We start from the raw sequence: 55972 nt of genomic DNA, 5'->3' as shown, positions 1-55972 counted from the left end.
CGCGGCGTCGGCGGCGATGGTGGCGCCGGCGGCCTCGAACACCGCGTCGGGCAGGCTGGAGCCGAGACCGGCCCCGCTTTCAACCACCACGTCGAGGCCAAGCCCCTTGAGCTTCTTCACCGTCTCCGGCGAGGCGGCCACGCGAAGTTCGCCCGCACGTCGCTCCTTTGGAATGGCGACTTTCATTGAATACAACTCCCCTGCCTCTAATACGCCGATCCCGGCACCCCCGTGAACGATCGGCCTGGACGCAATCGGCTTGGACGACGCGCATACATGCCGGATCCATGTGACTTTGTGAAGCCAGACACACCGATGGTAATACCAGCCTATCCACCGCATCGCAACAAAGGGAATAGCGGCCTTGCCCAATCGTATGATTGTTTCGAATGTTAAGACAAAACAGCCATCAGCTGTTCACATCCTGCCCAGACCAAGGCTTGTACCATCGAATGACCGCGGCGTTGCGCCGCAGGGATAGGTGCCGCAATCCTGTTGCGCCGCATCGCCCGCTTGCCATTCCCCCCGCCCCCCGATATCGTCCCGCCCCGTTCCCGAACACCCCTTTCGTTTGAGGTTTTGTCATGTCCGACGTCGGCGGCATCGCGGCGGATCGCCTGAAATCCTTCGTCGAGCGCATCGAGCGTCTCGAAGAGGAAAAGCGCGGCCTGCAAGAAGACATCAAGGAAGTCTATGCCGAGGCCAAGGGCACCGGCTTCGATGTCAAAATCATCCGCCAGATCATCCGCCTGCGGAAGATGGACAAGGCCGACCGCCAGGAACAGGAAGCCATCCTGGAACTCTACAAGGAAGCCCTGGGCATGGTGGAGTGACGGGACCCACCGCCACCACCACCAGCTCCACGGTTTCGATCGGACGCGGCGGCCTCAGGCCGCCGCTTCGCATTCCGGCACCAACTCCCTGATCCGGCGGCCAGCCAGCCGGGCCATGACGTTGCCGATCAGCGCCAGCCCGTGGCCGCCGTCCAGCGTCAGGATCGACTCCGGATGGAACTGCACCGCGGCCAGCGGCAGCCGGCGGTGCTCGATCGCCATCACGGTGCCATCGGCCGTCTCCGCCGTCACCCGCAGCTCCGCCGGCAGCGTCTCCCGCTTGGCCACCAGCGAGTGGTAGCGGCCGACCCGCATCCCCTGCGGCAACCCGTCGAACAGCGCCCCGCCCTGGTGGCGCAGGGTGGACGCCTTGCCGTGCATCGGCTCCGGCAGGCGGTCCAGCGTGGCGCCGGCCTGCTCCGCCATGCCTTGCAGCCCCAGGCAGACGCCGAACACCGGCACGCCCAGCGCCAGCGCGGCGCCGATGGTGCCGGCGATGTCGAAATCCGCCGGCCGCCCCGGCCCCGGCGACAGCACCAACAGGTCGGGCGGGTCGTTGCGCAGGGCGGCCCGCGCGTGGTTGTGGCGCAGCGTGGTCACCGCCGCCCCGGTCTGGCGGAAATAGTCGCCCAGCGTGTGGACGAAGCTGTCGTCATGATCGACCAGCAGCACCCGCTTGCCCCGGCCGCTCGACGGCGCGACCGCCACCGGCCGCACCGCTGCGGCGGCCGCCCCGCGCACGGCGTCGCGGAAGGCCGACGCCTTCAGCCGGCACTCGGCGTCCTCGGCGTCGGGATCGCTGTCGGCCAGCAGGGTGGCGCCGGCGCGGATGAAGGCGACGCCGTCCTGCATGCGGATGGTGCGCAGCGTCAGCCCAGTGTCGAGCCCGCCGTCGAAGCCGATGCGCCCGAAGGCGCCGCCGTACCAGCGCCGCGGCGAGCGTTCGGTGTCCTCCAGGAACTGCATGGCCCAGCGCTTGGGTGCCCCGGTCACCGTCACCGCCCAGGCGTGGGTCAGGAAGGCGTCGAGCGCGTCGAAGCCCTCGCGCAGCCGCCCTTCGACATGGTCCACCGTGTGGATCAGGCGGGAGTACAGCTCGATCATCCGCCGGCCGATCACCCGGACGGAGCCCGGCTCGCACACCCGCGCCTTGTCGTTGCGGTCGACGTCGGTGCACATGGTCAGTTCCGCCGCGTCCTTGGCCGAGTTCAGCAGCGTCAGGATGTTCGCCGCGTCGCCCTGGGCATCGGCGCCGCGCGCCACGGTGCCGGAGATCGGGCAGGTCTCCACCCGGCGGCCGCCGACGCGGACATACATCTCCGGGCTGGCGGCGACCAGGAACTCGCCGTCGCCGAGGTTGATCAACGCCTCGTAGGGCGCCGGGTTGGCGGCGCGCAGGCGGCGGAACACGGTGGAGGGCTGGTCGGCGCAGGGCTCGGCGAAGGTCTGGCCGGGCACCACCTCGAACAGGTCGCCGCGGCGGAACGCCTCCTTCGCCGTCTCCACCACCTGTTGATACTCACCGGGGGCGTGGTCGCAGACCGCGGCGGCGTTGGTGTCGGGACGGTAGCCATGGGTCCGGCCGCCGCCCGGCAGCGCCGCGGTGGACAGCCCGTCGACGACAAAGTCGTAGTCGAAGCGGCGTGCCACCCCGGCGGCGTGGTCGACCACCAGCAGCCGGTCGGGCAGATACAGCACGAGGTCGCGCTGGTCGTCCGGCCGCTCCAGCCGGCGCCGGATCGGCTCGAACTGGAAGGCGAGGTCGTAGGCGAAGGCGCCGTAGAGGCCGAGGAACGGGTCGTCGGCTGCGGCGAACAGCGCCATCAGCGCCCGCAGCACCGCGAAGACCGAGGGCTGGCGGCTGCGCTCCTCCTCGGTGAAGACGCCGGCGGGGCGGCGCACCAGGGCGGTGACCCGGCCGGGGGCGACCTCCAGCCCGACCAACGCCTGATGGTCGCGCAAGGCGTCGGCCACCGCCGGCAGCAGCCGCCGGCCGCGCGGGTTCAGCGCGTCGATGCGGACGGTGCGGCCACGGGCGGTCACCGACAGCGGCGGGTCGATGAAGCCGAGCGCGTCGCGGCGGTAGCGGCCGGGCGCCTCGACCCCGCCGGACAGCAGCAGGCCGCGCCGTTCGTCCAGCGCGGTGACCAGCGCGTCGAGCGCCTCGGCCGGGTCCACCGGCACGGCGCTGCGGCGCACCGCCAGCCCGCCGCCGGTGCGGTAGGCGAGCGGGTCGAGGAAAGCGGGATCGGCGAGGAAGATGTCAGGGGCGATCATGGCGGGCGGGCTCCGATGCGGGCGTCTTGCCGGGGTGACGCCGTCCGGTGCTTCCGCCTGCCTGTCGATTTCCGCTGTGACCGCCTGGGGTCAGGAAAAAGGCCGCTCCGGATGCACCGGGCGGCCTTTTCGTTCAATCCACGCTCACGCGCGTCGCCAGGCCGGCCCGATCGGATCGGGCCGCCACCAACGCTGCGACAGGAGGGGCGAGGACATGTTCATGGGGCTAAGGCCAACACAAGGCGGGGGAGCTGTCAAGTGCGGTTGTGAGGGCATTCAGGGGTGATCGCGCTTGAATCCCTCTCCCGCCGTCAGCGCAAACTGCGTTTGCGCGAGAGGCGGGAGAGGGCGAAGGCACTTGCGGCCCCCGGCAGCAGCGTTGCGGCGATCACCGCGCCGACCAGCGCGTCGGGTGCGCCGTCGTCGAGCAGCCAGACCCCGGCCAGACCGGCCAGGGCGGCGGCAAGCGGGGCCACGTCCTTGCGGCAGCACAGCCAGATCGCCCGCGCCGACAGGCGGCCACGCCGGTTGGCGAACAGCAGGGTCGCCGCCGTCACGCTGACGCCGAGCGCCAGCAGCAGGGCCAGACTGGCGAGCGGCGCGTCGGGCACCGTCATCCCGGCGATGGAACGGCCGGCCGCCACCACCACCGCCAGCGCACCGACGCCGAGGGCCACCCCCTGCAGCAGCGACAGCCGCCCGCGGGTGTCCAGCCCCGGTGCCCACAGGCTGAGCCCGTGCGTCGCGGCGTGGTTCAGGAACAGCAGCCCGGCGGCCCACAGCGCCACCGCCTGCGTCGCGTTGCCGGCGGCGAGCAGCAGCACGCCGGTCAGCGCGTTGACGACCATCGCCATGCGCATGGTGTGCCGGAAATCCGTCGGGCCGCCACCGGAACTCTTGCTGCCGCCACCGCCGCAGGACCCACCGCAACATCCGCCGTCCATCGCCCTGCCCCTTTCGTCCTACCAGACAACTCGGAAATCATAGGACCCTGCGGTGGGGCCGTCCACTCCCATCAGCGTTTTCTGATGCAAGCCGACCGCGCCACCCCGCCCTATCGAAAGTGGTGACGGATGATCCACCCAATCCTTTCGAAGGGTGGAGTGGCTACCCTTGCCAGTCCAACGGTGCAACGGACGTCTCATTGGTCTGTCACCCGTCCCCATCCCATGAAAAGCGGCGCCCGGAGGCGGATATCGGGGGGATGGCAGCAGCATTCGGAACCGCTCAATGACGAAGCGTCCCGCGACCCCGACCAAGATCCTGATCGTCGACGACAACCCGCTGCTGCAGCGGGCGTTGAAAGACATGCTGGGTCTCTGGGGTGTCGGCCAGATCACCGCGGTGGCCAACGGCCAGGACGCCAAGGAAGCGCTGCGGCGCGAAGCCTTCGACCTGATGGTGACCGACTGGGTGATGGAACCGGTGGGCGGTGCCCAGTTGATCCAGTGGGTGCGCCAGTCGCCCGGCTGCCTGCGCCCCAACCTACCGATCATCGTGCTGACCGCCAACGCCGACTTGACCACGGTGCGCTGCGCCTGGGACGCCGGGGCGGACACCGTGCTGGCCAAGCCGGTGCCGGCGGCGACGCTGGCCCGCCGGATCGACGCGGTGCTGAACCGCCACGACAGCGCCCTCCGCACCGCCGGCCGGAGCGAGAGCCGCAGCGACGCCCCCACGCCCGGCGCCGCCGCCGGCACGCCAACCGGCAACCGCGCCGACCCGCCGGCCGGCCGCGCCCTGACCGGCGGCATGGCGCAACTGCCGCCGCCGGCAGCGCCGTTGCCGCCGGCCGACCCCGGCGCCGCCACGCTGCGCAGCAACGACCCCAAGCGGGTGCGGCTGCTGCTGGCGCTCGACAAGCTGGAAGCGGCGGTCGAGCGGCCCGACCCGATCGGCAGCCGCCTGCGCCACGCCCTGTCCGACCTTCAGGTCGCGACCTCGGGCGATCCCGCCGCCTCGTCGATCGTCGCGTCGCTGTCGACCTGCGTCACCTGGGTCGAGCCCGACGTTGAGGGCTACGCCGACGCCCTGCAGGCCCACGCCGCCGCGTTGCGCTGGCTGGTCGGGACCGACGGCAGCACCCAGACGATGGCGGTGGCGCTGTGCCTGATCCGCACGCTGCGCGCCAGCGTCCGCACGCTGGCGTCCCGCGGCCACGGTGGCGACTTCGGCGGCTGGCCGGAGGGCGGCAGCCCGACGCCACCCGGCAAATCCCCCCTGACGCGCGGCTAGAGTCCACCCCATATCCCTTCCAAGGCATGGGCGACGGTGGGGCACGGAGCGGGAATTTCCACAAGGCCGGGCATTCCATACGCTCCGTTACGGAAGACCGCCGGTTGCCGCGCCGTTCCTTGCTTTTTGCGGAACGGCCGACGACAGGCGTTGCTACATACGACAGCCTTCATTACCTTTTCGCCCAGCGAACAAATCGGTGAGCCAGCACTCCGCAGAGGAACCCGCTGGACCGTCGAGCGATGGGAGGGGATGGAACGATGGCTCTCGCGACCGTGTCACTGGATGACAAATACGCGCTTGAACAGGGGCGCGTGTACCTCACCGGCACGCAGGCCCTGGTCCGGCTGCCGATGATGCAGCGCCAGCGCGACCTTGCGGCCGGGCTGAACACGGGATGCTTCATCTCGGGCTATCGCGGCTCGCCGCTGGGCGGGTTCGACCAGAATCTGTGGAACGCCCGCAAGTTCCTGGAAAAGAACCACATCCAGTTCCAGCCCGGCGTGAACGAGGAGCTGGGCGCCACCGCCGTCTGGGGCAGCCAGCAGGTCGGCATGTTCAAGGGCGCCAAGTATGACGGCGTCTTCGCCATGTGGTACGGCAAGGGCCCCGGCGTCGACCGCTCCGGCGACGTGTTCAAGCACGCCAACGCCGCCGGCACCTCCAAGAACGGTGGTGTGCTGGTGCTGACCGGCGACGACCACAACTGCAAGTCCTCCACCTTCCCGCACCAGTCCGAACACGCCTACATGCATTCGATGATCCCGGTCCTGAACCCGTCGGGGGTGCAGGAGATCCTGGATTACGGCCTGATCGGCTGGCAGATGAGCCGCTGGTCCGGCTGCTGGATCGCCATGAAGACGATCGCCGAGACGGTCGACACCTCGGCGTCGGTGTACATCGATCCGCACCGCGTCAACCCGGTCATCCCCACCGACTTCGCGATGCCGCCGGGCGGCCTGAACATCCGCTGGCCCGACCCGCCGCTGGAGCAGGAATACCGGCTGATGAAGCACAAGCTGTACGCCGCCCTGGCGTTCGCGCGTGCCAACAAGCTGGACCAGGTGGTGATGGACAGCCCGCGCCCGCGCTTCGGCATCGTCACCACCGGCAAGAGCTACCTCGACGTCCGCCAAGCGCTGGACGAGCTGGGCATCAGCGAGGAGATGGCGGCCGACTGGGGCATCACCGTCTACAAGGTCGGCATGCCGTGGCCGCTGGAGCGCGACGGCGTCCGCCACTTCGCCGAGGGGCTGGAAGAGATCGTCGTCGTCGAGGAGAAGCGCGCGGTCATCGAGAACCAGTTGAAGGAACAGCTCTACAACTGGAACCCGGATGTCCGCCCCAAGGTCGTCGGCAAGTTCGACGAGCATGGCGAGTGGATCCTGCCCAGCGCCGGCGAGTTGTCGCCGGCCCAGATCGCCGTGGTCATCGGCCGCCGGCTGGAACGCTTCATCGACAACGAGAACCTGAAGCGCCGCATCGCCTTCCTCGACGCCCAGGAAAAGCAGAAGGCCCATGTCGCCCGCGTCGTGCGCAAGCCGACCTTCTGCTCCGGCTGCCCGCACAACACCTCCACCGTCGTGCCGGCCGGCAGCCGGGCGCTGGGCGGCATCGGCTGCCATTACATGGCGACGTGGCTCGACCGCTCGACCGACACCTTCACCCAGATGGGCGGCGAGGGCGTGCCGTGGGTCGGCCAGGCGCCCTTCACCGACGAGACGCACATCTTCGCCAACCTGGGCGACGGCACCTATTTCCACTCCGGCATCCTGGCGATCCGGCAGGCCATCGCCGCCAAGGTCAACATCACCTACAAGATCCTGTTCAACGACGCCGTCGCGATGACCGGCGGCCAGCCCTTCGACGGCACCCAGACCGTGCAGTCGATCGCCCAGACCCTGCGCGCCGAGGGCGTCACCCGCATCACCGTCGTCACCGACGAGCCGGAGAAGTACGGCATCAACAGCGGCCTGCCGCAATACACCACGGTGGAACACCGCGACGACCTCGACCGCGTGCAGAAGGAGATGCGCGAGGTCGGCGGCACCAGCGTCCTGATCTACGACCAGACCTGCGCCACCGAGAAGCGCCGCCGCCGCAAGCGCGGCAAGATGGTCGACCCGGCCAAGCGCGTCGTCATCAACGAGCTGGTGTGCGAGGGCTGCGGCGACTGCTCCGCCAAGTCGTCCTGCGTCTCCGTCATCCCGCAGGAGACCGAGTTCGGCCGCAAGCGCCAGATCGACCAGTCGAGCTGCAACAAGGACTATTCCTGCACCAAGGGCTTCTGCCCCAGCTTCGTGACGGTCGAGGGCGGCCAACTGCGCAAGCCCAAGCCGGCCGCCGCCAAGACCGCGGACGGCGCCGGCCTGCCCGCCCCCACCCTGCCCGCTTTCGACAAGACCTGGAGCCTGTACGTCACCGGCGTCGGCGGCACCGGCGTCGTCACCATCGGCGCCCTGCTCGGCATGGCCGCCCACATCGAGGGCAAGGGCGTCGGCGTGCTCGACATGACCGGCCTCGCCCAGAAGGGGGGCGCGGTGACCAGCCACATCCGCATCGCCAAGGCGCCGGAGGACATCCACTCCGTCCGCATCGCCGCCGGCGGGGCCGACGCGGTGCTGGGCTGCGACCTGATCGTCGCGGCGGCCGGCGACGGCCTGTCGAAGATGAGCGCCGGCCGCACCCGCGCCGTCGTCAACACCCACGACAGCATCACCGCCGACTTCATCAAGAACCCGGACATGGTGATCCCGGTGCGCGATCTGGTCGCCGATGTGACCAAGGCCTGTGGCGGCGACGCCATGGTCGACGCCTTCGACGCGACCAAGCTCGCCACCGCGCTGCTGGGCGACAGCCTGTACGCCAACCCGTTCCTGATGGGCTACGCCTGGCAGAAGGGCCTGATCCCGCTGTCGGAGGCGTCGATCCTGAAGGCGATCGAGCTGAACGGCGTGGCGGTGCAGCTCAACCGCGACGCCTTCCAGTGGGGCCGCCGCGCCGCCGTCGATCTGGCGTCGGTCGAGGCCGCAGCCAAGCCGCAGGATGTCGTGCCGGCCACCCCGTCGCTGCTGCTCGACCAGCGCCGCGCCTCCACCAGCCTGGAGGAGGTGATCGAGCGCCGCCACCGCTTCCTGACCGACTACCAGGACGCCGCCTACGCCGCCCGCTACCACGCGCTGGTCGACTGGACCCGGCGGGTGGAAGGGCAGAAGGTCCCCGGCTCCACCGCGCTGACCGAGGCGGTCGCCCGCGCCCACTTCAAGCTGATGGCCTACAAGGACGAGTATGAGGTGGCGCGGCTCTACACCGACAGCGGCTTCGTCGAGAACGTCGCCCGCATGTTCGAAGGCGACTGGAAGCTGACCTTCCACATGGCCCCGCCGGTGATGGGCGAGACCGGCGAGGACGGCGGCGAACCGAAGAAGAAGAGCTTCGGCCCGTGGATGCTGACGGCCCTGCGCCTGCTGGCGAAGGGCAAGCGCCTGCGCGGCACCTGGATGGACCCGTTCGGCCGCACCGAGGAGCGCCGCCAGGAACGCCAGCTGATCGCCGACTATGAGGCGGTGATGGGCGAGGTCCTGCACAGCCTGACCCGCGACAACCTGGCCCTGGCGCTGGAAATCGCCGCCCTGCCGATGGAGATGCGCGGCTACGGCCCGGTCAAGGCCCGCAACGTGGCGGCGGCCAAGGCGAAGGAAGCCAAGCTGCTGGCCGCCTTCCGTGCCCCGCCCGCGGTGCAGCCGATGGCGGCGGAGTAACGCCCGGTAACGCTCAACCGGCATCAAAACGGGGTGCGATGGGCTGGCCGGCCCGTCGCACCCCCTTTTTTCGTGCCGGGACGGCTTACGGGCGCTTCGACCCCGCGGTCATCATGTAGATCATGACGAAATACACGGCGGTGCCGAACAGCGCGGCGTACAGGATAACGGTGGATTTGAAGATGAAGCCGATCGGCAGGATCAGCAGCATCACCGCCGCCGCCAGGATGCCCAGGATGAAGATGCCGAGGTTGAAGGTCTCGTACATCGGGTCGTTCAGGCCATTGTTGGAGAGGGTCGCCATGGGAATGCTCCGTTCCTGCGCCAATGCGGCGGTTGCGCACATGAGGACACGCTAATCAACGAAGAGGGGCTTGGCATTGCGAATTCGCAAGGGTTCGGCAGCAATGCCGCGAACGACAGCCGGTGTCGTCGTCCCCGTGGATCAGCCATCCCGCCCGGCTCAGGTCGGCACGGTGCACATCCCATCGACGACCGAGCGGTTGCGGCCGTCCCTCTTGGCGGCGTACAGCGCCTTGTCGGCGCGATTCAGGATGTCGCTGACCGAGGATTGACCATTGTCCAGGCAGGCGATGCCGATGCTGACCGTCACCGCGACGCACCGGTCGCCGCCGATGTCGATCGTGGTGGCCGCCACCGACTGGCGCAAATCTTCCGCCACCACCAAAGCCCCGGCCACGTCGGTTTCCGGCAGGAAGACCGCGAACTCCTCGCCACCGATGCGGGCGAAGGTGTCGGATTCCCGCAGCCGCTTTTGAATGACGTGGGTGATGCCGACCAGCACGGCGTCCCCGGCCGAATGGCCGTGGGTGTCGTTGACCGACTTGAAATGGTCGATGTCCAGGATGAAGAGGCTGAAGATCCGCCCATAGCGGCGGTGACGGACCAGTTCGGCCTCCGACACCGACATGAAGCGTCGACGGTTCGATATGCGGCACAGCGGATCGGTTTCCGAAAGAACGACCAGTTCCTCTTCCCGCTGCTTCAGAGCGTTGTTCACCGTCTCCAGCTCGTCGTGGGCCTTTTTGAGAACGACGTTCATCGTCCGAACCGTCCGGTAGTCGTTGAACACCGCCCAGATCGCGACGCCGAACGCGAGCGATGCCAGGATCAGCAGGAGCGTTCCGGCCACCCCGATCAGAACCCCGTTAAACACCGCCCGATCGGAGCGCAAAAACGCCGCATCCCGGTCAATCAGTGAAACGACGAACAGCCCGTACTGGCGGATCTTCTGATAGCCGACGAACCGCTTGATTCCATCGATCGCGCTGGCCGTCTCATACACGCCGGAATCCGGGGCGAGCGGATCCATGTACGGTCGCGGTTCGATCACCGTCCCGAGGTATTTTTGGTCATAATTCCCGCCGACCACCCGGGACATCACCGTGCGGTCGCTCCGCAGAAGGGCGATCACGTCCTGCTCCCCCAGCGATACGGTTTCGGAGAAACGCCCGAAATAATAAGGATCGACCGACAGGACGATCACACCGATGAAGTCCCCCCGGTCGTCGAAGATCTTGCGGGTGAATTGGATCGTCCATTTCTGGGACACGCGGCCGAGCAGCGGTCTGCTGATGAACAGGAAGTCGCGATCCTCTTCGAGATGGACACGAAAATGCTCGCGGTCCGACAGATCGATCGATTCCGTGACCGCCTGCAGGTTGGAGAAGGTAAGGCGGCCGTTCCGGCTGATCACGGCCACCTGGAACAGAAGGTCGGAACTGAGAATGGTGGAAATCTCCTGGACGCTCTCCGCCAGATTTCCCGGGCTCTTCACGTATTCCTTGCGCATGAACTGCGCTGCCTGATCGATCTGCCGGATCGTCCTCAACACATATTCCTGATACGCCTTCGCCGTCATCCGGGCATTGGTTTCCGCAACCTGACGGTCCAGATCGCGGTAGGTGCCGATGTTGTGAAGGACGAACATCCAGAGCGATGCCGTCGAGACGACGAAGGCGACAACGAGGACGGACAGCCATGCGTTGCGTCGGTGGCGGGTTCTGTCGGGGACGGCCAACTGCACGCTCTCCATCAAACGATGGCCGATCCTTCGGCCGGTTCTGTTTCACACCGGAATTATGATGGATGCCGCCCCCTTCCAATCATCCCCTCTTCCGCTGTTTCATTCCCATAGAGAAGGAATGCGGCATATTTCTCACAGCGGCGGGCGTTGCTGGACATTTGCATTCCGCAAATCCAAAAAAATCCGCAGCGGCGGGAAGTTTTCTTTCTCAACATCGGCTGAACTCTTCACGACTGTGGACGATCCTTTCAAAGCCTCGGCAAACCGACCGGATCGATCCGGGGCGGAGCTGCTTTTTCCCGAAAAATTTACGATTCCTTTCCGACTCGACTATGGCCCTGCTTCGGGCGTCCGCCTTGCCGAACGTCCGACCCGTCCCGACGTCGAATTTCAGGAGTTGCAAACGGAAAATCCGCTTTCATCATGCTGGCGCCCGGATCGCCGAACCGCCCCATCCATGGACCCGCCACAATGTCATCGTCGCTGAAGATCGCGCAGTGCTGCATCTCGCTGAAGGGGTCGTCCCGGCGCAGCCTGTTCAAGGAGAACGCCGACCGCTTCCTGCCGTCGTTCGAGTTCTTCGACGCCGTTTCGGTCGAAGACCTCCGGCAGGGCTTCTCCATCGAAAACGTCCGGGTCGACGTCACCGACCTGCGCTGGACCGACCATGAGCGCCACGACCCGCGCCGGCAGAACGGCCCGTTGATGTTCACCGAGATCGCCTGCGCCTATTCGCACATCCAGTGCTGGCGCCGCGGCCGGGAGCGCGGGCTGGACTATCTGGTGGTGTTCGAGGACGACGCCGTCCCCTGCCGGACCTTCGAGAGCATCACCATCCCGACCGACGCCGACGTCGTCTACATCACCGACCGGATGCCGCGGAATGGCAAGGGCGAGGCCGCCGGGTACGGCTGCGGCCTGCAGGGCTACATCGTCAGCCGGCGCGGCATCGCGAAGTGCCTGAGGATCTTCGAGACGCTCTACATGCCGATCGACCTGCAGATCCTGGCGCACCAGCGCTCCCAGATCGCCTTCGGGCACGGCCTGACCGCCTACCGGAAACCGCTCGCCCAGGAGGATTACCTGACGGCCTATGTCACGCCGGTGCCCTACTGCGTCGATCCCGGCCGGGTCGCCTCGCAGATCTCCTGACGCACCCCGCCTCCGGTCAGGTTTCGGCGGCGGGGGCCGTTGCCCGGTCGTCGCCCATCGGGAAGCGCAGCACGAAGCGCGTTCCCCGCCCCTCCCCATCCTCCAGCGCGCTATCCTCCAGCGCGATGCCGCCGCGCATGGTGCCGGCCATGATGTTGGCGCAGATGCTCAGCCCCAGGCCGCTCGCCCCGGTGCCGCGCTTGGTGGTGAAGAAGGGCTCAAACACCCGGCCGCGGATGGCGGCGGGGATGCCCTTGCCGTCGTCGGCGTAGCGCATGTCGATCCAGCCCGGCGGGTCCTCGCGGGCGGTCAGGGTGATGCGGCCGGGCTGGCCCTCGTCATAGGCGTGGACCAGGGCGTTGATGATCAGGTTCGACAGGACCTGGGCGAAGGATCCGGGATAGCCGTCGACGATCAGGCCGGGGGGGATATCGACCGCCACCGTCACCGCGGTGCGGCGCAGGCGCGGGCGCAGGCTCAGCAGCACCTCGTCGACGTAGGCGGCGAGGTCGAAGGGGCGGCGCTCGCCGCTCGCCTGGTCGGAGGCGACCTGCTTGAAGCTCTGGATCAGGCCGGTCGCGCGTTCCACGTTGGTCAGGATCATCCGCGTCGTCTCCCACGCCACGTCCAGGAAATCCTGGAAGTCGCTGCGGCGGATGCGGTTTTCCTCGAACAGGGTACGGATGCGGCGGACCTCCTCGCCCAGGTGGGAGATGGCGGTCAGGGTGACGCCGATCGGCGTGTTCACCTCGTGCGCGACGCCGGCGACCAGTTGCGCCAGCGAGGACAGCTTTTCCGCCTGGATCAGGCTGGCCTGGGCGTCGCGCAGCTCCGCCTCCGCCCGTTTGCGGGCGGTGATGTCCAGCGCGACGGTGACGATGTGGGTGACCTCGCCGCCCTCGTCGGTCAGCGGCATCTTGGTGGCCAGCCAGTGGCGCGGCTGCCCGGCGGCGTCCGGCGCGCTGTCCTCGTGGAAGGGCACGCCCTGGCCGCTCTCCACCACCAGCCGGTCGAGCGCGGCGGCGCGGTCGGTGGCGGGACCGGCGGGCGGGCCGGCGTCCGCGCCGTAGGTGTCGCGGTAATAGCGGTTGGTCAGCCGGACGACGCCGTCGCGGTCCTTCACGTCGATCAGCGCCGGAATGGCGTCGATGACCCCGGTCAGGATCTCGCGGCTCTGGCGCACCGCCTCGTCGGCGATGACGCGGTCGGTGATGTCGGTGAAGGTGCGGACCTGCCCGCCGTCGGGCAACGGCACCACCCGCACCTCGATGAAGCGGCCGTCGCCCTGGGGGCGGGCGTAGACGAACTCGCGCTCCGGCCGGCCCAGCCGCTGCATCAGGTGGCGCAGCTTCGCCTCCAGGTCGTCGCCGAAATCGGGGGCACCGGCCGGCATCTCCAGCTGGCGGGTGGCGAGCTGGAAGCGCACCACCTCCTCCAGCGTCGGCGCACCGCGCAGCATCTCCTCCGGCAGGCCCAGAAGGTCGCGGGCGTTGGCGTTCCAGGCGATGTAGCGCAGGTCGCGGTCGAGCAGGACGATCCCCTGGCCCATGTTCTCCAGCGTCAGGCGCAGCAGGTGCCGCTGCGTCGCCAGCTCGTCGTCGGCGCGCTTGCGCTCGGTGATGTCGGCGTAGGTGCGGACGAAGCCGCCGGCCGGGGTGCGGCGGGTGCGCACCTCCAGCACCCGGCCATTCGGGCGGCGATGCTCGAACAACGGCGGGTCGGCGCGGCGCGCCTCGTCGATCCGACTCGCGACGATGTCGTCGAGGTCGCCGGGGCCGTATTCGCCGTTCTCGGCCAGGGCTCGCACCAGATCGGCGTAGCTCGCCCGGCGCAGGGAGTCGCGGGGGCGGCCGAACAACTCGTACAGCGGGCCGTTGATGACCCGCACCGTCAGGTCGGCGTCGACCAGGATCACCCCCTGGTCCATCTGCTCCAGCGCCAGCGCGGCCAGGCCGGAGTCGGGCGTCGCCCCCGGCAGGCCGTAGGGCCAGTCGTCGGGCCAATCGCCGGTCGGCTTCGCCGGGGTGTCGGGGGTCTGGGCTGGCAAGGGCGGCGCGCCATCCATCGGTTCGGGGGTGCACTATCGAACGGGGCAGTCTAGCAGCCGCTTGCCATCCTGCCGAGTGTTCGTCTGCGCCGGGACGTCGCAGTCTTGCGACATTTAGCGGACATTTTAAGTTTTCGGGAACACTTGCCTTGCTACCCTGTTTCGCATGACAAACTGTGTGCGTGATCCCGCTTCCGTTCCGTCATCGAGCCCGAGGTAACCGCCCCCCGTGTCCGGACTGGCCGCCCTTCCCGCACCGACCAGCGCGCAACCCCCCGCAGGGTTGGCGAAGCTGCGTCAGATGCTGGCCAGCGACGCCGCGGCGGTCCAGCCGATCCGCCGCGTCCCCGGGGAGCAGGAGCGCAAGCGCAGCTCCGACGACACCCAGGCGACCGGCGACGCGCTGCAGGGCAGCGGCCGCGCCGACACCGACTCGACGGCGTCGCGGGCGCGCGCCAGCGGCGGTTCGGCCGGCGGCTTCACCATCGGCGGCGGCACGGCGACGGACAGCGGCCCGGTCACCGGCAGCCCGGTGCCGCAGACCGCCCTTCCCAACGCCGGCTACGTCGCCCAGAGCATCCACCAGGAGGCGATGGGCAGCGGCCTGACGATCGAGCCGTGGTCCGAGGCGATCGACGCCTACCGCCGCGCCGACGCCGGGGTGAACACGCCGCTGGTGACGCAGATCGCGGTGTGAGTGTCGGCGGGTTCTGGTTCGCACGTGGCGTCGATGCCCTCTCCCAGGGCTCTCAGCGGATCTTCGATCCGCCTGACGCCGTCAGCGCAAACTGCGTTTGCGCGAGAGGCGGGAGAGGGCAACCACCCCACCCTCGCGTCAGCGCATTCCCTCCGGCCCGACGCGGTCCAGCGGCAGTTCCTTCATCCCCCGCACACGGTCCATCACCCGGGCCTCGGGCGCGCCGGCGGCGCGGACGGCGTTCTGCGTCTGGGTCCGCTCGATGCGGAAATCGCCGCCGCTCAGGCTGTTGACCACCTGATCCTTGGCCGACGGCCCGTCGACCACGTTGTCGCTGGCGACATTGTCGTGCATCCGCCCGGCCGGACCGGCGCTCGGCACCCACTCCAGACGCAGGAAGCGGTCCTTGGGGTCGGTCATCAGGACGACGTTGTCGGCCACGCGGTTGCCGTTGCCGCCATGCACGAAGACCGCCGCCATTCCGGTGTTCTCCAGCACGTTGCCCTGCACCGTCACCCCGTTGGTCAAATCGTCCAGATAGATGCCGAAGCCCTTGTAGCGGTTCAGCCAGCGCCCCTGCGCGTCGGTGGCGAGCCCGCCGGTGTCGCGGATGTCGTTGAAGCGGATCACCGTGCGGGTGTCGATGTCGCTGCGCCCCAGCGTCTCGATCGCGCCGGCGTCGGCGGTCTCTCGGGCGGTGTCGCGGATGCGGTTGTATTCGACGACGTTGTCGCTGTTCACCGTCTGCGGATTCCAGTTCTTGATCGAGATGCCGTAGCGCGCGGCGTGGCGGATGTCGTTGTGGGCGATCAGCGTGCGGTGGATGCCGGACGCCATCACCCCGCCACCGAAGAAGCGCACCTCGCCGATGTCGCTGATGCGGTTGCCGAGGATGCGGTTCTCGTTGCTGCCCGGCGCCAGTTCGACGCCGCTGCGGCCGAGATGCTCCATCCGGTTGCCCGTCACCTCGCTGCGGCTGACGCCGTCCAGCCTCACCGCGGTGCCGACCAGGGCGAAGCGGTTGCCGGCGATGCGGAGCCCGCTGCCGCCCTTCGCCAGCACGGCGCTGCCGTCCCACGGCACGTCGGTGAAGGTCAGCCCCTCCACCGCCACGTTCTGCGCGGTGTCCAGTCGCAGCAGGGTGCCCTGCCGCGCCACCACCAGCTCCGCCCTTCCGGTGTCGAGCCCGGCCGGCGGCCGCACCAGCAGCCGGCCGGCCTTGGCGTCCCAGGCGAACTGGCCGGGTCGGGTCAGGAAATCGGGGTGGCCGAGCAGCCGCACGGTGGAGCCGTCGCGGTAGGCGTACTGGCCGTCGCGGTCGAAGGTCAGCATCCCGCCGGGATCGCTCGACGCGACGCCCAACAGGTCGTCGGACAGCCGTTCGCGGTCCAGCGCCTGCGCCCGCACCCCCGGCCCGGCCCACGCCGCCTTCAGCGTGCCGGCGGGCAGCCGCATCTGGCGCTTCGACCCGGCATCCTTGCCGCCACCCGCCGCCTGGGCCATGAACCAGCCGCTGCGCAGCGGGTCCGCCGGGTCGAAGGGGCCGCTGCGCGCCGCGTCGAGCCGCCGGCCGCCGAGCGCGACGTCCAGCCCCGGCTCGCGCGCCAGCGGCGCCGACAGCACGCCGCGGTCGAGGTTGCCGCCCCCAACCAGCTCACCGCCGGACAGCACCGGCTGTTCCCCCTCGACGTTGGTCAGGCGCAGGCCGGACAGCGATGAGTCGACGACCAGCGGCGCCGTCAGGCGGTAGGTGCCGCCGTGCAGCCGGATCGTCGCCGGGCCGCCGCGCCGGGCCGCCTCCAGCGCGCGCGCCGGGCTGGCGAAGGGACCGTCGCGCCCGTCCGGCGCCGGGGTCGTCAGCCGCCCCGACCAATGGTCGTTGCCGTTGGGGGCGACGTAGAAGGTGGTGTCCGCCGCCGCGGCCGGTTGCGGCGCCGACGCCAGCAACAGCACCGCAAGCGGAACACCCGCCAGAGTCCGGAACGCCAAACTCCGGACCATGAGTCTCCGGAACGCATCCGGCCAAAAACGAGGCATGGCTCAGCCCTCCATCGCGGCAGGCGATCTGCCGAAGGGGGGAGACTGGCGCAGCGCCGACAGGGCCGCAAAAGCGCGAAGGGGGTGTGCGGGTGCGAAGGGCGCACGCCCTCTGCACCCCTGCCGACCCGGGACGGGACGTATAGGCTGGCTTTTCCTCCTAACCGGACCGGCCGGTCCCAGGCGCATGCCCGCGCCCGACCGGCCGCGCTTCGGCGTGCACGCAACAGGGGACGGAGTGCCGATGATCGAAATGGCGCTGATCGCGCAGGTGCTGGTTCTGGTGCTGGTGACCGTGGTGTTCCTCAGCACCGGCAGCGCGTCGATGTTCCATCCGCTGACGCTGTACCTGATCTTCCACGGTCTGGTCTTCGTCATGCGGCCGATCCTGGTCCACACCCAGCATTTCGACGATGTCTGGCTGTTCATGGGCTATTGGCCCGACGCGCAGCAGTTCGTCTTCACGTTGGTGGTCAGTTCGGTGGCGCTGATCGCCTTCGCCGCCGCCTGCGCCTGGGCCGGCAACATCCGGCCGGACTGGCAGCCGGGCGGCGCGCCGCCGCCGGCCTTCTCGTTCGACCGCGTCGACATCGTCGCCTTCCTGACCACGGCGGCGCTGCTGGCGCCGCTCGCCATCTATTCGGCGATCCAGCGGCAGGCCGGCGCCAGCTTCGACGGCACCGGCGACGTCCAGATGGAGCGCGATCCGACCACCGGCCAGCCGATCTACACCAACACCACCGGCTACATCGCCGAGGCGCATTCGATGGGCCTGCCGCTGACGCTGGGGCTGATCTGGATCTGCCGCTTCCACCCGTTGTCCTTCATCCCCTTCGCCGGCTTCGTCGCCTACCGCGCCTATCTCGGCTGGGGGCGCTGGGCGATCATCATGGGCATCCTGGGGCTGGTGCTGCTGCTGCTCTACCGCACGCGGACCAAGTGGTTCCGGGCGTGGCACGCGCTGGCGGCGGTGCCGGTGCTGGGGCTGTTCACCGTGCTGGGCAACAACCGCGACGCCTTCCGCGACGTGCTGGCCGGCGATGCGCCCGTCTCCGTCCTGCTGAAGTTCAACGGCGGCAGCGGCAGCGGCCGGGCGCTCGACGCGCTGGCCGGCCAGGATCTGGCGAACTTCGACTTCCTGTCCTTCATCCTGTGGGTGGTGCCGAAGCAGTCGGCGACCTACACTTGGTTCACCCAGTATCTCCAGCTCTTCACCGAGCCGATCCCCCGCCTGCTGTGGCCGGGCAAGCCGGTGGGCGCGCCGGTGCGCTGGGTGGAGCTGAACGACTACGGCGTCTTCTACAACCTCACCACCTCGCTGCCCGGCGACGGCTGGATGAGCGCGGGCTGGATCGGGATGATCGTCACCATGGTGGTGGTCGGGCTGATCCTGGGCCGGCTGCACCGCTGGTTCTGGACCAGCGGCTTCCGCAACCGCTACGCCGTGCTGTTCTACTGCGCCTTCCTGCCGCTGTCGCTGCAGTGGTTCCGCGACGGCAACATCACCATCGTGAAGTTCGGCTTCTTCTCGCTGCTGCCGATCCTGCTGTGGATCGGGCTGACGCGCGCCCTGCGCGCCTGGGGCATCCTGGACGACGATCCGCTGGGCCCGATGGTCGCGCCGCCAAATCCGAGGCCAAATCCGAGGCCGGGCCTGCCGCACGCGCCACTCGCAGGACAAGCCATCGTCGGAAGGGAACCGTCATGACGCTGACCGTCAGCGCCGTCATCGCCACCTACAACCGGGGGCCGGAGCTGCGCACCGCGCTGACCCGGCTGATGGGCCAGACCACGCCGCCGATGGAGATCATCGTCATCGACGACGGCTCCACCGACGGCACCGGCGCCATGATGCGGGCGGAGTTCCCGACCGTCCGCTACATCCGCCAGCCGCACAATGGCGGGCTGATCCTGGCCCGCAACTTCGGCTTCGTGAACACCAGCGGCGACTGCATCCTGTCGGTCGACGACGACAGCTGGTTCGAGCAGCCGGACGGGCTGGCCCGCTGCGTCGCCTACCTGCAGGAGCATCCGGACGTCGCCGCGGTCGCCTGCAACATCGAGACGCGCGACGGGCTGGTCTATTTCCCCAAGGCCGCCGCCCCCTTCGACGTGCCGTGGTACGTCGGCTGCGGCCATCTGCTGCGGCGCGAGCATGTCGAGGCGGTCGGGCTCTACATGCCCGAACTCTACCGCCAGGGGGAGGAGAAGGACCGCTGCCTGCGGCTGCTCGGCGCCGGCTACCGCGTCGTGGCGTTGCCCGACGTCATGGTCTACCACGACAAGAGCGAGAAGGGCCGCAAGCCGGGGCTGGAGCGCTTCTACAACCACCGCAACGACCTGATCCGCGAGGTGGCGCGCTGCCCGTCGTCGCTGATGGCGTGGCGGCTGGCGCGGACCTGGGCCGGCAACAGCTGGAAGAACCTGCGGCACGGCCCGCGGCTGACCGACCTGAAGGTGCTGATGGCGCTGCCGGAGATCATCCGCATCGGCCGCCGGCACCGCGCCCCGGTCGGGGTGGACGCCTACCGCCGCTGGCTGCATCTGGCGAAGACCGCCGCCCCGGCCAGCGCCCCGCCGGCGGCAGGGCGCACCGCGGCGCCGCTCACCCGGCCAGTTGCAGCAGAACAGCCCAGCCCAGCACGATCAGATTGACGGTCAGCGTCATCGCCATGCCGGGCGCCCGCGCGTAGGGGTGGACCAGATAGCCGGCCCAGAACAGCAGGCGCCCCAGCACGAACAGCCCGGTCGCCACCACCGCGGCCCCCAGGCTGGGCAGCGGCAGCGCGACGACCAGCGCCGCCAGGGCGGGGACGAAGATCGCCGTCTGCTCCACGCTGTTGGCCAGCACGCGCTGGGCGACGCGCTGCTGGCGCGGCTCCGGGTCGTCGATCGGGTTGAAGGTCCGGTTGCGGCCGCGCGCCGCCATGACGCCGCAGACCATGCCGAACAGCAGCAGCGCCGGCCAGACCGCCAGTTGCCCCCACAACGCCATCCGCGCCCCCGGGGTCGTGATGCCGGCGGGGGGCGTCACCAGCAGCCGGTGCAGCAGCACGAAGAGCACCACGGTCGTCAACGCGGCGGTCAGATTGATCAGGAGGGCGCGGATCACCATGGACGGTCGGCGGGCAGCCATAAGGACGCTCCGGAAGGTGGCACGGGAGGTTCGGACCAACAGGACAACGGCCTTCCCCCATGGTCCGGACGCATCCCAGTGGTCAGGTTTTTCCGCTGTCCCGCAAGCCCAAAACGCGAAAGCTTCGGTCCATCCTCAACAGCGCTGCGTCAGAAAGCGAAAGCGGGGTGCGGATTCGCGGTTCTTTCATGACCTGGATCAACGACCGGGACCCGCGCCGGGTGTCCCATTGGGGGACCTGTTGTCAGCCTCTCTTTTCGCTACCATGTTCTAACCATCTTGCTTCACCATAGGAGGTGAAAGCGGGGATCGATGGTGGAGGGCCTATGATGGATCTCGTTCTTCTCGGTGGTGCGGTGGCGGCGGCTGCGGCGTTGGCCGGTCTGATCGCCACGATGCCCACCCCGAAACCAATTCCGATCCGCGTCCGCGACCGGCGCGGCCAGCGCCGGTAACGCGTTCCGATCGAACGCGGTTTCCGCGCTCTGACCAGCCAGTCAGGGCCGTGAAAGGGTTGCGGCCGACAGCCGGCGCTTGGCCGCGTTCCGCGACGCCCCCCAACGCCTCGTGACGTTGGGTCGACCCGCCTCACGGCGTTGGCAGGACGTCGCTCAGGAAGCCCGCGACAAGGCCGGACACCTGCCGATGAAGGATGGTGCGGTCGCGGCCGGCCTCTTGGCCATCCCGGCAGATCATTCCGTCGCCCGGCCGCTCGGCCTCCAGCAGCGGGATGGCGTCGGCCTTGCAGACGCTCAGGAAGCTGAAATGACCGGCGTCGGTGATCGCCGCATAGCGGGTCGAGCCAGCCGGCAACCGGTCGGCCAGGGCGCGTGACTCCAACTCCACCGGCATTTTCGGATCGCCCGGCCCGGCGGCGATGACCAGGACCGGCACGCGGATCGCGGCCAGACTGACCGGGTCGAACCCCTGCACCAGCCCGAGATCGAGCGTGACGACCGCCCTGACCCGCTCGTCGGCCAGGGACCGCGCCAGCGCCCCGTCGGCGTCGGCATCGGCACCCGTCGCACCGATCCCGGGACCGCAGGCGGCCATCTCCGGATGGGCGCGGCAGGCCATATCGAAGCGCCGCTGATCGAAGCGCCCGCCGGCCAGCGCCACCGCGGTCCAGCCGCCCAGCGAATGGCCGACGACGGCGGCGCTGCGGGGAACCAGCAGGCCCGACCATTGAGGATCGTCGCTCAGCGCGTCGATCAGGTGGCTGACATCGCCGGGGCGTTTCCACAGCGTGGCGGCCCCCGGCGGCGCCATGTCGCGGCTGGTCGATCCCGGATGGTTGGCCGCGGCGACGATGTAGCCGCGCGCTGCCAGATCGACCGCCAGCCATTGCTGGTTGGTCCAGTTGCCGCCATAGCCGTGCGACAGCACCACCAGCGGATGGCGGCCGGGCCGCGGCACCGCCCCGACCCGCACCGCCGCGCCGACCAGGGCGCGGGTGTCTCCGACCAGCGTGACCGCGCCGCCGCTGTCGTCCGTCGGGTACCAGACGGCGCCCTCCAGGGCGCGGTGCCCGCCCGTTTCGGGCAGCGACAGCCGGCGGAAACCGACGGCGGGGTCGGCATCGGCCCAGGCCGGCGCCGCGGCGGCCGGAACGGCGGTCAGCGCGGCAAGAACGACGAACAGGCGGCGTAAGGACGGTTCCATCGCACGGACGCTCCGGCTGGGCGCGTCAGCGATCCAGATCGCGGATCGCGCGGTTCAGTTCGAACTCCTTGGAGGCGACGTAGGCCTCCATCCCGACGATCCGCTTCTCCATGTCGCGGAAACGCTGGGTCAGGCCGGCGAGCGTGCGGTCGGGCTTGGTCGACACGGTGCGCCAGAACGCCTCCTCCTCCGGATCGCGGTAGAGCTGGGCCGGACGCACCGGCAGCACCAGCAGCGCGATGACGTAGGCGATCACCAGCGGCACCGAGAAGAAGAACAGGGCGAACAGCATCGCCACCCGGATCATCCCCGGCTGCACGCCGAAGTAATCGGCGATGCCGGTGCACACGCCGCCCAGCACCCCGCGCTGGGGGTCACGGTAGAGCCGGTGCGGGTTGGGCGAGTCGTAGGGGGACGCGCGGTCCATGACGGCCTCGTTCCTTTTCGTGAATGGGCGTTGAGCGGCGTTGCACGGTGGCGCGCCGGCGGCGCTCAGACCTTGCCGCGCCAGTGCGGCGCCTCGGTGTCGAGCACGCGTTCCAGCGCGTGGACGCGGCTCTCCAGCCGGTTGGAAATCTCCCACAGCTCGGCGAGCAGCCGCTCGTCCTGTGCCGTGAGGCCCCGCTGCGAGCGCCATTTGGTGATGTAGTGGAAGACGATCCACACCGGCGCCACCACCACCAGGAACAGCACCGCGAGGACGAAACCCAGGAACCCCATGGTCGGTCGGCCTTTTCTTCTTTGTCGTGCCCGGATCGGCAGAGGGTCGGACGGTGGGACGGCCCCATCCGGGACCGCCCCGTCCTCGCATCAGCCGCGGCGGGCGGCGATGCGGGCCTTCAGCGCCGCCAGATCGTCTTCGACCTTCTGGCTCGCCTCAAGCTCGGCGATCTCCTCGGTCAGGCTCTTGGTGCGGCCGATGTCGTAGGATTCGACGCGGCCTTCCAGCTCGTCGAGGTTACGCTCCACCTGCTCGAAGCGCGACAGGGCGTCGTTGATCCGCTCGTCGTGCAGCGCGGTGCGCAGCCGGACCCGGTTGTTGGCGGTCTGGCCGCGGACGACCAGCGCCTTCTCGCGGGTCTTGGCGTCGGTCAGCTTGGCCTGCAGGCGGCCGATGTCCTCGTTGGCCTTGGCCAGCGCCGCTTCGACCTGGATCAGCTGTTCGGTCAGCGCGTCGGCCTGCTCCGCCACCTTGGACTTGGCGAGCAGGGCGCCCTTGGCCAGATCCTCGCGGCCGCGGGTCAGCGCCACCTCGGCCTTGCGGTCCCACTCGTCGCGCTCGCGGTGGAGGTCGGCGACGCGGCGTTCGATCTCCTTCTTCTCCGCGATGATCTTGACGGTGGAGGAGCGCACCTCGACCAGCGTGTCCTCCATCTCCTGGATGATGAGGCGGATCAGCTTCTCCGGCTCCTCGGCGCGGTCGAGCAGGGAGTTCAGGTTCGACTGCACGATGTCGGTCAGGCGCGAAAAGATGCTCATGGTCGGTGTCCCGTCAATCAGCCGAGGATGGCGCCGGCGAGGATGCCGGCGAAGAAGAACAGCCAGCTTTCCGCCGGCCGGGTGCTGAGATAGGCGCGCACGCGCCCCGCCAACGGCCGGGCCTGCGTGGTGTCGAAGCGGTGACCGCCGTAACGGCGGCGGAAATCGCTGAAGTCGCTCATGGTTGATCTCCTTGCCATGGCGCTTTCATCGCAACTGCCGTGCCAATCCGGCGGGCCGGCCCTGGAACCCTTGCCGGCGCTGGCTTTGCCGCGTCCGGCGGCGGACAGTCGGCGTGATTGCCCGATCGCTGATCCCGCTATATCATCGCGCTTTCCGCGAACAAGTGGCCCTAAGCGCGATGTCCGTCACCCTGCCCTCCCTGCTTGGCGAGTCGCCGGCCTTCCAGGCGGCGCTGGCGCATGTGTCGCGGGTGGCGCCGCTGGAACGGCCGGTGCTGGTGATCGGCGAGCGCGGGACCGGCAAGGAGCTGGTCGCCGCCCGCCTGCACTATTTGTCGCGGCGCTGGGACCGCCCCTTCGTCAAGGTCAACTGCGCCGCGCTGCCGGAGTCGCTGCTCGATTCGGAGCTGTTCGGGCACGAGGCCGGCGCCTTCACCGGCGCCACCCGGCGCCAGGTCGGCCGGATCGAGCAGGCCGACGGCGGCACCCTGTTCCTGGACGAGATCGCCACCGCCTCGCCCGCCGTGCAGGAAAAGCTGCTGCGCGCGGTGGAGTATGGCGAGATCGAGCGGGTCGGCGGCCGCACCGCCACCGTCGACGTGCGGGTGATCGGCGCCACCAACGCCGACCTGCCGGCCCTGGCCGCCGCCGGCCGGTTCCGCGCCGACCTGCTCGACCGGCTGGCCTTCGACGTGGTGACGCTGCCGCCGCTGCGCGCCCGCCCCGACGACATTCCGCCGCTGGCCGATCATTTCGCCCTGGGCATGGTGCGCGAGCTGGAACGGCCGCTGTTCCCCGGCTTCACCGCCGACGCGCTGGCGCGGCTGTGCGCCCACGACTGGCCCGGCAACGTGCGCGAGCTGCGCAACGCGGTCGAACGCTCCGTCGCCGCCGCCGACCCGGACGCGGCGGTCGACCACATCATCCTCGACCCGTTCCGGTCGCCCTGGCGCCCGGCGTCGCCGCCATCCGCGACACCGCCCAGCCCGGCGCCCGACGTGGATGACACCAGCCCGGTCGCCGCCCCCATCGTTGACGGCGGCATCCTGGACCAGGTCCGCGCCTTCGAGGCGGCCCGGCTGCGCGAGGCGCTGGAGCGCCACCGCTTCAACCAGCGCCAGACCGCCCAGTCGCTCGGCCTCGGCTACCACCAGCTGCGCGGCATGCTGAAGAAGCATGGGCTGATCCCCTCTCCCCAAGATGGGAGAGGGTGATCCCCCCTCTGCGACGTTCAGCCGTCCCCGGCCCGCCGGAGCGCCGTGCTATACCGGTTGCCCAACCGTCGCAGAGCGGTTCATCCGATAAGGGTAAGGGGAGCAGCGTGATGGCCACCAGCATGTCCGGCCTAGACATCCATGGACCGCTCAATCCCGGCTTCGAGGCGATCCTGACGCCCGACGCCATGGCCTTCCTGGCCGAGCTGGAGGGGCGCTTCGGCGGCGAGCGGCTGCGGCTGCTCGATGTCAGGGCCAAGCGGCAGGCGCTGCTGGACCAGGGCCACAAGCCCGACTTCCTGCCGGAAACCCGCGCCATCCGCGAGGCCGACTGGACCATCAGCCCGCTGCCCGTCGATCTGCTCGACCGCCGGGTGGAGATCACCGGGCCGGTCGACCGCAAGATGGTGATCAACGCGCTGAACAGCGGCGCGAAGGTCTTCATGGCCGATTACGAGGACGCGACCTGCCCGACCTGGACCAACCTGGTCGAGGGGCAGATCAACATCCGCGACGCCGTGCGCCGGACCATCACCCACGAGGATCCGGCCAGCGGCAAGGCCTACCGCCTCAGCGACCAGACCGCGGTGCTGAAGGTGCGGCCGCGCGGCTGGCACCTGGACGAACGCCATGTGCTGATGGATGGCGAGCCGATCTCGGGCGCGCTGTTCGACTTCGCCCTGCACGTCTTCCACAACGCCCACGAACTGCTGGCGCGCGGCAGCGGGCCGTATTTCTACCTGCCCAAGCTGGAAAGCCATTTCGAGGCGCGGCTGTGGCGCGAGGTCTTCCTGGTGGCGGAGGAGTATCTCAAGCTGCCGCACGGCTCGATCAAGGCGACGGTGCTGATCGAAACCATTCTCGCCGCCTTCGAGATGGACGAGATCCTGTATGAACTGCGCGAGCATTCCGCCGGGCTGAACTGCGGGCGCTGGGACTACATCTTCAGCTTCATCAAGAAGTTCCGCACCGACCCCGCCGCCGTCATGCCCGACCGGGCGGAGGTGACGATGGCCACCCCCTTCCTGTCGGCCTACAGCCAGCTCGCCGTCAAGACCTGCCACCGCCGCGGTGCGCCGGCCATCGGCGGCATGGCCGCCTTCATCCCGGTCAAGGGCAACCCGGAGGCCAACGAGACCGCCTTCTCCCGCGTGCGCGCCGACAAGGAGCGCGAGGCGTCCAACGGCCATGACGGCACCTGGGTCGCCCATCCCGGCCTGGTTCCGGTCGCCCAGGAGGTCTTCGACGCCTACATGCCCACCCCCAACCAGATCGCCCGCAAGCGCAACGACGTGACCGTCACCGCCGCCGACCTGCTGGCGGTGCCGCCGGGCCCGAAGACCGAGGCGGGCTTGCGCAACAACGTGGCGGTCGGCATCGGCTACATCGAGGCGTGGCTGCGTGGGCTGGGCTGCGTCCCGCTGTTCAACCTGATGGAGGACGCCGCCACCGCCGAGATCAGCCGCACCCAGGTCTGGCAGTGGGTCCACACCGGCACCCGGCTCGACGATGGCCGCGCGGTGACGATGGAGCTGGTCGACGGCGTGATCGCCGAGGAGCTGGCCGCCTGGAAGCAGCGCGTCGGCGCCGACGCCTACGCCAAGGGCCGCTACGCCGACGCCGCCGGTTTGTTCCGCGATCTGGTCGCGCGGGACGACTTCGCGGAGTTCCTGACCCTGCCGGCCTACGAGCGGCTGGTGGCCGAGGGGGCGTAAGGCGCGTCGATCAGTCCAAACAGCAACGGCGCCCCACCGCGGGCGCCGTTTCCATGTCTGGCGGTCGGATGTTCATCGGCGCGGACCGGCTACCGCTCCACCTCGCTCCGCCGGTCGAGGTCGTCGAGGATGGCGCCGGCGCGGCTGGTCAGGTTGCGGGCCAGCCGGTCGTAGCCGCGGTTGCCGGTGGCGCGGGCGCGCTGTGCGGCCTCGGCCCCCAATGCGGCCAACTGGCGGGCGATCTCCCGGTAATCGGGCACGCCGTCCCTGGCGTTGCCCTGTCTGGTGTCGCCCGTCCGCGGCTCGCCCGGCCAATTCGGGCCATGCGCCGCGCGCCGGTCGGGTTGGTGATCCTTCGACGCCACAACCGCCTCGCACCGCCGTTGCCATCGTGAAGGCGGCATCCTGGCACAGCGGGCGGCCCCGACCAATTCGCGCTTAGGGCAGAGCGGTCACAGCCTTTGGGTGCGTCCCGGCAACCAAAGAGGATAGGACCGCCCCGCCGACTCCCGTCAGTCGATCAACAGGTCGAGCGTGGAGCGGACCACCTGCACGATGTCGCCGCCATGCTGCGAGGCCGGCAGGCCGCGGGCGCCGACGATGATCGACAGCTCGTGCTCGGTGGTGGGGGCGAAACGGGCGATCTCCGCCACCAGCTCGTCCGACAGCATGGCGTCGCGCGGCAGCCCGGCGTGGGCGGCGGCCTTTTCGCGCCAGCCGTTCAGCGCGGCGGCGATGGCGGCCTCGATCTGCTGCGACTCCTCCTTGCGGCGAAGGTCGCTGAACAGCACCAGCACCCGCCAGCCGCCGGTGGCGTAGGCGGTGTCGATGCGCTGGACCTCGACCGTCCGCAGGAAGGCGGACAGTTGCTCCTGCGCCTCCTCCGGGCTGTCGTCGGGAATGGTGAAGGTGCGTAGTTCGGTGCTCATCGCCCAACCCTGCTGAAGGCTTCCCTGTCGGGGAAGCCTACACACAATTGGTGCGTTCGGCAAACCGGACACCACCGCCGGGGTGCTCCGGCGACTTGGGGATACCCCCAATTTCCGGCCGGAGAATCGGCTTCCCCGCGCGTTGTGGGACAGGTCGGGTGCGCGGCAACGCCGCACCGATCCCTCCCCCGCCCTGTCCGTCCGTCTGCCCCGCCCGCCGAGGAGACCGCCGATGCACGATCCGGAGCCGCAAGCGCCGCCCGAAACGCCCTCCCAAGCGCCAACCCAGCCCCCCATCCCGGACCCCGTCCGCCACAGATGCTGGTGGACGCTGGGGCTCGGGCTTGGCCTGCTGGGGCCGCTGGCGCTGGGCGGGTTGGGCGTGCTGGCGCTGCTGTGGACCGGCTCCCGGCTCTACGACCAGCCCTTCGTCTGGTACAACCTGAACCGGATCAACGCCGCCGCCGAGCGGGCGGCGCGGGACCCCGACCCGGTGACCGTGGTGGCGCTGGGCGACACCGCGCTGCGCGACGCCACGCTGGACGAGCGGGAGATGGCGACGCTGGCGGCCAAGCGGGGCGTGGCGAACCTGCATTTCCTGCGCATCGTCCACCGCCAGGCGCAGTTCGCCGATTTCGAGCCGCTGCTGGACCGGCTGATCGCGGTCAAGCCGGCGCTGATCCTGATCGACCGCGATCTGCTGACCGCCCGGCGCGGCGCGCTGGAGGACCTCGCCCGCTACAGCCGCGCCCTGCTGCGCCTCTATGACGGGCGCCCCTATGTGCAGGATCAGGTCGCGCTGCAATACCGCCGGTCCTGCGGTCCGACTCCGGCGGCCTGGCTGACCGGTGGGACGTCCGACGCGGTCACCGGCTCCGGCGCCACCGCCGAGCGGGTGCGCGCCTTCATCGACCGCGCCTGGAGCGCCGGCATCCGCGTCGCCCTGATCGAGGTGCGGACACGGCCGGCCAAACCGCCGTCCGGCGGCGTCATCGCGGCGGCGGAGGCGGCGGAACCCGACGCCCCCGGCGCCAACCTGCCGCAATGGCGCTACGCGTCACCCACCGACGACGATGACGACACCAGCGGCACGGGGTCTTGCGCCGACGGCCGGTCCAGCGCCGATGGCCGGGCCGCCTTTTCCACCTGGCTGGCCGGCGGCATCGCCGGCGCGGTTGCCAGCGCCGATCCGGACCGCGGGTCGGGCCGCCGGGCGGACCGCGCGCCCGCGGTGTCGGCCACCGCCTCCCTCCCCTGACATGCGGCGATTGGCCACGCTCCTGCTGCGCTGCCGTTCCGGCCACCCGTCGGCGTTCATTCCGGCTTCCGGCTAAACCACTTTTTGTTTATGGTTTCTGGGTCGGGCGTGTCGCAACAGGAGACGGATGCATGGCTTCCATCATGATCAAGAAGGCCGGCGAAGGGCTGGTCTCGCAGGCCCACCGCAACGCCGACGTCGGCCCGACCAGCGGCAGCTCGGTCGTTTACGAGGTTCAGAACGTCCCCGGCGGCGTCGCCGTCGACGACGTGATCGCCGCCTTCAAGACCTACAAGCCGGTCGACAAGGTGTACGAGATCGATTGGGCGGAGCTGTCGAAGTAGCCGCGGCCGACAGGCTTCCGTCTTCCCGCCGGCGCCCCTCCGGCTGAGGGCGCGCCTCGGACGTCCGGGACCCGGCCACCCTCGTGCGGCCCGGTCCCGGAAGCTCCCCCGCAAGGCTCAGACCTGAAGCGCGGGATAGCGCTTGGCCCACACCAGCAGTTGGGCGACATGCTCCGCCTCTTCGGCGGCGAACTCCTCGGCCATCATGCGGACCTCGGAATCGGAGGTGCTCTTCGCCACCTCGGCGTAGAAGGCCTGGCCACGCCGCTCGCTGTCGAGCGCCAATTCCAGCGCGTATTCCACCGTCATCAGATAGTGGGAGCCTTCCATCGAGGTCGATTCCGGGCTTTCGCCGTCCGGCCACTGGAAATCCTCCGGCGCCAGGTCGGGGATGGTGCGGAAGCCCGACCGTGCCCGCGCCTCGGCCAGATGCATGCGCGAGAATTTCGCCATCTGGGCGAAGAAGGCCGCGATCTCCTGGTTGCCATAGGTCTTCATCGTCTCTGACAGGTCGGAGAAGCGGTTGGCGGCGTCCTCCTCCAGCGCGCAGGCGTGGGCGAGGAACAGGGCGGGGTCGTGGATGCTGGTCATGGATCCCTGCGATAAGCGAATAAGCCCGACGACGCTAAAACCATAACGTTTTTACGGTCATTGGTCGCGCCCGACCGCCGCGACGCCGGGAGGTGCGACCTTTTGGCGCGTGCCGGCGCTGCCCGCCCGGGAAAACCATTGCCTTTCCCGCCGGTTCGCGGCAGCAGACTCCCCCTCATGACCCAGCCCACCTTTTCCGCCCTGCCGATCGACCCCGTCCTGCCCGCCCTGCTCGACGCGCTGGACAGCCGCGGCATGGCCGTGCTGCAGGCGCCGCCCGGCGCCGGCAAGACGACGCGGGTGCCGCTGGCGCTGCTCGACGCCGGCTGGCTGCAGGGCCGCAAGATCCTGGTGCTGGAACCGCGCCGGCTCGCCGCCCGCGCCGCCGCGCGGCGGATGGCCGCGATGCTGGGGGAGGCGGTGGGCGAGACGGTCGGCTACCGCGTCCGCCTCGACACCAAAATCGGCCCGCGCACGCGGATCGAGGTGGTGACCGACGGCCTGTTCCTGCGCCAGCTTCAGGAGGATCCGGAGCTGCCCGCCGTCGGCGCCGTGCTGTTCGACGAGTTCCACGAGCGCGGCATCGACAGCGACCTCGCCCTCGCCCTGGTGCAGGAGGCGCGCGGCGCGTTGCGCGACGACCTCCGCCTTGTGGTGATGTCGGCGACGCTCGACGCCGGCCCGGTGGCCGCGCTGCTGGCCGACGCGGGCGGCGACGCCCCGATGGTGACCAGCGCCGGCCGCGCCCACCCGGTCGACACCCGCCACCTCGACGCCCCCGCGCCGGGTAGCCGCATCGAGGACGCGGTCGCCGCCGCCGTCCGCCGCGCGCTGCGCGAGGAGCCCGGCAGCGCCCTGGTCTTCCTGCCCGGCGTCGGCGAGATCCGCCGGGTGCAGTCCCTGCTGGAACAGTCGGACCTCGGCCCCGGCACGGTGATCGCCCCGCTCTACGGCGATTTGTCGGCCGAGGCGCAGGACCGCGCGATTTCCCCCACCGCGCCCGGCACCCGCAAGATCGTGCTGGCGACCTCGATCGCCGAGACCAGCCTGACCATCGAGGGCATCCGCATCGTCGTCGACAGCGGGCTGATGCGGGCGCCGCGCTTCGACCCGCGCGGCGGCATGACCCGGCTGGCGACGGTGAAGGTCAGCCAAGCGTCGGCCGAGCAGCGCCGCGGCCGCGCCGGCCGTCTGGAGCCCGGTGTCTGCTACCGCCTGTGGCCGGAGGCGACGCACCGGGCGCTCGCCCCCTTCACCACGCCGGAGATCCAGGACGCCGACCTCGCCCCGCTGGCGTTGGAGCTGGCGGTGTGGGGGGTGTCCGACCCGGCGACGCTGGCGTGGCTCGACCCGCCGCCCGCCGCGGCGCTGGCCCAGGCGCGCGAACTGCTGACCGGCCTCGGCGCGCTCGACCAGAAGGGCGCCATCACCGCGCATGGCCGCCGCATGGCCGGCTTCGGCGTGCACCCGCGGCTGTCGCACATGATGCTGGCCGGCAAGGCGCTGGGCCAGGGCGCGCTGGCCTGTCTGGTGGCCGCCCTGCTGGGCGAGCGCGACATCGTCCGCGCCCAACAGGGTTTCCGCGACGCCGACCTGCGCCTGCGCGTCGACCTGCTGCGCGGCGAGGAGCGCGGCGGCCAGGGCGCGGCGCGCGGCCTCAGCGTCGACCGCGGCGGCGCCCAGCAGGCGATCAAACAGGCGCGGACATGGCGCCGGCAACTGGGCGTGCGCGACGACGACGCCATGGACTCGAACGCCGTCGGCCTGCTGGTGGCGCTGGCCTACCCCGACCGCATCGGCCAGCGCCGGCCGGACGGAGCGCCGGGTGGCGTCGCGGCGCAATACCGGCTGTCGGGCGGCCGCGGCGCCTATTTCCAGGCGGCCGAGCCGCTGTCGGCCGAGGATTGGCTCGCCATCGCCGACCTCGACGGCGCCGCCCGCGAATCGCGCATCTTCCTCGCCGCCCCGGTGTCGCTGGCCGAGTTGGAGGACAGCTTCGCCGACGACATCCGCAGCGAGACCATCATCGCCTGGGACGCCCGCGAGCAGGCGGTGCTGGCCCGCCGCCGCCGTCGGCTGTTCGCGCTGATCCTGAAGGACGAGAAGCTGGCCAAGCCGCCGGCCGAGGCGATGACCGCCGCGATGATCGAGGGCATCCGCGCCATGGGCCCGGCCTGCCTGCCCTGGACCGACGAGCTGCGCAAATGGCAGACCCGCGTCGCCTTCCTGCGCCAGCGCGAGGGCGACGAGTGGCCCGACCTGTCCGACGCCGCGCTGATGGACGGCCTGGAGGACTGGCTGGCCCCGTTCCTCGACGGTGTGTCGCGCCGGGCGCATCTCGACCGCATCGACCTGTCGAGCGCGCTGCGCGCCCTGCTGCCCTGGTCGCTCAAGACCCGCCTCGACGCCGAGGCCCCGACCCACGTCGAGGTGCCGAGCGGCTCCCGCATCCCGATCGACTATGACGGCGAGGAGCCGGTCCTGGCGGTGCGTCTTCAGGAGATGTTCGGTCTGGCCGAGACCCCGCGCATCGCCGGCGGCCGGGTCCCCCTCCTCCTCCACCTGCTGTCCCCCGCCCGCCGCCCGGTCCAGGTCACCCGCGACCTCGCGAGCTTCTGGGCCAACGCCTACAAGGCGGTGAAGGCGGATTTGAAGGGCCAGTACCCGAAGCACTACTGGCCCGACAACCCGCTGGAGGCCGAACCGACCGCCCGGGCGAAGCCGCGGGGGCGGTGAGCAGGGACTTTACCAGCGTACGGAGCAAATAGTTGCGTTAGGAACGCGACTTCAGTCTTCTGGCGCCCTCCTGACTGATTGAGCGTGCATTGCGTTATGGCATGCATCATAATGAGGCAAACAAGGCGGCCTTTATCGGGGAAGCTCCCCGATCTCATCAGATTTGCACAACCGGGGGATGATGGCGACTGCACTGCTTAAGAAGGCATCGAATAGTGCGGCTCCTGGCCAATACCTTGGCTATGGCTTGCAGGACGTTCGTTTATGCCACCATCTGCTCAAGTCTGCTGGTGGCTGTTCAGTTTCGCTTGAGTTCATAGAAGACACCGCAATTCACTGGCCTGACGGGAGAGTACTGCTTGAGCAGGCGAAAAGTGCGCTCTCGGGCAATCCGATCAGCGATAACTCTACAGAACTGTGGAAGTGCTTCGCCAATTGGGCTCGCTTATGCTCATGTGGGAAAGTGGATCCAAAACTTACCAAATTTCACCTCTACATTTGTCCGCCTAAGAAAGGAGCTTTAGTTCACCTCCTTCATTCTGCTTCAACCAAGCCAGAAGCGGCGATACTGCTCGCAGAAATTAACAAAAGAGTTTCGAAAGGAAAAAAGCTGAAAGCCTGCGACCCTCTGATATCAGAGTTTCTCTCGGCTGGCATGGATACATGCCAGAATATCATAATTAATTTTTGCCTTGTTTCAGAGCCAGACCCACTTGAGCAGATCCGAGAATTATTCCGGCTTTCGGTCTTTGAGAATTCTGTAGAGGACTTTTGCTCACATGCTATCGGTGAAGCAAAGAATAGGATCGCGGCGCTAATACGTGCAGGCGATAGCCCGATGATTGATGCATTGGAATTTCGTAGACGCCTGCAAGCATTCACTCGGAAATATGGTGCCCGTGGACTACTCGTTCCGACTACTGAACAGCCGAACAACATGCAGGTTCGCGCCATCCTGGCGGCCACGCCCATTTTTGTTCAGCAACTTATGAAGGTAAATACACCGGACGAAGCACTTTTACGGGCAATAGGCGACTACCTTCGATCAGATGCCGATCGTACAGTATGGGCCGCTGATGGTCGCATTGTCGAAGAGAGTCTTAATGAGCTACATGAAGGACTTAAATCTCACTTTCAAAATGTACGCGACGAGGTTGAAGACCTTATGTCGGAAATGGATTCTGAAACACGAGGACGGAAAATCTACCGAGACTGCATCAAACACCATGAACCGCTCGAAAGTCAATGTGTCCCAAGCTATTTCATTTCGGGAACATACAATATGTTAGCCGACTTCGCAACGATTGGCTGGCACCCGCAATATTCCATGTGGTTCAAATGCAAGTGAATATCGAAGCCAACATTTCCTCTGTTGAAGCAGTGCAAAACTCTGCCATGGGAGCAATTATTCTCTGGTGGTTTGGGCGCGGATATGAGGAAGAAATTCTCGGTGAGCTGCCACTACTTCATCTCAGCTTCCTTGTACTCCCGATCATTCTTCATCGCCCTTCTCTCAATCTGGTCAGTAGCACCAATGTGTCGTCAGGCATTGGCAAGTTCATTGAAAAGTTTGAACTTCACCGCGAGGACTTAATGGCAGTCCATACGCGCACCCTAGCCATGCGACGGCTCAGCCTGCAGGCGATATCCACGGGAATATCTACAGGCTTATTGAACATTGTATATGAAGATGCGCGCTTACGCGCCAATGATGTCAAAATACGCCGACCAACTGAACGTATTAAGCCTTATACCGCAGCAGCGGAAAAGCTTGGGCGTTGGATGGCCCGAGTTCCACCCACCACAACCTTTTCTCTTTTACGCGTGAGCCCCTGATGCACTTCCAAGTTCTCAAATTGATTCTTTGGTCTAAGGCCGGGCACCCGCCACGCATTGTCAATTTTGAACCGGGCATGGTCAATGTCATTAGCGGAGCTTCTAAGACTGGCAAGTCTGCAGTGATTCCAATTATAGACTACTGTCTTGCTTCGGGAAAATGCAATATACCGGTTGGTACCATACGCAAGGCGTGCTCGTGGTTCGGCATCGTCATTCAAACAATCGAAGGCCAGAAACTACTTGCCAGACGCGAGCCTGGCGATGCAAAGCAAACCGGCGACATGATGTTGCTAGAGAGTAATGAGATAAAAGCTTTCTCCGAGCTTCCGGTAAAAAATATTACCAGCGAAGGAGTAAAGAGAGTACTAAACCGCCTATCAGCACTTTCTAACCTTGATCTTGATCCAAATAGTGACTCAGGATTTAATTCTCGGGTGAGTTTTCGCGACTTAACTGCGTTTATGTTTCAACCTCAGTATATCATTGCCAACCCTGCGGCACTCTACTTCAATGCCGACACGACCGAGCATCGCGAGAAGCTGAAAGCAATTTTTCCATATGTTTTGGGCGCTCTCACTGCTGACATGCTCGCCGCGAAATGGGAGATCGACAAGCTACAGCGTCAACTCCGTCGAAGAGAGGCTGAGCTTAATGCAATGCGGTCGTCGGTGCGAACTTGGCAGATAGAGGCGGAAGGCTGGATCAAGCAAGCCATCGAACTTGGATTCGTTCCTGCGAACACCCTTATTCCGGACAAATGGCCCGACATACTCGATTTGCTCCGTACCATTACCGAAAGCAGCAGCCGGACTGCACAGCCATCGGTCACCTCAATCGAGATAATGTTGGTGGAACTCCAGCGGCTGCGAGAAATGGAACGAGAAGCTGCAGCGGAGCTTTCCGATCACCGCCAGCGACTCAACGAAATACAACGTTTGATTGATAGTAGTAATTCTTATGGATCAGCAATTCAGATCCAGCGAGAGCGCTTGGATGTCGCCAATTGGATTGAAGCTTTGGTAGAGCGCTCGGATGATCCGATCGTCGCCCTTGGCGGAGGTGGGCGTCGAAAGCTTGAAGCCCTTCGTGAAGCGCTAGTTGGAGTCGAACTACAACTTCGCTCACAGCCTTCGTTGTCGGATGCATTTAATCGGGAACGGTTGCGGCTACGTGGCTCGGTCGAGCAAGGTACGGCGAAACTCAGCGCTGTCCGTCAACAGACGATATTGCTCGAACGACGTTCTGATGAAGCACGTGCTGCGACTTTCCGCTCAGACCGAATAGAGCGCTTTCTAGGAAGACTAGAGCAAGCAATTCAACTCTATGACCGCACAGAAGAAAACTCCGACCTTCCGAGTGAGATTGAATCAATCCGCGCGCTGATATTCGAGCAACGAAAGTTATACTCAGAGGGACAGGTGCGACACAAACAATCTTCGGCACTTAAGATTGTCGAAAATTATGCATCAACGATCATCGGAAATCTTGATGCTGAATGGCCAGAAGCGCCAATAGAAATCTTGGTTGAAGACCTATCTGTGCGCGTTATTCATAAAGATCGTTCAGATTATTTGTGGGAAATTGGAAGTGGAGCAAATTGGCTCGCCTACCATGTCGCCGTAATATTAGCGCTACAACGCTATTTCCTGAACGACGTTGGACATCCGGTACCGGGCTTTATCGTGCTCGACCAACCTAGCCAAGTCTATTTCCCGCGCGGCTTCGATAGTGAACATGTTAGCGAGTTCGGACGAACTCGTGACCAAGACATTTTAGCGATCCGATCAGTTTTCAGAGCTTTAGGTGCTGAGGTAACTCGAGCAAAAGGACGAATGCAAGCAATCGTCCTTGATCACGCGGGTCCAGATGTATGGGGAAGCATTCCCGGCGTAATACTGGCCCAAGAATGGAGGGGTAACAACAAACTTGTTCCTCGTGAATGGCTGGACATCCCTTCCGATGAATATTAAATATCTGTTGAAGTTTCCATCAGATATACAGACCTTAAACTTTTCCAAGCCTGCCTTACCGCCGACCGCCATCCATGATAGGACTATAAGCCTCAACCGCCCGAGGAGTGTCCTGCATGCATCGCCTATGGCGTCCCGCCGCCTTGCGCCCATCCCCACACCCCCGCCCCACCGGATGGAACAGTGAACAGCCCCCGGAAAACTGTTCCAAACTGTTCCAAACGTTCCATCCGGCCACCACAGGCCGGGTCGGGCGTGCCGGATGGAACAGTGAACAGTCCGCCGAAACCTGTTCCACGATGTTCCATCCGCCCAACTCCGCCCCCAAAACGAAACGGCCCCCTTCCCTTGCGGGAAGAGGGCCGGAGTCGTTTCCGTTACCCGAACCGGGTCAGTCGCGCTTGACCGTGTCGCTGTGCAGCGCGGCCTGGGCGGCGGCGAGGCGGGCGATCGGCACGCGGTAGGGCGAGCAGGAGACGTAGGTCAGGCCGACCTTCTCGCAGAAGGTGATCGAGGCCGGGTCGCCGCCATGCTCGCCGCAGATGCCGAGCTTGATGTCCGGGCGCACCTTGCGGCCGCGCTCGGTGGCGATCTCCACCAGTTCGCCGACGCCGCTGACGTCCAGCGTCTGGAACGGGTCCTGCTCCAGGATGCCCTGGCGCTGGTACTCCGGCAGGAAGCTGCCGGCGTCGTCGCGCGACAGGCCCAGCGTGGTCTGGGTCAGGTCGTTGGTGCCGTAGCTGAAGAACTCGGCCGATTCGGCGATCTCGCCGGCCTTCAGGGCGGCGCGCGGGATCTCGATCATCGTGCCGGTCAGATACTCCACCGTCACGCCGGTCTCGGCCTTCACCTGCTCGGCGGCGCGGTCGATCACCGCCTTCAGGATGTCGAACTCCTTCTTGGTGATGATCAGCGGGATCATCACCTCGGGAATGACAGCCTCGCCGGTGGTCTTGGCGACCTCGGCGGCGGCGGCGAAGATGGCGCGGGCCTGCATCTCGTAGATCTCCGGGTAGGAGATGCCGAGACGGCAGCCGCGGTGACCCAGCATCGGGTTGGCTTCGTGCAGTTGGATCGTGCGGTGGCGCACCCGCAGCGGGTCGGTGCCGGTGGCCGCGGCGACCTCCGCCATGTCCTCGTCGGTGTTGGGCAGGAACTCGTGCAGCGGCGGGTCGAGCAGGCGGATCGTCACCGGCAGGCCGGCCATGATCGTGAACAGCTCGACGAAGTCCTGCTTCTGGTACGGCTCCAGCTTGGCCAGCGCCTTGCGGCGGCCCTCCTCGGTTTCCGCCAGGATCATCTCGCGGACGGCCAGGATGCGCGCCGGGTCGAAGAACATGTGCTCGGTGCGCGACAGGCCGATGCCCTCGGCGCCGAACTTCCGCGCGGTGCGGGCGTCCAGCGGGGTTTCGGCGTTGGCGCGGACCTTCATCCGGCGGATGCTGTCGGCCCAGCCCATCAGGGTGGCGAAGTCGCCCGACAGCTCCGGCTGGATGGTCGGCACCTCGCCCAGCATCACCTCGCCGGTCGAGCCGTCGATGGTCAGGACGTCGCCTTCCTTGACGGCAACGCCGCGGACCGACATCTGCTTGGTCTTGTAGTCGATGCGCAGGTCGCCGGCGCCCGACACGCAGGCGCGGCCCATGCCGCGCGCCACCACCGCCGCGTGGCTGGTCATGCCGCCGCGGCTGGTCAGGATGCCGCGGGCGGCGTGCATGCCGTGGATGTCCTCCGGCGAGGTTTCGATGCGGCAGAGGATCACCGACTCGCCCTTGCCGGCCATCTGCTCGGCCTCATCGGCGGTGAACACCACCTTGCCCGACGCGGCGCCGGGGGAGGCCGGCAGGCCCTTGGCGATGACCTTGCGGTCGGCCTTGGGGTCGAGCGTCGGGTGCAGCAGCTGGTCGAGCGAGGCCGGGTCGATGCGCTTCACCGCCTCGTTGCGGTCGATGACGCCCTCGGTCGCCAGATCCACCGCGATCTTCAGCGCCGCCGGGGCGGTGCGCTTGCCGTTGCGGGTCTGCAGCATGAACAGCTTGTTCTGCTGGACGGTGAACTCGATGTCCTGCATGTCGCGGTAGTGCTTTTCCAGCGTGAGGCGAACCTCGTTCAGCTGGTTGAACACCTCCGGCATCACCTCCTCCATGGCGGGGAGGTCGGACTTGTTGGCGATCTTGCCGGCGATGGTCAGGTGCTGCGGCGTGCGGATGCCGGCGACCACGTCCTCGCCCTGGGCGTTGACCAAGTATTCGCCGTAGAAGGCGTTCTCGCCGGTCGACGGGTTGCGGGTGAAGGCCACGCCGGTGGCGCAGTCGTTGCCCATGTTGCCGAAGACCATGCACTGCACGTTGACCGCGGTGCCCCAGGCGGCCGGGATGTCGTGCAGCTTGCGGTAGGTGATGGCGCGGGCGTTCATCCACGAATCGAAGACGGCGCCGATCGCGCCCCACAGCTGCTCCTGCACATCCTGCGGGAAGGGCCGGCCCAGCTCGCGCTCGACCGCCTTCTTGTAGTCCTCGATCACCGCCTGCCAGTCGGCGGCCGACAGGTCGGTGTCCAGCGTGTGCGACTTGTCGCGCTTGTGGCTGTCGAGGATGTCCTCGAAATGGTGATGCTCAACGTCGAGCACGACGTTGGAGTACATCTGGATGAAGCGGCGGTAGCTGTCGTAGGCGAAGCGGGCGTCGCCCGACCGCTTGGCGAGGCCGGCCGCCGTCGCGTCGTTGAGGCCCAGGTTCAGGACGGTGTCCATCATGCCCGGCATCGAGGCGCGGGCGCCGGAGCGCACCGACACCAGCAGCGGGTTGGCCGGATCGCCGAAGGTCGCGTCCATCGCCTGTTCCAGCCGCGCGACCGCGGCGTTCACCTGCGCCGTCAGCTCCGACGGATAGGTGCGGCCGTTGGCGTAGAAATAGGTGCACAGCTCCGTGGTGATCGTGAAGCCCGGCGGAACGGGCAGGCCAAGATTGGCCATCTCGGCCAGATTGGCGCCCTTGCCGCCCAGCAGGTTCTTCATATCGGCCCGCCCTTCGGTGGCACCAGCCCCGAAGCTGTAGACCCACTTGCTCTCACCCTGGCTCGCCATGTCGGAATTCCTCGCTCGCCCTATGGTCGTCCGGCATCCGGCCGCTTCTGTCCGACGGGCGGAACCCCCGTGGTCAGATTGCTTGACCGCACATGCCGCTGCGTGGACCTTCTATCGTCCCAAACGTTGGGACACAAGACGGTCGCGTGGTCTAGAACGGGATCACCCGTGCTTCCCCGTCAAAGGTGCGTTGCGACTATATCGGATTGCGCGGTTCCCATTACTCCGGCTGAACCGCACAGACACCGATTCAGTCCGCGGAGAACCTCCGAAGTACCTATTTTTAAAAGGAAAGCCGAAAGGTTTCCCCGGCAAATGTTTCAGATGCTGAAGCAGCAGCCCGGGCCGCAGTCGGTCCAGACCTTCCCCTCGGCGGCCAACCAGACGGCCAGGGCGTCGGCCGGCATCGGGCGGGCGAACAGATAGCCCTGGCCGATGCCGCAGCCCTCCGCCTCCAGCATGCGGTGCTGGGTGTCGCGCTCCACCCCCTCGGCGACGACGGTCAGGCCCAGGCTCTCGCCGATCTGGATCATGGCGCGGACCAGCGGCCGGTTGGCGGCGTCGATGTCCAGTTCCTTGACGAAGCTGCGGTCGATCTTCAGCTCGCCGACCGGGAAGCGCTTCAGGTAGCTGAGGCTGGAGTAGCCGGTGCCGAAATCGTCGATCGACAGCGTCACCCCCAGCGCGTGCAGGGCGTCGAGCGCGTCGTGAACGCCGACCTCCTCCGTCATCATCAGCCGTTCGGTGATCTCCAGCGTCAGGTCGGTGGCCGGGATGCCGTTGGCGGTCAGCACGGCGTGGACCTGGTCCGGCAGATCGCCGCGGGCGAAGCGGACGGCCGACACGTTGACCGCCATGCCCGGCACCGGCACGCCGGCGGCGCGCCAGCGGGCAAGCTGGGCCACCGCGGTTTCCAGAACCCAGGAATCGAGCCGATCGATCAGGCCGCACTCCTCGGCCAGCGGCACGAACTCCACCGGCGACACCATCCCCCAGCGCGGGTGGGTCCAGCGGATCAGCGCCTCCACCCGGTGCAGGCAGGGCGGCTTCAGGCGGACCTGCGGCTGGTAATGCAGCTCGAACGGGCCGTCGCCGCCGGTCCGGCTGGCCTCCTCCTGCCGGCTCAGCGCCTCGCGCAGCGCCGCCTCCATCTCCAGCCGGCGCACCGCCTGCTCGTTCATGTCGCGGCGGAAGAAGTGACAGCGGTTGCGCCCGGCCTGCTTGGCCCGGTACATCGCCGCGTCGGCCTGGCGCAGCAGCGTGTCGAAATCGCCGCCGTCGTCGGGATGCACGGCGATTCCGATGCTGGCGGTCGGCGTCAGGGTCAAATCGGCGATGGTCGCCGGCACCGCCAGGGTGGCGAGGATGCGTTCGGCCAGCAGCGAGGCGTGCGCCGCGTCGCAGCCCGGCAGCAGCGCCACGAACTCGTCGCCGCCCAGCCGCGCCAGCGTGTCGCCGTCGATGAACAGGCGCTTCAGCCGGGTCGCCACCTCCACCAGCAGCTCGTCGCCGACGGCGTGGCCGAGCGAGTCGTTGATCGTCTTGAAGCGGTCGATGTCGAGAAACATCAGCGTTACCGGCTGGCGCGTCCGCCCAGCCAGCGCCAGCGCCGCGGTGGCGCGGTCGGTCAGCAGCTGGCGGTTCGGCAGGCCGGTCAGCGTGTCGAAATAGGCGAGCCGGTTGATTTCCGCCCGCGCCCGGTCATGCTCGATCGCCAGGGCGCACAGATGCACGCAGGCCTCGACCAGCCGCCGGTGGAAGGGGGCGATCCCCCGCGGCTCGTGGTAGTAGAGGGCGAAACTGCCGAGCACACGGGCATCGCGCCCCTTGATCGGGTTGGACCAGCAGGCGGCCAGCCCATGCATCAGCGCGCTGTCACTGTAGCCCGCCCACAGCGGGTCGTTGGCGATGTCGGTGGCCAGCACCGCCTCGCCGCGCCACATGGCGCTGCCGCAGCAGCCGACGCCGGGACCGATCTCCAGCCCGTCGATGGCGGCGCTGTAGCCGGCCGGCAGCGACGGACCGGCGATGACGCGCATGCGGTTCTCGTCGTCCCGCAGCATGACCGAGCAGGCCAGCTCCGGCGCGCAGGTCTCCACCTGGCGGCAGAGGAAGTCGAGCACCAGCCGCAGCGAGCGGCCGGTCGCCACCAGCTCCAGCACATCCTGCTGCAGCCGGGCGACCGCCTCGGCCCGCTCACGTTCGTCGAAGCTGCGCATTTCGCACAGCAGCAGCGGCTCCGACCCGTCGGTCAGGGTCTGCCAGTGCAGGTCGACCGGGACCGGTTCGCTGCGCGGCGCGCAGAGCGTTCCGATGCCGGGGGGAGCGCGGCCGCCATGCGCGCCGTCCCACACCGCCGACCAGTCGCGCCCGCCGAGGTCGAGCAGCGCGGGCAGCGGCCGGCCGATCAGCGACTCCAGCGGGCGGGCGGCGAGTTGGGCAAACCAGGGGTTGGCGCCGACGATGGTTCCGTCGGCCGCCGCCCAGACCAGGGCCGCGCTCCATTGCGCCACCGTCACCCGCAACAGGCGGTCGGATGGAAGGCCGTCATCCAGCGCAGCCCCGGCCAAATCCATGAAGCCTCACCCCCGGAGATAACAGGGACACGCCGGACCGACGTCCCCAGGAAATCAGCTAACATGAATACACGCGCGGCGGTCAAGATCCGTGGCGGCCGATGCACGCCGTTGCAACCGCACAAGAATGATTCAAAAGAAGCAGACATCAAGAACGGCGCAAGACCAGCGCAAAAAGAAAGGGAGGGAGCGGCTTCCCGCTCCCTCCCCCATTCGTTCCGGACCGCGTTGCGGCGCCTTGCGGCGCCTTGGCGCTGCCGTTCCCGACGCCTTACGAGCAGCCGGTGGTCGAGCCGCAGCTGTCGCACTTCAGGCAGGTGCCGTTGCGGACCAGGGTCATGTTGCCGCACTCGCCGCAGGGGTCACCCTCGTAACCGCGGGCGCGGGCCTCGCGGATGCGATCGAAGCGCTGCTCGCTGGTGCTGCCGCCATAGGCGGTGCCGGTGGCCGCCGAGGAGGCGACGTGGCCCTGGGCGGTCGCCGCGGCGACCGCCGGGCTGGCCGCCAGCGACGCCTGGGCGGCGCCCTGGGTGCCGGCGCCCATGCCGGTCGACACGGTGGCGCTCACCGCCGCCGTCTCGGTGCCGGTGGCGGCGAAGGCGACGGCGGCGTTGGTCCGCTGGGTCTGGCCGCCGTGCAGGACGCGCAGGTTGTTGCGGACGTAGCCGGTCGAGGCGATGCGGCGGACGATGTCGGACGGCTGCACCTGGGTGTCCGGCAGGTCGCCCTGCTTGTCGCCGCTGCCGACCGTCGACGGCACCAGATCCTCCGGCGTGGCGTGCGCCAAGTCGGTGCGGTTCAGGTAGGAGATGGCGATCTCGCGGAAGATGTAGTCGATGATCGACGTCGCCATCTTGATGGTGTCGTTGCCGGTGACCATGCCCGACGGCTCGAAGCGGGTGAAGGTGAAGGCCTCCACGAACTCTTCCAGCGGCACGCCGTATTGCAGGCCGATCGACACCGCGATGGCGAAGTTGTTCATCAGCGACCGGAAGGCGGCGCCTTCCTTGTGCATGTCGATGAAGATCTCGCCCAGCCGGCCGTCCTCATACTCGCCGGTGCGCAGGTAGACCTTGTGGCCGCCGACGTTGGCCTTCTGGGTGTAGCCCTTGCGGCGGTGCGGCAGGCGTTCGCGGGCGGAGATCTTCCGCTCGATCACCTTCTCGATGACCTTCTCGACGATGCGCTCGGTCACCATCTGGGCGCGGGCGCCGTTCGGGGCCTCGATCACCGCCTCGACCGCCTCGCCGTCCTCCTCGTCGTCCAGCAGGGCGGCCTGGAGCGGCTGGCTCAGCTTGGAACCGTCGCGGTACAGCGCGTTGGCCTTCAGGCCCAGGCGCCAGGACATCAGGTAGGCGTCCTTGCACTCGTCGACCGTCGCCGTGTTCGGCATGTTGATGGTCTTGGAGATGGCGCCGGAGATGAAGGGCTGCGCCGCCGCCATCATCGTGATGTGCGATCCCCAGGACAGGAAGCGCTTGCCGATGCGGCCGCAGGGGTTGGCGCAGTCGAACACCGACAGGTGCTCGTCCTTCAGGAAGGGCGCGCCTTCCAGCGTCATGGCGCCGCAGCAGAAGGTGTTCGCCGCCTCGATCTGCGCCTTGGTGAAGCCCAGGTGGGTCAGCAGGTCGAAGCCCGGGGCGTCCAGCGCCTCGGCCGGGACGCCCAGCGTCTGGGTGCAGACGTCGGCGCCGATGGTCCAGCGGTTGAAGACGAACTTGATGTCGAAGGCGGTGGCGAGGTTCGCCTCCAGCCGCTCCAGCAACTCGTCGGTGAAGCCCTTGGCCTTCAGCGCCTCGTGGTTGACGCCGGGGGCGGTCTTCAGCGTGCCGTGGCCGACCGCGTACAGCTCCATCTCCTGGATCTGGTCGGCGGTGTAGCCCAGCGTCCGCAGCGCCTCCGGCACCAGCCGGTTGACGATCTTGAAGTAGCCGCCGCCGGCCAGCTTCTTGAACTTCACCAGGGCGAAGTCGGGCTCGATGCCGGTGGTGTCGCAGTCCATCACCAAGCCGATGGTGCCGGTCGGGGCGACCACGGTGGCCTGGGCGTTGCGGTAGCCGTGGGCTTCGCCCAGCTCCAGCGCCTCGTCCCAGACGCGGACGGCGGCGAGCGCCAGCTCCTGGTCGGGGCAGAGGTCGGCGACGAAGGGCACCGGCTCGACCGTCAGCCCCTCGTAGCCGTTCATCTCGCCGTTGGCGGCGCGGCGGTGGTTGCGGATGACCCGCAGCATGTGGTCGCGGTTGGCCTCATAGCCGGGGAAGGTCCCCAGCTCCTGCGCCATCTCGGCCGAGGTGGCGTAGGCGACGCCGGTCATCACGGCGGAGATGCCGGCGCAGTAGGCGCGGCCCTCGTCGGAGTCGTAGGACAGGCCGTTGGCCATCAGCAGGCCGCCGAGGTTGGCGAAGCCGAGGCCCAGCGTGCGGAACTCGTAGGAGAGCTGCGCGATTTCCTTCGACGGGAACTGCGCCATCATCACCGAGATTTCCAGCACGATCGTCCACAGACGGCAGGCGTGCTCGAAGGCTTCGGTGTCGAAGGAGCCGTCCTTCAGCCGGAAGGTCATCAGGTTCAGCGACGCCAGGTTGCAGGCCGTGTCGTCGAGGAACATGTATTCCGAGCAGGGGTTCGAGGCGTTGATGCGCCCCGACGCCGGGCAGGTGTGCCACTCGTTGATGGTGCTGTCGAACTGCACGCCGGGATCGGCGCAGGCCCAGGCGGCGTAGCCGACCTTGTCCCACAGGTCGCGGGCGCGCAGCGTCTTGGTGACCTTGCCGGTGGTGCGGCCGATCAGGTTCCAGTCGGCGTCGTCCAGCACCGCCTGCACGAACTCGTTCGAGACGCGCACCGAGTTGTTGGAGTTCTGGCCCGACACCGTCAGGTAGGCCTCCGAATCCCAGTCGGTGTTGTAGGTCTTGAACTCGATCGTGGTGAAGCCCTGCCCGGCGAACTGGATCACGCGCTGGATGTAGTTCTCCGACACCTGATCCTTGCGGGCGGCGAGGATGGCCTTCTTGAGATCCTTGTTTTCCTTCGGATCGAGGCCGTTCTGGGCGGCGGCCATCACCGCGGTCAGGTGCTTCTGGCAGATCTTGGAGCCGGTCACCAGCGCGGCGACCTTCTGCTCCTCGTTCACCTTCCAGTCGATGTAGCCCTCGATGTCCGGGTGGTCCATGTCCACCGTGACCATCTTGGCCGCACGACGGGTGGTGCCGCCCGACTTGATGGCGCCGGCCGCGCGGTCGCCGATCTTCAGGAAGCTCATCAGGCCCGACGACTTGCCGCCGCCGGCCAGACGCTCACCCTCGCCGCGCAGGCGGGAGAAGTTGGAGCCGGTGCCCGAGCCATACTTGAACAGGCGCGCCTCGCGCACCCACAGGTCCATGATGCCGCCCTCGTTGACGAGGTCGTCGGCGACCGACTGGATGAAGCAGGCGTGCGGCTGCGGGTGCTCGTAGGCCGACGCCGAGGAGGTCAGCAGGCCGGTCTTGAAATCGACGTAGAAGTGGCCCTGGCTCGGGCCGTCGATGCCGTAGGCCCAGTGCAGGCCGGTGTTGAACCACTGCGGGCTGTTCGGCGCCGCCATCTGGGCGGCCAGCATGAAGCGCATCTCGTCGAAGAAGGCGCGGGCGTCGGCCTCCTGGTCGAAATAGCCGCCCTTCCAACCCCAATAGGTCCAGGTGCCGGCCAGACGGTCGAACACCTGGCGGGCCGAGGTCTCACCGACGAAGCGCTTCTCCTTCGGCAGGGCGGCCAGCTTCTCGGTGTCGGCCTCCTTGCGCCACAGCCAGGACGGGACGGTGTTCTCCTCGACCGACTTCAGCGCGGCCGGGACGCCGGCCTTGCGGAAATACTTCTGGGCCAGGATGTCGCTGGCGACCTGGGAGAAGTTGTCCGGCACCTCGATGTCGGTCTGCTGGAAGACGATGGTGCCATCCGGGTTGCGGATCTCGCTGGTCGCCCGGCGGAAACCGAGGCTGGCGTAGGCGTCCTGACCTTCGTGCGTGAAACGACGCTCGATCCGCATGATGACACTGTCCCTTGCTGGAGCCCGTCGGACGGACTCAATGGATATGGGTGTGATCCCCGGTGCCGGTGTGGCGCCGCTTCCGCATCAGCCGCCGGCCCGGGCCATAGCGCCCCGCGGCAGGGTCCGGGCCGAATGCCCGGGCGCCGCCGTCGCCGCTGTCCTGAACCGATGCCAAAGCTGGAACCGCCGCCGTTTCACCGGCCGGGTCACGTGGGGCGCATCCTAGCCAGCGTGGCCGGGGCAGGCAAGACAGCCAAGGTGTCTATCGCAAGATATTGTGGTTGACATCGCAGAACCTCGCAAGACCTAGACCTTGTGGTGTTCAACCCCTGACCGCCGGTCCGGTTCCCGCGCCAAGCGCAAAATTTTCGGGGGAGGTCGGGCGGGCCGCAGCGGGCTCAAAGCGCGGAAACCTGCAACGCCCACCGATTAAAGCGCAAAGCGCGGCGTTTCGCCAGGGCTTCGTTGGGGTGAAAATCAACATCTTGTTGCCTACGCCCCGTTGCACCCACCACCGATTCGCACGGCGGCGACTCGGCGGAGCGCTGGAGCGTGTCTCGAGTCGTTGCCCGGAAACCGCCGAGTCGCCTCTGGAGCCCGCCGCGAAGCCATTCCCCGAGGTGTTTTTCCGCCGCCTCGCCGACCGGGCCGACGGGTCGTGAAACCTCCCTCACCCGCAACTATTTCCTGCGCCCCCGGTTGGGAACGGTACGGCAGAGGAGGAGACCGGCCCATGCACAAGATGTGGTTCGCGTTGCCCACGCTGGCGCTGCTGGTCGGCACGGCGGACATTCCGGCCGCCACGGCCCAGGGTTCCGGCACCAGCCAGGGCGCCGGTGGCGCAGCGACTCCGATCGTCGGCGCGGCGGTCGAGCGCAAGACCGGCCCCAGCGTCGACCAGTTGATGAATCGCAGCGTGGTCGGCGCCGACGGGTCGCGGATCGGCACGGTGACCGACGTGATCCTCGACGACAGCGGGCAGGCCCAGTACATCGTCATCCACAGCGGCGGCCTGCTGGGCTTCGGCGGCAAGGACATCGCCGCCGACCTGAAGCTCGCGGACATCCGCCCCGGCGTCGATTCGATCGCGCTCCGCGAGGTGACGGCTGACAGCGTCCGCGACATGCCGGCCTTCCGCTACGACGACAGCATCACCTCGCTGACCCGCAGCCCGGGGTCGCCGAAGTGACGCGGCGGGAGGTGCGCGCGCCGGCCCACAAGGTCTGACACGGATTGCGCGGCTTTTCCCTGGCGTGCCGAGCGGCCGCCTCACCGAAGAGCGCCACGATGCAAGCCCAATCCCGTTTCATGGACGGGACGGCCTCCCGGATGGCCATCTCAACCGGCGGCCATCCGTTCGCCACGAAAAAGGCCGCGCCCCAACCGGGACGCGGCCTTTCTCTTACCCTTCCGGGAGATCGCCGGCCCGTTCCCCAGCGTCGCCGCCGGGGAACGGGCCGTCAGGCGATCACTCGTCGTTCTGCTGCTTGCGCTTCAGAGCGGCGCCCAGGATGTCGCCCAGCGAGGCGCCCGAGTCGGACGAACCGTACTCGGCCATCGCCTGCTTCTCCTCTTCCATCTCGCGAGCCTTGATGGACAGCGAGATGCGGCGGGACGCGCGGTCGATCTGGGTGACCTTGGCGTCGACCTTCTCGCCGACGGCAAAGCGCTCGGGGCGCTGCTCGGAACGCTCGCGGGACAGGTCCGACTTGCGGATGAAGCCGGTGTAGCCCTCGCCGACGGACACTTCGATGCCGCCGTCCGTCACCTGCGTCACGGTGCAGGTCACGACCTCGTTCTTCTTCAGACCGGCGGTGGCGGCTTCGAACGGGTCGTTCGCCAGCTGCTTGATGCCGAGGCTGATGCGCTCCTTCTCGACGTCGACGTCGAGAACCTTGACCTTGACGCGGTCGCCCTTCTTGTACTCGGCGATCGCCTCTTCACCCGACTTGTTCCAGTCGAGATCCGACATGTGGACCATGCCGTCGATGTCGCCCGGGAGGCCGACGAACAGACCGAACTCGGTGATGTTCTTGACTTCGCCTTCCAGCTCGGTGCCAGGACCGAACTTGTCGGTGAAGGTCTCCCACGGGTTGTCCAGGCACTGCTTCAGGCCGAGGCTGATGCGGCGCTTCTGCGGATCGACGTCCAGGACCATGACCTCGACTTCCTGCGAAGTCGACACGATCTTGCCCGGATGGACGTTCTTCTTGGTCCAGGACATTTCCGACACGTGGACCAGACCCTCGATCCCCGGCTCCAGCTCCACGAAGGCGCCGTAGTCGGTGATGTTGGTGACGCGGCCCTTGAACTTCGCGCCGACCGGATACTTCGCCTCGACGCCTTCCCACGGGTCGGCCTCGAGCTGCTTCATGCCCAGGCTGATGCGCTGGGTTTCCGGGTTGAAGCGGATGACCTGGACCGTGACGGTCTGGCCGATCTGCAGGGCTTCCGACGGGTGGTTGATGCGGCGCCACGCGATGTCGGTGACGTGCAGCAGGCCATCGACGCCGCCCAGGTCGACGAACGCACCGTAGTCGGTGATGTTCTTGACGACGCCCTGGAGGATCTGGCCTTCCTTGAGGTTGGCCACCAGCTCCGAACGGGCCTCGGCGCGGCTCTCTTCGAGCACGGCGCGACGCGACACGACGATGTTGCCGCGCGAGCGGTCCATCTTCAGGATCTGGAACGGCTGCGGGGTGCCCAGCAGCGGGGAGATGTCGCGGACCGGACGGATGTCGACCTGGCTGCCCGGCAGGAAGGCCACGGCGCCCGACAGGTCGACCGTGAAGCCGCCCTTGACGCGGCCGAAGATGACGCCGGTGACGCGGGTCTGGTCGTTGAACGACTTCTCCAGCAGCGCCCAGGCCTCTTCGCGCTTCGCCTTCTCACGGCTCAGCATCGCCTCGCCGTTCTTGTCTTCCATCCGCTCGAGGTAGACCTCGACCGTGTCGCCCGCCTTCAGCTCGGGCGGCTGGCCGGCAACGGCGAATTCCTTCAGCGCGACGCGGCCTTCCGACTTCAGACCGACGTCGATGGTGACCATGTCGTTCTCGACGGCAACGACGCGTCCCTTGACAACCGTGCCTTCGAGCGACTCGGCCGCGCCCAGCGACTCTTCCAACAGAGACGCGAAGCTTTCCTTTTCGACCGTGCGGGCCAGTGACTGTGCCATTGAAACTCCTAAAGGTGGCGCGAAAGCGGTCCCGTTCCGGTTCCGCCCGCGGCAAAACGGGTGGGACCTCGACCGAACCGCCGCGCCGGGCACCACGCCCGGCGACTTGGTTGATGGTTTTCCGTGGAGGGCGTCAGACCCGCCCGCGCCGCCCGCCCGGCCCGATGGCAACGGCCGGACCCCGGCGTCACGCCGTGGGCTTCAGACCGGTCTTCGAGCCGATGTGAGCGACCGCCTTCAAGAACACCTGATCGGCGTCAAGAGCGGACGTATCAAGCACAAAAGCGTCGACAGCCGGACGGAGCGGGGCCACCGCTCTCTGGCTGTCGCGCGCATCACGAGCCTTCATGTCCTCCAGGACATCGGAGGGTATAGCCGGAATCCCCCGCCGCTGCAACTCCTTGAGTCGCCGTTCGGCCCGCACCTCCACCGAAGCGGTAACGAACAGCTTGGCCTGGGCGTCGGGACAGACCACCGTGCCGATGTCGCGCCCGTCCAGCACGGCGCCCGGTGCGCCGCCCGGCGGGTGCGAGGCGAAGCGCCGCTGGAAGTCGAGCAGCGCCGCCCGCACCTCCGGCACCGCGGCGACCTTGCTGGCCGCCTGCGCCGCCTCGTCGGTGCGCAGCGCCACCTCCTGCAGGATCGGGTGTTCCGGGTGCAGCTCATAGGCCGCCCGCGCCGCCGCGGCGTTGTCGGCCGGATCGCCGCCGGCCCGCAGCACCGACACGCCGACCGCGCGGTACAGCACGCCGGTGTCGAGATGGGCGAAGCCGAAGGCGTCGGCGATCCGCTGGGACAGGGTGCCCTTGCCGCTGGCGGCCGGGCCGTCGATGGCGACGATGATGGAGGACGCCGCCGGGGAGTGGGTATCGATCCGCGTCATCGCCTCACGCCTCGACAATCGCAGCGCCCAGCCCGTTCATCAGCCCGACGAAGCCGGGGAAGCTGGTGTCGATGAAGGCGCCGTCGTCGACCGACACCGGCTGCTCCGACGCCATGCCCAGCACCAGGAAGCTCATGGCGATGCGGTGGTCCATGGCGGTGGCGACGGTGGCGCCGCCCTTCGGACCCTTGCCCGTTCCGTGCACGGTCAGGCTGTCGTCGGCGCCGACCTCCACCGACACGCCGCAGCGGGTCAGCCCCTCCGCCACCATGGCGAGGCGGTCGCTTTCCTTCACCCGCAGTTCCTTCAGGCCGAGCATCACCGTGGTGCCCTCGGCGCAGGCGGCGGCGGCGGCCAGGACCGGGTATTCGTCGATCATGCTGGGGGCGCGGTCGGCCGGCACCACGACGCCCTTCAGGCGGCTGTGGCGGACCCGCAGGTCGGCCACCGGCTCGCCCGCTTGGTCGCGGCGGTTCTCGAAGGCGATGTCGGCGCCCATCTCGACCAGCGTGTCGTACAGGCCGGTGCGGCGCGGGTTCATGCCGACGTCGTTCAGCACCAGCTCCGACCCCGGCCGCAGCAGGGCGGCGACCGCCGGGAAGGCGGCGGAGCTGGGGTCGGCCGGCACATGGATGGTGCGGCCGGTCAGTTCCGGCTGGCCGATGACGGTGACGGCCAGCGCGCCGTCCTCCAGCCGCTCGGTCGTCACGGTGGCGCCGAAATGGCGCAGCATCAGCTCGGTGTGGTCGCGGGTCGGCTCGGCCTCGATCACCGTGGTGGCGCCGGCGGTGTTGAGCCCGGCCAGGATGATCGCCGACTTCACCTGGGCCGAAGCGACCGGCAGGCGGTAGGTGATCGGGACCAGCTGGTCGCTGCCGACCACGGTCAGCGGCAGCCGCCCGCCGGAGCGGCCGACGAAGCGCGCGCCCATCTCCTCCAGCGGCTTGGTGACGCGGGCCATCGGCCGCTTGTTCAGCGAGTCGTCGCCGGTGAAGACGCAGGTGATCGGGTGGGCGGCGACCAGCCCGATCAGCAGGCGCGCCGCGGTGCCGCTGTTGCCCATGTCCAGCACCTGCGCCGGCTCGCGCAGGGCACCCAGCCCGACGCCGCGCACCCGCCAGACCCCGGCCCCCGCAGCGTTGCTCTCCCGCTCCGCCTCGGCGCCCAGCAGGCGCATCGCGGCGGCGGTGTGCAGCACGTCCTCCCCCTCCAGCAGGCCGTGGATCACCGTCTCGCCCACGGCGACGGCGCCCAGCATCAGCGACCGGTGCGAGATCGACTTGTCGCCGGGCACGCGGATGGCGCCCTTGAGCGCACCGGTGGTGGTGGAGCGCAGCGGCTTGGCCTGCGGCATGGGAGGGGTCCTCGGCAAGAACGTGAAGCGGTTGTGGCGCCGTTCCTATCACAGCCCCCGCCCCGATGCGAGATCCCCCGGCGGACGCCCGCCGCGCAACGGCGGTGGCCGACGCCGGACACAAAAAGGGGCCGCGCAACGGCGGCCCCGAGGTCAAGGAGGAAACCAAATGGAGGAGTTGCACGGTGTGCAGGTCCCTTATAGCGAGGTATGGTTAACGCGCTGTAAAGGCAACTCCTGTTCCGGCGGGATACCTCTTTGTCGCAAGGGTTTGTCGCGCCGGTTGCGCCGCCGCGGCATCGGGCCCGTCATCTTTTTTTTGACAAGCGCCGCCGGGCGTGGCAAAGGGCGCCTCTTGAGAACCCTTGAGTTTTGTGACGGAGGACGTGGCGTGGCCAAACCCGAATGGGGCGTCAAGCGCATCTGCCCGAGCTGTGGCGCTCGCTATTATGACATGCGCAAGGACCCGCCGGTCTGCCCGAGCTGCGGCGCGCAGTTCGATCCCGAGGCGTTGCTGAAGTCCCGCAAGGCCCGTCCGGCCCCGGCCGACGACACCAAGAAGCCGGCGCCGGTCGAAGACGAGGAGACCGAGGCCGAGGAGACCGAGACTCCGGAGCTGGAGGATGTCGAGGACGAGGTGTCCGTCGAGGACATCGAGGAAGCCGACGACGCCGCCGAGGATGAGGACGACGTCCTGATCGAGGACACGTCGGAGCTGGGCGAAGACGACATGGACGAGGTCGTCGACGTGGAAGGCGAGGACGAGGAGGAGCGGTAACACCGCTCCTTTTCCGGGGCCCTTTTCCGGGGGTGCGGCGTCCCGGTCGGGCGGTTGGAAAAAAGGGCGGTGGGGATGAATTTTCCGCTTGCATCACTCCGCCGCCTGACTATTATCCCGCTCCACCGACGCCGGACGGAAACGACCGGTTCCCAGATGTCGGAAGAGTTTCAGAGTTACGGGGCCATAGCTCAGCTGGGAGAGCGCTACAATGGCATTGTAGAGGTCAGGAGTTCGATCCTCCTTGGCTCCACCATTTCTTCCCCGCCGACCTGGGCGGGCCGGTTTGAACGGTTTCAACACTTCCCGACGCACCATCTGTGGCTTTCCCGCATCAGGGCGGCAAGCACAGGGTGTTACCCCCTTGGGGCGCATGGCCGAACGGGTGCCGCGCACGGATAATCGCCTCCGTCGATCCGCAGCATTTCCCGATTATTCCGGAGCGCCCGCCATGTCCATACGGATGGAAAACGGGTTGAGGACGCTTGTCCTCGCCCTCTACGACGAAGCTGCACTGACGGCGGCGGCCAAGGGCCTGACCGGGCTTTTGGGCGAACAGGCGGCCGTGCGCGAGGCGGCCAGCCTCGCCTCCGGCCCGGCCCGCCGCGCGGTGTCGGAGGAAGAGGTTCTGCGCATCGTGCTGGCCGCCCGCCGCATCCGGCGCCTGAGTGGCGCGCCGGCCGGCGACGCGAGGCCGGTGCTGGTCAACCTGCTGCCCGCCACCGCCGCCGCGCCGGTGGTGGCCGCGAAGCCGCGCCGTGGCCGTCTGGCCGTCTGGGCGATGCGCTCACTCGCCCGCCATCCGTCCTCCGCCCTGGTCTGACGGTCGCCGCGATCTGAGCCGTCCTGGTTTCGCGCAAAGGGCACGGGTCCGCCTGCGGCCGAGGGTCGCAGTCGGGCCCGTGCCCATGGAAACCGCGCGCCGGATGGGGGAGTGCTATCGCGGATGCGCTCTGGCGCGGCGCGGCAGGGCGGGCTACATACGCAAGGCTGTGCTTGCGTCGGGCCGATTGCGTCGCGAGCCTCGGATTGGACCCCTCCGGAGTGGACCGTTGACCAGCCTGCCGCCCGTCATTCCAACCCGCCGCCTTGCCGTCACAGCCCAGGCAGTGCCCGTCGTGCCGCCCATTGTCCCGGCGGTGGTGCCGCCGGTCATGATGTCCCGGATCTAGATACGGACGGATCGGGGCGGGCATGCGCAGGACGACGATGAAGCCGCGGGCCGACTGGCGCCCGGGTCTCCGCAAATATCCCTATGGTGTGCGCGCCATGTCGGCCGGGGCCGGCTGGCGGGAGGACACCGTGTACGAGTTTTCCGCCTCGCAGATCGACCTGATCGAAAGCGTGGCCGACGAACTGCACAGCATGATCGGCGTCGCCGTGCGCCATGTGGTGGAGCACAAGCTGTTCGCCGCGCTCGGCATCCGGGGCGAGGTGGCGCGGCTGCTGGAGGCGTCCTGGACCGATTATTGGGCCGGCGGCCGCCGCAACGAGCGGGCCGGTGGGCTGGCTGGCCGGCTGACGCTGGCCTATGACGGGCGCGACAGCGTCAAGCTGCTGGGCTGCAACTACGACACCTCCGAAGGGCTGTTCGCCGCCTCGATCATCCAGCGCAACTGGCGCGAGGCGATGGCCCCCGACGCCAACCAGTTCAACGGCCTGCACGAGGCGCTGGTGGAGCGCTGGGAGGAACTGGCGGTCGGCGTACCGGGCCGCGGCCGGCTGCACGTGACCTGCGCCACCCCCGATCCGGCGCGCGAGGGCGAACTGGTCTATCTGGCCGCCACCGCGGCGGAGGCCGGCATCGACACCCGGCTGCTGCCGCTGCAATCCATCGCCTGGGACGGCCGCCGCTTCCTCGACGACGAAGGGCAGGCGATCGGCTGGCTGGCCAAGCTCTACCCGTGGGACGGGCTGGCCGACGACACCTTCCTGCAACGGCTGCGCAGCAGCGGCATGAGCGTGCTGGCGCCGCTGTGGTGCTGGCTGTGGTCGAACCATGGGCTGCTGGCGGTGCTGTCGCACCTGTACCCGCGCCACCCCAACCTGTGCCGGGCCGCGCTGGACGCCAGCGGCGTGGACGGCGCCGACGCGGTGACGGTGCGCGCCCTCCATGGGCTGGACGGCGCGCCGACGCGGATGGTGGAGCAGGGGACGGTGATCGCCGACGACGGGCCGGAAATCGGCGGCGACGTGGCGGCGCAGGGCGCGGTGTGGCTGGAAACCCCGCCCGGCTTCCGCGACGAGGACACGCGCGCCGTCCTGCACGCCTGGATCGTCGCCGACAAATGCCTGGGCATGGCGGTGCGGGAGTCGACCGACCCGCGGGTCGGACCGGAGTCGGCGATGGTCCCGCACCTGTTCCGCGGCTGACGGAACGCCTTACGGCGAGAACGGGTTCCTCAGCGCCGGTCCGAAGGTGGCCTTGCGGGCGGCGCGCCAGATGGTTTCGGTCGCGGCGTCGTTGCCGTGATCGGCCATGGCCATTCCGGCCACGCCCGGCTGATGGTCGAGCCAGGCGCGCAGGCTGTCCTCGAAGCGGGTGACGTCGCGCGGGTCGTCGCTGGTCAGGGTGATCGAGACGGTCAGTTCGGTGGTCATGGTCGGTTCCTTCCTACCGGTTGGCCCGGCGGTTCGCCGGATTGGCGCCGGTCAGCCCCCGCCCAAGCCCAAAGGGGGAATGCCGGCACGGTGGACGAGAAGGTGCCCCCCTATGCACGCGGCAAGCCTGCGCCCCGGTCCTGGCCGGCGCAACGAAAAAGGCGGGGTATGACCCCGCCTTCCTTGCCGTCCAGTCTCATGGAACCTTGTGCGCGCCCCTGATTCACGCCCCTGATTTGGCGCTGTCGGGCTCGCTTATTTGCTCTCGGTCTTGCTGCCGGGGCTGGCGATGCTGGCGATCTGCTTCTGCAGCTCGTCGATCTGCTTCTTCAATTCGTCGAAGGTCGCGCCGGCCGGGGCGACGCCCGGCGGGGTGCCGGGCGCGGCCGGGCGGGCGCCCGCCGGGTCGTCCGGAGCGCCGGCGACACCAAACGGCGTGAACATCCGCATCGCCCGCTCGAACATCTGCATGTTCTGCTTGCTCACCTCGTCCAGCCGGCCGAAGGGGAACATGCCGCCCAGCGTGTTCTGGAAATAGTCGCGCATCTGCTCCTGATTGCGGGAGAAGGCCTGCATCGAATATTCCAGGTACCGCGGCACCACCGCCTGCATGTTGTCGCCGTAGAAGCCGATCAGCTGGCGCAGGAAGCTGATGGGCAGCAGGTTCTGGCCCTTGCTCTCCTCCTCCACGATGATCTGGGTCAGGACGGAGCGGGTGATGTCCTCCCCGGTCTTCGCGTCGTAGACCACGAAGTCGAGCCCGTCCTTCACCATCTGGCAGAGGTGGTCGAGCGTGACGTAGCTGCTGGTGGCGGTGTTGTAGAGCCGCCGGTTGGCGTACTTCTTGATCGTGATCGGAGCGGACTTCTGGTCTTCTTTGTCGGCCATCGCGGACTCTTTCAAGAAGGGGCGTGTTCAAGCCAGGAGGCATGCGGCGGAAATTGTTCCGACATTAGGACTACTCGAAGGGATAGCAATTTGTCCAGCGTTGCGCCGCGATATGCCATCGCAACGGCGGTGCGGCACGGCGCTCCGGATGGAGAGGCGGCCATCCCCGGCCGGAACCCGAAAGGGGGAGGTGCGGGGCCAAGCCGCACTGGTCAACCCATGGGGGTCTTGCCTATAATACTGGCCATGGCCGCCCCGTCCCACCCCGATCCGTCCTCCGTCGATCCGCCGTCTTACGAATCACTGGCGCGGCGTTATCTGGATCTGTGGCAGGACCAATGGACCGCCAGCGCCGCCGACCCCGAAACGGCGGACATGATGGCCCGGCTGTTCCAGATGATGGGGCAGGGGATGGCGGCCATGGCCCCTTTCGGTTTCGGGTTTGGCGGCGGGACGCCCGGCAG

The 55972-nt window shown here is 68.0% G+C and carries 44 protein-coding genes, 1 tRNA gene and 2 pseudogenes; 23 read left to right on the top strand and 24 right to left on the bottom strand.

Annotation, left to right across the window (positions count from 1 at the left end; all coding sequences use genetic code 11):
- Positions 1-186 (bottom strand): annotated as a pseudogene (locus tag TSO352_RS11805) (NAD(P)(+) transhydrogenase (Re/Si-specific) subunit alpha); the annotation flags it as partial.
- A gap of 398 nt (positions 187-584) precedes the next feature.
- Between TSO352_RS11805 and TSO352_RS11800 the strand changes: the two are divergent.
- Positions 585-833, top strand: a complete 249-nt coding sequence (locus tag TSO352_RS11800; RefSeq protein ID WP_045582193.1) for a DUF2312 domain-containing protein — start codon at positions 585-587, stop codon at positions 831-833.
- Between the two features lie 54 nt (positions 834-887).
- Here the strand turns inward: TSO352_RS11800 and TSO352_RS11795 are convergent, their stop codons facing one another.
- Both TSO352_RS11795 and TSO352_RS11790 read right to left on the bottom strand, forming a co-directional pair.
- Complete coding sequence (locus TSO352_RS11795; protein ID WP_109107543.1) at positions 888-3110, bottom strand: anthranilate synthase; 2223 nt, start codon at positions 3108-3110, stop codon at positions 888-890.
- Positions 3111-3421: 311 nt separating this feature from the next.
- Complete coding sequence (locus TSO352_RS11790) at positions 3422-3970, bottom strand: hypothetical protein (RefSeq protein ID WP_247872050.1); 549 nt, start codon at positions 3968-3970, stop codon at positions 3422-3424.
- Between the two features lie 370 nt (positions 3971-4340).
- Here TSO352_RS11790 and TSO352_RS11785 point away from each other — a divergent pair, with 370 nt between their 5' ends.
- A complete protein-coding gene (locus TSO352_RS11785) occupies positions 4341-5345 on the top strand; it encodes a response regulator (RefSeq protein WP_109107541.1) in 1005 nt (334 codons plus the stop codon).
- Positions 5346-5605: 260 nt separating this feature from the next.
- Positions 5606-9106, top strand: a complete 3501-nt coding sequence (locus TSO352_RS11780; RefSeq protein WP_109107540.1) for an indolepyruvate ferredoxin oxidoreductase family protein — start codon at positions 5606-5608, stop codon at positions 9104-9106.
- Positions 9107-9191: 85 nt separating this feature from the next.
- Here TSO352_RS11780 and TSO352_RS11775 read toward each other — a convergent pair whose 3' ends face one another.
- Together TSO352_RS11775 and TSO352_RS11770 are read right to left on the bottom strand one after the other, a co-directional pair.
- Complete coding sequence (locus tag TSO352_RS11775; RefSeq protein ID WP_109107539.1) at positions 9192-9410, bottom strand: hypothetical protein; 219 nt, start codon at positions 9408-9410, stop codon at positions 9192-9194.
- A 159-nt stretch (positions 9411-9569) separates the two neighbouring features.
- Positions 9570-11147, bottom strand: coding sequence for a sensor domain-containing diguanylate cyclase (locus tag TSO352_RS11770; RefSeq protein ID WP_158284570.1), 1578 nt, complete (start codon positions 11145-11147; stop codon positions 9570-9572).
- Positions 11148-11211: 64 nt separating this feature from the next.
- Here TSO352_RS11770 and TSO352_RS33200 point away from each other — a divergent pair, with 64 nt between their 5' ends.
- Both TSO352_RS33200 and TSO352_RS11765 read left to right on the top strand, forming a co-directional pair.
- The gene (locus tag TSO352_RS33200; protein WP_158284569.1) at positions 11212-11640 is read left to right on the top strand and encodes a hypothetical protein; all 429 of its coding nucleotides are present in this window, start codon (positions 11212-11214) and stop codon (positions 11638-11640) included.
- Positions 11625-12305, top strand: a complete 681-nt coding sequence (locus TSO352_RS11765; protein WP_158284568.1) for a glycosyltransferase family 25 protein — start codon at positions 11625-11627, stop codon at positions 12303-12305. The genes TSO352_RS33200 and TSO352_RS11765 overlap by 16 nt, the downstream gene beginning before the upstream one ends.
- 16 nt (positions 12306-12321) lie before the next feature.
- On the opposite strand, the gene TSO352_RS11760 is transcribed toward TSO352_RS11765, so the two are convergent.
- The gene (locus tag TSO352_RS11760) at positions 12322-14352 is read right to left on the bottom strand and encodes a PAS-domain containing protein (protein ID WP_247872049.1); all 2031 of its coding nucleotides are present in this window, start codon (positions 14350-14352) and stop codon (positions 12322-12324) included.
- Positions 14353-14653: 301 nt separating this feature from the next.
- Here TSO352_RS11760 and TSO352_RS11755 point away from each other — a divergent pair, with 301 nt between their 5' ends.
- Complete coding sequence (locus tag TSO352_RS11755; protein ID WP_247872048.1) at positions 14654-15049, top strand: hypothetical protein; 396 nt, start codon at positions 14654-14656, stop codon at positions 15047-15049.
- A gap of 138 nt (positions 15050-15187) precedes the next feature.
- Here the strand turns inward: TSO352_RS11755 and TSO352_RS11750 are convergent, their stop codons facing one another.
- Complete coding sequence (locus tag TSO352_RS11750; RefSeq protein ID WP_247872047.1) at positions 15188-17002, bottom strand: right-handed parallel beta-helix repeat-containing protein; 1815 nt, start codon at positions 17000-17002, stop codon at positions 15188-15190.
- A gap of 328 nt (positions 17003-17330) precedes the next feature.
- Between TSO352_RS11750 and TSO352_RS11745 the strand changes: the two genes are divergently transcribed.
- A complete protein-coding gene (locus tag TSO352_RS11745) occupies positions 17331-18794 on the top strand; it encodes a hypothetical protein (protein ID WP_247872165.1) in 1464 nt (487 codons plus the stop codon).
- Entirely contained in the window at positions 18791-19741 is a 951-nt protein-coding gene (locus TSO352_RS11740) for a glycosyltransferase family A protein (RefSeq protein WP_109107533.1), read from the top strand. The genes TSO352_RS11745 and TSO352_RS11740 overlap by 4 nt, the downstream gene beginning before the upstream one ends.
- On the opposite strand, the gene TSO352_RS11735 is transcribed toward TSO352_RS11740, so the two are convergent.
- The gene (locus TSO352_RS11735; protein WP_109107532.1) at positions 19692-20222 is read right to left on the bottom strand and encodes an MAPEG family protein; all 531 of its coding nucleotides are present in this window, start codon (positions 20220-20222) and stop codon (positions 19692-19694) included. The genes TSO352_RS11740 and TSO352_RS11735 overlap by 50 nt on opposite strands.
- Before the next feature lie 329 nt (positions 20223-20551).
- Between TSO352_RS11735 and TSO352_RS34255 the strand changes: the two genes are divergently transcribed.
- Complete coding sequence (locus tag TSO352_RS34255) at positions 20552-20677, top strand: hypothetical protein (protein ID WP_282183849.1); 126 nt, start codon at positions 20552-20554, stop codon at positions 20675-20677.
- Between the two features lie 133 nt (positions 20678-20810).
- Here the strand turns inward: TSO352_RS34255 and TSO352_RS11730 are convergent, their stop codons facing one another.
- The 5 genes from TSO352_RS11730 to TSO352_RS33495 form a co-directional block, all read right to left on the bottom strand.
- On the bottom strand, positions 20811-21884 hold the full coding sequence (locus TSO352_RS11730) for an alpha/beta fold hydrolase (protein ID WP_109107531.1): 1074 nt from the start codon (positions 21882-21884) through the stop codon (positions 20811-20813).
- A gap of 25 nt (positions 21885-21909) precedes the next feature.
- Positions 21910-22311, bottom strand: coding sequence for an envelope stress response membrane protein PspC (gene pspC / locus TSO352_RS11725; protein WP_109107530.1), 402 nt, complete (start codon positions 22309-22311; stop codon positions 21910-21912).
- Positions 22312-22376: 65 nt separating this feature from the next.
- Positions 22377-22604, bottom strand: a complete 228-nt coding sequence (gene pspB, locus TSO352_RS11720) for an envelope stress response membrane protein PspB (protein WP_109107529.1) — start codon at positions 22602-22604, stop codon at positions 22377-22379.
- A gap of 90 nt (positions 22605-22694) precedes the next feature.
- On the bottom strand, positions 22695-23363 hold the full coding sequence (gene pspA, locus TSO352_RS11715) for a phage shock protein PspA (protein ID WP_109107528.1): 669 nt from the start codon (positions 23361-23363) through the stop codon (positions 22695-22697).
- A 17-nt stretch (positions 23364-23380) separates the two neighbouring features.
- Positions 23381-23545 (bottom strand): hypothetical protein, encoded by a 165-nt coding sequence (locus tag TSO352_RS33495; RefSeq protein WP_199231571.1) that lies wholly within the window; start codon positions 23543-23545, stop codon positions 23381-23383.
- Positions 23546-23724: 179 nt separating this feature from the next.
- Between TSO352_RS33495 and pspF the strand changes: the two genes are divergently transcribed.
- Both pspF and aceB read left to right on the top strand, forming a co-directional pair.
- Positions 23725-24759, top strand: coding sequence for a phage shock protein operon transcriptional activator (gene pspF / locus TSO352_RS11710; RefSeq protein ID WP_109107527.1), 1035 nt, complete (start codon positions 23725-23727; stop codon positions 24757-24759).
- 110 nt (positions 24760-24869) lie between these two features.
- Positions 24870-26474 (top strand): malate synthase A, encoded by a 1605-nt coding sequence (aceB, locus tag TSO352_RS11705; RefSeq protein ID WP_109107526.1) that lies wholly within the window; start codon positions 24870-24872, stop codon positions 26472-26474.
- An 89-nt stretch (positions 26475-26563) separates the two neighbouring features.
- Here aceB and TSO352_RS11700 read toward each other — a convergent pair whose 3' ends face one another.
- Together TSO352_RS11700 and TSO352_RS11695 are read right to left on the bottom strand one after the other, a co-directional pair.
- Positions 26564-26839: a hypothetical protein gene (locus tag TSO352_RS11700; protein WP_109107525.1), complete on the bottom strand. Its 276-nt coding sequence runs from the start codon at positions 26837-26839 to the stop codon at positions 26564-26566.
- Positions 26840-26986: 147 nt separating this feature from the next.
- Positions 26987-27403: an HRDC domain-containing protein gene (locus TSO352_RS11695; protein WP_109107524.1), complete on the bottom strand. Its 417-nt coding sequence runs from the start codon at positions 27401-27403 to the stop codon at positions 26987-26989.
- Between the two features lie 232 nt (positions 27404-27635).
- Between TSO352_RS11695 and TSO352_RS11690 the strand changes: the two genes are divergently transcribed.
- Together TSO352_RS11690 and TSO352_RS11685 are read left to right on the top strand one after the other, a co-directional pair.
- On the top strand, positions 27636-28661 hold the full coding sequence (locus TSO352_RS11690; protein ID WP_109107523.1) for a hypothetical protein: 1026 nt from the start codon (positions 27636-27638) through the stop codon (positions 28659-28661).
- Positions 28662-28792: 131 nt separating this feature from the next.
- Positions 28793-29005, top strand: coding sequence for a hypothetical protein (locus TSO352_RS11685; RefSeq protein ID WP_109107522.1), 213 nt, complete (start codon positions 28793-28795; stop codon positions 29003-29005).
- Between the two features lie 117 nt (positions 29006-29122).
- Here the strand turns inward: TSO352_RS11685 and TSO352_RS11680 are convergent, their stop codons facing one another.
- Entirely contained in the window at positions 29123-29596 is a 474-nt protein-coding gene (locus tag TSO352_RS11680; protein WP_109107521.1) for a ferritin family protein, read from the bottom strand.
- Between the two features lie 177 nt (positions 29597-29773).
- Here TSO352_RS11680 and hrpB point away from each other — a divergent pair, with 177 nt between their 5' ends.
- The 4 genes from hrpB to TSO352_RS11670 all read left to right on the top strand — a co-directional run bounded on the left by hrpB (position 29774) and on the right by TSO352_RS11670 (position 36141).
- Positions 29774-32332 carry an ATP-dependent helicase HrpB gene (hrpB, locus tag TSO352_RS11675; protein ID WP_109107520.1) on the top strand — a complete coding sequence of 853 codons (2559 nt, stop codon included), beginning with the start codon at positions 29774-29776 and terminating at the stop codon, positions 32330-32332.
- 181 nt (positions 32333-32513) lie between these two features.
- Entirely contained in the window at positions 32514-33680 is a 1167-nt protein-coding gene (locus TSO352_RS32950; protein ID WP_146210753.1) for an ABC-three component system protein, read from the top strand.
- Entirely contained in the window at positions 33671-34168 is a 498-nt protein-coding gene (locus tag TSO352_RS32945; RefSeq protein WP_146210752.1) for a three component ABC system middle component, read from the top strand. The genes TSO352_RS32950 and TSO352_RS32945 overlap by 10 nt, the downstream gene beginning before the upstream one ends.
- Complete coding sequence (locus TSO352_RS11670) at positions 34168-36141, top strand: DUF3732 domain-containing protein (RefSeq protein WP_109108279.1); 1974 nt, start codon at positions 34168-34170, stop codon at positions 36139-36141. Before TSO352_RS32945 ends, TSO352_RS11670 begins: the two co-directional genes overlap by 1 nt.
- A gap of 391 nt (positions 36142-36532) precedes the next feature.
- On the opposite strand, the gene ppdK is transcribed toward TSO352_RS11670, so the two are convergent.
- The 3 genes from ppdK to TSO352_RS11655 form a co-directional block, all read right to left on the bottom strand.
- Complete coding sequence (gene ppdK / locus TSO352_RS11665; protein WP_109107519.1) at positions 36533-39226, bottom strand: pyruvate, phosphate dikinase; 2694 nt, start codon at positions 39224-39226, stop codon at positions 36533-36535.
- A gap of 320 nt (positions 39227-39546) precedes the next feature.
- Entirely contained in the window at positions 39547-41802 is a 2256-nt protein-coding gene (locus tag TSO352_RS11660) for an EAL domain-containing protein (protein ID WP_109107518.1), read from the bottom strand.
- 271 nt (positions 41803-42073) lie between these two features.
- A complete protein-coding gene (locus TSO352_RS11655; protein WP_109107517.1) occupies positions 42074-45826 on the bottom strand; it encodes a vitamin B12-dependent ribonucleotide reductase in 3753 nt (1250 codons plus the stop codon).
- Between the two features lie 736 nt (positions 45827-46562).
- Here TSO352_RS11655 and TSO352_RS11650 point away from each other — a divergent pair.
- Positions 46563-47018 carry a PRC-barrel domain-containing protein gene (locus TSO352_RS11650; RefSeq protein WP_109107516.1) on the top strand — a complete coding sequence of 152 codons (456 nt, stop codon included), beginning with the start codon at positions 46563-46565 and terminating at the stop codon, positions 47016-47018.
- A 279-nt stretch (positions 47019-47297) separates the two neighbouring features.
- On the opposite strand, the gene rpsA is transcribed toward TSO352_RS11650, so the two are convergent.
- The 3 genes from rpsA to aroA all read right to left on the bottom strand — a co-directional run bounded on the left by rpsA (position 47298) and on the right by aroA (position 51241).
- Complete coding sequence (rpsA, locus tag TSO352_RS11645; RefSeq protein ID WP_109107515.1) at positions 47298-49004, bottom strand: 30S ribosomal protein S1; 1707 nt, start codon at positions 49002-49004, stop codon at positions 47298-47300.
- Positions 49005-49191: 187 nt separating this feature from the next.
- Positions 49192-49848 (bottom strand): (d)CMP kinase, encoded by a 657-nt coding sequence (cmk, locus tag TSO352_RS11640; RefSeq protein ID WP_199231615.1) that lies wholly within the window; start codon positions 49846-49848, stop codon positions 49192-49194.
- Positions 49849-49891: 43 nt separating this feature from the next.
- Entirely contained in the window at positions 49892-51241 is a 1350-nt protein-coding gene (aroA, locus tag TSO352_RS11635) for a 3-phosphoshikimate 1-carboxyvinyltransferase (protein WP_109107513.1), read from the bottom strand.
- Positions 51242-51632: 391 nt separating this feature from the next.
- Between aroA and TSO352_RS11630 the strand changes: the two genes are divergently transcribed.
- From TSO352_RS11630 to TSO352_RS11615, 4 genes are all read left to right on the top strand, one after another.
- Positions 51633-52019, top strand: a complete 387-nt coding sequence (locus TSO352_RS11630; protein WP_109107512.1) for a TIGR02300 family protein — start codon at positions 51633-51635, stop codon at positions 52017-52019.
- 180 nt (positions 52020-52199) lie between these two features.
- Positions 52200-52275 (top strand) — tRNA-Ala (locus TSO352_RS11625).
- Between the two features lie 219 nt (positions 52276-52494).
- Positions 52495-52842, top strand: coding sequence for a hypothetical protein (locus tag TSO352_RS11620; protein ID WP_247872046.1), 348 nt, complete (start codon positions 52495-52497; stop codon positions 52840-52842).
- A gap of 371 nt (positions 52843-53213) precedes the next feature.
- Complete coding sequence (locus TSO352_RS11615; RefSeq protein WP_109107510.1) at positions 53214-54392, top strand: glutathionylspermidine synthase family protein; 1179 nt, start codon at positions 53214-53216, stop codon at positions 54390-54392.
- A gap of 9 nt (positions 54393-54401) precedes the next feature.
- On the opposite strand, the gene TSO352_RS11610 is transcribed toward TSO352_RS11615, so the two are convergent.
- Both TSO352_RS11610 and phaR read right to left on the bottom strand, forming a co-directional pair.
- On the bottom strand, positions 54402-54620 hold the full coding sequence (locus TSO352_RS11610) for a hypothetical protein (RefSeq protein ID WP_109107509.1): 219 nt from the start codon (positions 54618-54620) through the stop codon (positions 54402-54404).
- A gap of 255 nt (positions 54621-54875) precedes the next feature.
- Complete coding sequence (gene phaR, locus TSO352_RS11605) at positions 54876-55508, bottom strand: polyhydroxyalkanoate synthesis repressor PhaR (protein ID WP_109107508.1); 633 nt, start codon at positions 55506-55508, stop codon at positions 54876-54878.
- A 246-nt stretch (positions 55509-55754) separates the two neighbouring features.
- Between phaR and TSO352_RS33490 the strand changes: the two are divergent.
- Positions 55755-55972, top strand: a pseudogene (locus TSO352_RS33490) (hypothetical protein); the annotation flags it as partial.

The organism is Azospirillum sp. TSO35-2 (genome assembly GCF_003116095.1).
Classification (GTDB): domain Bacteria; phylum Pseudomonadota; class Alphaproteobacteria; order Azospirillales; family Azospirillaceae; genus Azospirillum.
The sequence above is the reverse complement of the archived record's forward strand: the minus strand, read 5'-3'. Positions and strand labels throughout refer to the sequence as shown.

Bases quoted from the DNA above. Each gene is read 5' to 3' on its own strand.
- TSO352_RS11680 (WP_109107521.1), bottom strand. From the start codon at position 29,596: ATGACCAGCATCCACGACCCCGCCCTGTTCCTCGCCCACGCCTGCGCG.
- TSO352_RS11695 (WP_109107524.1), bottom strand. From the start codon at position 27,403: ATGAGCACCGAACTACGCACCTTCACCATTCCCGACGACAGCCCGGAG.
- TSO352_RS11660 (WP_109107518.1), bottom strand. From the start codon at position 41,802: ATGGATTTGGCCGGGGCTGCGCTGGATGACGGCCTTCCATCCGACCGC.
- aroA (WP_109107513.1), bottom strand. From the start codon at position 51,241: ATGCCGCAGGCCAAGCCGCTGCGCTCCACCACCACCGGTGCGCTCAAG.
- TSO352_RS33200 (WP_158284569.1), top strand. From the start codon at position 11,212: ATGGATGCCGCCCCCTTCCAATCATCCCCTCTTCCGCTGTTTCATTCC.
- TSO352_RS11690 (WP_109107523.1), top strand. From the start codon at position 27,636: ATGCACGATCCGGAGCCGCAAGCGCCGCCCGAAACGCCCTCCCAAGCG.
- TSO352_RS32945 (WP_146210752.1), top strand. From the start codon at position 33,671: ATGCAAGTGAATATCGAAGCCAACATTTCCTCTGTTGAAGCAGTGCAA.
- TSO352_RS33495 (WP_199231571.1), bottom strand. From the start codon at position 23,545: ATGAGCGACTTCAGCGATTTCCGCCGCCGTTACGGCGGTCACCGCTTC.
- pspF (WP_109107527.1), top strand. From the start codon at position 23,725: ATGTCCGTCACCCTGCCCTCCCTGCTTGGCGAGTCGCCGGCCTTCCAG.
- TSO352_RS11655 (WP_109107517.1), bottom strand. From the start codon at position 45,826: ATGCGGATCGAGCGTCGTTTCACGCACGAAGGTCAGGACGCCTACGCC.
- TSO352_RS11740 (WP_109107533.1), top strand. From the start codon at position 18,791: ATGACGCTGACCGTCAGCGCCGTCATCGCCACCTACAACCGGGGGCCG.
- aceB (WP_109107526.1), top strand. From the start codon at position 24,870: ATGGCCACCAGCATGTCCGGCCTAGACATCCATGGACCGCTCAATCCC.
- ppdK (WP_109107519.1), bottom strand. From the start codon at position 39,226: ATGGCGAGCCAGGGTGAGAGCAAGTGGGTCTACAGCTTCGGGGCTGGT.
- pspB (WP_109107529.1), bottom strand. From the start codon at position 22,604: ATGGGGTTCCTGGGTTTCGTCCTCGCGGTGCTGTTCCTGGTGGTGGTG.
- phaR (WP_109107508.1), bottom strand. From the start codon at position 55,508: ATGGCCGACAAAGAAGACCAGAAGTCCGCTCCGATCACGATCAAGAAG.
- TSO352_RS11795 (WP_109107543.1), bottom strand. From the start codon at position 3,110: ATGATCGCCCCTGACATCTTCCTCGCCGATCCCGCTTTCCTCGACCCG.
- TSO352_RS11790 (WP_247872050.1), bottom strand. From the start codon at position 3,970: ATGCGCATGGCGATGGTCGTCAACGCGCTGACCGGCGTGCTGCTGCTC.
- TSO352_RS11670 (WP_109108279.1), top strand. From the start codon at position 34,168: ATGCACTTCCAAGTTCTCAAATTGATTCTTTGGTCTAAGGCCGGGCAC.
- TSO352_RS11780 (WP_109107540.1), top strand. From the start codon at position 5,606: ATGGCTCTCGCGACCGTGTCACTGGATGACAAATACGCGCTTGAACAG.
- TSO352_RS11765 (WP_158284568.1), top strand. From the start codon at position 11,625: ATGTCATCGTCGCTGAAGATCGCGCAGTGCTGCATCTCGCTGAAGGGG.
- TSO352_RS11615 (WP_109107510.1), top strand. From the start codon at position 53,214: ATGCGCAGGACGACGATGAAGCCGCGGGCCGACTGGCGCCCGGGTCTC.
- TSO352_RS11735 (WP_109107532.1), bottom strand. From the start codon at position 20,222: ATGGCTGCCCGCCGACCGTCCATGGTGATCCGCGCCCTCCTGATCAAT.
- rpsA (WP_109107515.1), bottom strand. From the start codon at position 49,004: ATGGCACAGTCACTGGCCCGCACGGTCGAAAAGGAAAGCTTCGCGTCT.
- TSO352_RS11785 (WP_109107541.1), top strand. From the start codon at position 4,341: ATGACGAAGCGTCCCGCGACCCCGACCAAGATCCTGATCGTCGACGAC.
- TSO352_RS34255 (WP_282183849.1), top strand. From the start codon at position 20,552: ATGGATCTCGTTCTTCTCGGTGGTGCGGTGGCGGCGGCTGCGGCGTTG.
- TSO352_RS11775 (WP_109107539.1), bottom strand. From the start codon at position 9,410: ATGGCGACCCTCTCCAACAATGGCCTGAACGACCCGATGTACGAGACC.
- TSO352_RS11730 (WP_109107531.1), bottom strand. From the start codon at position 21,884: ATGGAACCGTCCTTACGCCGCCTGTTCGTCGTTCTTGCCGCGCTGACC.
- hrpB (WP_109107520.1), top strand. From the start codon at position 29,774: ATGACCCAGCCCACCTTTTCCGCCCTGCCGATCGACCCCGTCCTGCCC.
- TSO352_RS11745 (WP_247872165.1), top strand. From the start codon at position 17,331: ATGATCGAAATGGCGCTGATCGCGCAGGTGCTGGTTCTGGTGCTGGTG.
- pspC (WP_109107530.1), bottom strand. From the start codon at position 22,311: ATGGACCGCGCGTCCCCCTACGACTCGCCCAACCCGCACCGGCTCTAC.
- TSO352_RS11685 (WP_109107522.1), top strand. From the start codon at position 28,793: ATGGCTTCCATCATGATCAAGAAGGCCGGCGAAGGGCTGGTCTCGCAG.
- TSO352_RS11610 (WP_109107509.1), bottom strand. From the start codon at position 54,620: ATGACCACCGAACTGACCGTCTCGATCACCCTGACCAGCGACGACCCG.
- TSO352_RS11800 (WP_045582193.1), top strand. From the start codon at position 585: ATGTCCGACGTCGGCGGCATCGCGGCGGATCGCCTGAAATCCTTCGTC.
- TSO352_RS11650 (WP_109107516.1), top strand. From the start codon at position 46,563: ATGCACAAGATGTGGTTCGCGTTGCCCACGCTGGCGCTGCTGGTCGGC.
- TSO352_RS11755 (WP_247872048.1), top strand. From the start codon at position 14,654: ATGCTGGCCAGCGACGCCGCGGCGGTCCAGCCGATCCGCCGCGTCCCC.
- pspA (WP_109107528.1), bottom strand. From the start codon at position 23,363: ATGAGCATCTTTTCGCGCCTGACCGACATCGTGCAGTCGAACCTGAAC.
- TSO352_RS32950 (WP_146210753.1), top strand. From the start codon at position 32,514: ATGGCGACTGCACTGCTTAAGAAGGCATCGAATAGTGCGGCTCCTGGC.